Genomic DNA, 55620 nt, shown 5'->3' on the forward strand with positions numbered 1-55620 from the left:
GGCTGGCCAACTCGTCGGCGAGGCGGGTGCGCCACGCCCCGGCGCGCTGCCCGGCACGCACGGCGATCACGTCGTACAGCACCACCCCGAAGGCGCAGGCTGCCACCAGAGCCACCACGGTGGCCGGGATGCGGCGTGCCGACCACAGGCGAGGTGACCTCGCCCCACGGCTGTCGCGCGCCGGCGACCTCGCCGCCGGAGCACGGATGCCGGGTCGGCCCGGGTCTGCGGCTCTTTCGGTCTTGGGCCGCGGTGCATGGCGGCCGGGAGGTGCGATACCGGAGGGGAGAGTCATGGGGGGCTCCTCGGTCTGTGCGTGCGTGACGATGGCTGGTTCCGTCCGGCGCCGCCGAGGCGCCGGGGGTCACTGAACGCGGTCCGGGCCGCCGACGGTCGCCAGGCGCCGGATCGTCAGCGTGACGTCGCGGACGTCCAGCCCGGTCAGTTGGGCCACCCGTTCGGCGACCTCGCGCTGCAGTTGCCGGCAGGTGACGGCGATGTCAGCGGGGTACGGAAGGTCCACCGACAACGCCAGTTGTGCCGTCCCGCCGTACGTGGTCACGCGAGCCCCCGGTACGGCCAGATCCGTGCGCGGCTGCCTCGGGCCGACGAGTCGGCGCAGCGCCGTGCCGGCGACCCGGACGGCGATGCGGGCCACGACCCGGTCGGGTATCACCGTCGCGCCACGCGCGGCAGGCGGCACGCGGCCGTGGACGTCTTCCGCAGGCTCGCCGGGGGGACGGCCGGACGAACCGGCGGCACGGGTGCTGGTGTTCACCGTGGCCGCCGGGCGGACACGTCCCGCTGCCGCCGGGTGAACACGTCGGCGTCACCCTGCAGGACGAGACCGACGCCCAACCCCACGGCGCCCAGGACCGCTACCAGGAGGAAGGCCCAGAACCCGCCGAAGAAGCCCGCGAATCCCAGTGCCATTCCGGCTGCCAGACCCACTGTCGCTGTATTCATGATTCACTCACCTGTCCCGCGCCGGCGTGTGCCGCCGCCTCGGGCGCGCTTCGTGCCGCGTGGGTGGACCCGCTGACGGCCCACTGACGGAGTTCATCGGACACGGCCCTCGCCCGGCTCGGTTTCGTCTTCCTCTTCCTCGTCGGGCAGCTTCACGTCGTCGACGACGAGGTTCACCTCGACGACCTCAAGGCCGGTCATGCGTTCCACGGCGGAGATGACGCTGACGCGGACCTCTGCTGCCACATCGGGGATGGCGTAGCCGTACTCGACGACGACGTCGAGGTCCAGCGCGGCCTGGCTCTCGCCCACCTCGACCTTCACCCCGCGGCTTACGCTTGCGGTCCCGCCGCCGGGGACGCGTTCGCGCATGGCGCCCATGGCCCGGGCCATGCCCGCACCGAGGTTGTGGATCCCGGGGACCTCGCGAGCGGCAGTTCCCGCGATCTTGGCCACGACGCCGTCGGCGATGGTGGTCTGGCCCCGCGTTTCGGGGGAGGTGTTCGCGCCGGTCGGCCCCTTGAGCATCGTCCCGGTCCCGGCGGAGCCGTCCTGTCCGGTGAAGGGACGGTCGGTGGTGTCCGTCATGGCAGTCGCCTCGATCAGTTGCTGCGGGCACCGGTACGGCGCCCGTCACAGGTTTGGACACATCCGGGAGGCAATTCGTCATGCATATTCGCGAACCGGCATCACATGCCTGAAGCCGGGCACGCGTAACACCGCAGGGAGGAGGTGCGGTCATGACGCACAGCGCCGGCACTTCCCCGCGCCGATCGGCCGCACTCGGCACGCCCCCGGGTCCCGTTCCCCCAGGCCCCGTTCCCCCGGGCCTGGCCGACGGCCTGCCGTCCGCGCCGGACGACCTGCTCGCGACCCGGGCCGGCGAAGGCGACGAGGAGGCGTTCGCGATCCTGGTGCGGCGTCACAGCCGCCCGCTGCTCGCCCTGGCCTTCCACACGCTGGGCAACCTGCAGGACGCCGAGGACGCCGTTCAGGACGCTTTCATCAGCGCCTGGCGGCGCCTGCCCGATTTCCGTCATGGCGCGGCGTTCAGGACCTGGATGTACCGCATCACCGTCAACCGCTGCCTGAACTCCCTGCGCCACCGGCCGGCCCCGGTACCGTTGAACTCGGTGGCCGAACCCGCCGCCCCCGGAATGCGGAGCTCGCCGGCGCGGGCAGCCGAACAGGACGCCCTCACCGACGCTCTGGCCGGTGCGCTCGGCGCGCTGGAACCGCAGCAGCGCATCTGCTGGATCCTGCGGGAACTGCACGGACTCCCCTACTCCCAGATCGCCCACGTCACGGGCACCACCGAGCAAACGGTCCGCGGGCGACTGTACCGAGCACGACGAACCCTGAAGGAGGCACTGGGCCCATGGCGCTAGACGACCATCCCCCCCGGCCTCCGGCGGACGGCTGCCCTCTCGACGAGGTCCGCCGTCACACCGGCGACGAAGTGCTCACCTGCGGGCGCACTCTCAGCCACGCCTGGGAGCAGGCCAGGGACACCGGTCCGCCCGTGGACCCCCACCTCGCCGAGTGCCCTTACTGCCGCGATGCCGTCGACGGCCTGGCCGCACTGGACAGGGCGACGCAGGCGCTGCGGGAGCAGGAACCACCCGGCACACAGAGCCTCGTCTCCCGCGTCATGGACATCGTCCGTGACGAGGTACTGCTGGGGCCGATGCTCCCGCTGGGCGACCCCACGCGCACTCTGCGGATCGCCGAACACACCGCGGCCGGCGTGCTGCGGAGCGCCGCGGACTCGGTACTCGGCGTCACGACCGCCAGTTGTCGCCTCACCCGGGCCGACGAGCCGACGGGCATACGCGTGAGCATCGCTCTGGCCGCCGCTCTGAACCGCCCTCTGCCCGAGACAGCGGCACTGGTGCGACACGCGGTACGGGACGCCGCCCACAACGCGCTGGGCCTGTTGGCGGCCGCGATAGACGTCACGGTGATCGACGTGCACCACGCCGCATGGTCGGCGAGCATCTCGGAGCCCGCGCAGGGCGGGCTGGAACCCGACCCATGACAGGTTGCGACCCTGCCGACATTCGCCAGAGCGCCGCTGAGGCCGCCCTCGGGGTCGACGGGGTGCTCGGCTTGCAGCCCACTCTCGCCAGCCGTCTCGCCCGAGCCGCTTCACGCCCGGTTCCGGGAGCAGCACACGAGAGGTTCGCCTCGCCGCTGTCGGGCATCCGCGTGGCGTGCGACCCGGACGGCTCGGGCTGGCAGGTGGAGATACGCTGCGTCCTCGCCGAGGGTCACCGGGCCGTGGACGTCGCCCGCACGGTCCACGACCGGACCCGGGCGTCACTCATGCCGCTCGTCACGGCCCACGGGAGCGGGGAGGCCCTCACCGTGACCGTCACCATCACCCGGATCGCACGGACACGTGCGTGATCCGGCCCCGAATGGGCCCGCGTCCATCGTGTTGCTGCGAGACGGCGTCGAGAGACTGGCTAGGGATTCGTCTCCCGCTTCCCACGCGGAGGCCCGCCAGACGGCTCCTGCGGGTCCACCCCGGTGGTTTCCGAGGCGTCCTCCGTCCCGCTGGGACGTCCCGAGGGGCCCCGTCGCCCCGTGTCCTGGATGCCCCTCTTGCCGGACTTCCCCGACCGTTCCTCGCCGCTGCGGGAGATGCCTTCCACGGGCGTGCCTTCCAGCGAGTCCTCGATGTCCTGCCGACTCGGCTCGCGGTTCTTCCCGCCCGGCGCATAGGTGTCCGGGTGGAAGGAGCGATGCGCGCTCGGGTTCTCCTCCTGACGGGTCGCGTCCACATCCTGCGACCATCCGTGCTGGTCATCGCCCTTGGACCGGCTCGGATTCGCGCCCTGCCGACCCTTACTGTGCTTCTTCTCCATGACGGCCTTCCTTCATCAACCCCCAGAGGAATGATTGACCTATCTGCAACCCTGCCCAATATTCGACACTCAAACGGGCAGGCCTGGGGCCACAGGGCCGGGGAATGCGGAAGGGGCCGGCCCCCGAAGGGTGCCGGCCCCGACCCTGATGCTTTCCGACGTCAGCCGATCGGAACGATGTTCTCGGCCTGCGGGCCCTTCTGGCCCTGCGTGACGTCGAAGCTCACCTTCTGGCCCTCCTGGAGCTCGCGGAAGCCCTGGGTGGCGATGTTCGAGTAGTGGGCGAAGACGTCAGCGCCGCCGCCGTCCTGCTCGATGAAGCCGAAGCCCTTTTCCGCGTTGAACCACTTAACGGTGCCAGTTGCCATGATGAAGCATCTCCTTCTGGAGCAGTTGCCTGAAGTCCACACTGCGCGGACTCCTGTCGCCGCAATGACCCTCCGGAAGGACCGGAAAAACAAAAATGCACCTGTGGGTCAGGTGCACATGACGTTCATGGGTACCAAAACTGCAACACATAAAAGCTAACACAGATGCTCCGCCGGCGGTGGATCACGGAGACCGAATTATTCGTGTCCTTCTCCTGTCGCTCCGGCGGCCTCACTGTGCAACGCTGACTCCCCGAGGTACATCCGACCATCGTGTGGAGACCCAGTGCGCTGCATCATCGCCGGTTACCCCTTCGACCTCACCCCCAGCGAGGTGCAGCAGGCCATGAGCGGCGTCTCCCCCGAACCCCTGGCCGGCGAGTCCGTACGTATCGGGCAGCAGTACTACCCCGTCAAGCAGGTGGGCGCCGTGATCACCCGCCAGGACCGACGGGACTTCACCGCGGCCGAGGTCACACGTGCCATGACGCGCCTCGGATTCGCCTGCCACACCGTTACCGCCGCCACCGACGTCTGACCGTCGGCGGCCCTCACCTCGGCGGGCACCCGGCGCGGGCGCCGTCGGAAGTGACGACGGAGTCCATGAGGCGGCACGCGTCATCAGGCGTCGCGCCCGGAGGCACGACCAGGAGGTCGCAGCGGCCGACCCCGTAGGACACCAGACAGATCGTGTTCGGCCGCGGGGTCGCGGCGGCCCGGTTGATGTGTATGTTCCGGCCGCCGAACCGGAACTCCTGTGGCCCCATGCGCCACATCGGACCGCTCACCGTGATGCGGCTGATGCCGGGCCAGCGTTCGTCCAGGGCCGCCAGCAGACCGGGCAGGCCCTTGCCGAGATCGTGCGTCCGCGGCCACCACACGCCGTCCAGCCAGTGCGGCCCCAGGTCGCGCCGGACCAGCCTGACCCGGACAGGCCCCTCTTCGGCCCCCGGGCGGGTGGCCTGCATGCTGCCGATGGGCACCTCAGCCACCCGTCCGTGAAGCGGCGGCGAGCCACCGCTGGAATCCGCTGTGCCGCTCCGGGGTGTGGGCGGTGTCCACCGTCAGATGCAGTCGGGTGCCACTGCCCGTGACGCCGGCGGGGTAGCTGCGTTGTTCGGTGCTCGCGAACCACGTACGCAGTACCTCGGCCACGCGTCGTGCCACTTCCGGTGAGGCGGCGGTGATACGGACCTCGGCAAGTTCGCCCTCCGGGAGCGATGCGTCGGTTCCCATGTGTGTCTCCAGTCTTCTCGCGACGGACCCGCGGCTCACCGGCCGCCTTCGCCCTCACACGCCGTTTCCTGGCCGTGGGTTTCCGGAGTAGCGGCCTGCTCGTGCTTCTTTCGCGTGATCCACGCCGCCGCGGTGGTCCGATCGAGAGGACGAAAGCCGCGGGCCAAAGCGAGTTCGGCGGCACAACCGGTCGCCCGAATCGTCGTCGCGGCCATGACGCCGCCTTCCGGCCCGGCTGGTTGGCCGGGCGCGCCTGATCCGACGACGACGCCAACGCTGATGCCAACGCACGAAATGCCTTCGGTGCCCCCACCGTACTCCTGATTACCGACGGTCAAGGTCGTTATGGCTCTGACCAGCGAGAACGGAGGCTCCACCCCGTCTGAGGCCGGTGGACCGCCCCGGCCGGCCCCATACGGGACCGTTCCTTCGACGACCACGGCCTCGACATGGCCCTCGGCTCCGTCGGCGTACTCGCGCACGAACGTCGCGGCGTCCCCCTGGGGGTGCTCGTACGCGGGACCGGACAGCTTCGCCAGCCCCTCGACGTCTCCCGCCTTGAGCCGCTGTACGTACACCTTGATGAGGGTTTCCACCTCGTCGGCCGTCTCCGCCACATCCGGGTAGTCCGATTGCCCGGCCCGGACCGTCACATCGACTCCCGGCGAATCGGCGAGCGTGTAGGGCGTCCGGAAGAACGCCGCCCAGACACCGAACGCGATGCCGGCGACGGCCACCAGGAACACCGCCCCGGCTACCGGAACGGTGCGGCGCAGTCCGAGCTTCTGTCTGATGTTGAGGTCGGCCGCACGGGCATGCGGAAGTTCCACACCTCGTGGTCGCACGCTTCCCCCCATTGCGAGACGGTCGCGGTGATCTTCACATGGAATTGGTCTGTCCGCGACGGTCCAGGCCGCATGCCTGACCTCCCAGCGCGCCCAGCGCGCCGTCAGGACGCAATGGGCCAGGGCCGTTTACGTCCATTCGTCTTCTCTTCCAAGCCGCGTGACCTGCGGCGAAAGTAGTTCCTGCCACCGGGCGTCACACCCGAGACATCCTTCACAGCTGCACCTGCAGGGCAGCTGTTTGGGCCGGGGTGTGCCTTCGCCCCCTCGAACCACCCACCGCAGGAGAAATCATGAAGCTGGGCCATGCCGTCCGTCGTACCACCGCCGCCGTGGTCGCCGTCAGCGCGATGTCCCTCGGATTGGTCGCGACCACCGCCGGAGCCGCGCACGCCGTCGCGTCGTGCAGTGGTGACGTGTCGATGTACGGCACGCTGTCCGACGGCCGGCTGACGTACACGCAGATCGAGCCGAACACCGGCGACCGCGTCAAGACGCTCATCGGCCCGAACCTCGGCTTCACGCCCAAGACGATGGCGGCCCTCAACTTCAACACGGTGCTGGTCACTTCGACCACCGGCAACCTCTACCGGGTCGACGTGCAGACGAACAACACGTCCCTCACGCTCGCGGGCGTCGTCAAGATCTGGGACGGCGGCTGGACCTTCGACAAGTTGGTCTACGACGGCGCCGGTCACCTCTACGGGACGGTCGACGGCCAGCTCCACCAATACTTGGTGTCGCAGGCCAAGCCCGCAGGGTCCGCCCACATAGGCCAGCACGTCGTGATCGACACCGGCTTCGTCCTCAAGACCCTCGCCGCCGCGGGCGACGACCGCATCATCGCCTCGACCTCGGACGGCCGACTGCTCAGCTACAAGATCAACGGCGTGAACGACTGGGACAGCTCGGTCCTGAAGCCGAGCGGCTGGTCGGCGGTGGACTCGCTCTCCTCGCCGGGCGGCGGCCTCTACTACGGCCGTACCAACGGCGGCATGTACTGGTACCACGACTCGGACCCGACCGACGGTGACGGCAGCGACATCGCGTACCACTCCGACGACCCGGTGGACGCGTCCGGCTGGACGCAGAGCCTGCTGTCGGCCTACGCGAACAACTGCGCCTACGTGGCGCCGGCGCCGCCCAAGTCCGTCCAGGGCGGCACCATCTACCGCAACGAGGTCATCGCCCGGGCCAAGGACTGGTACAACCGCAACATCCAGTACAGCCAGAGCGCCTACGCCACCGACGTCGACGGCGACCACTCCTACCGCACCGACTGCTCCGGCTTCGTCTCCATGACCTGGCACCTCACCACCTCGCTCACGACCGAGACCCTCCCCAGCGTGAGCACGCAGATCAACAAGGCCGACCTCAGGCCCGGTGACGCGCTGAACGACTACTCCGACCACGCCGTCCTCTTCGCGGGCTGGAAGAACCAGGACGCGGGCACCTTCTACTACTACGCCGAGGGCAGCACGGCCACGGACATGAACTACTCGACCGCGAACGTCTACAGCGGCGACATCGGCGGCCACCCGGCCTCGTCGTACGTCGCCCTGCGGTACAAGAAGATCGCCTGACGCCCCACCCGACGCCTCGAAGGCCCCGCCGATCCCCGCGGGGCCTTCGAGGCGTCCTCGACCCGGAGCTCCGAGCGCTTCAAGCGCCTGCGTGCGAAGGGGCGGCAGGCCTACACTCGGAAGATGACCTTGGAATGGGAACAGGTAATCGTTCACTCGGTGAATCCGGCGGCCTTGGGGCAGTGGTGGGCCGAGGCTCTCGGCTGGGTCGTGGTCCACTCCTCCGACGACGAGTTCGAGATCCGGCCGGAGCCGGATCGCATGCCAGGGTTGGACTTCGTCCGGATCAACGAGCTCAAGCAGGGCAAGAGCCGGCTGCATCTCGACTTCAGGCCCGATGACCAGGACGCCGAGGTGGCCCGTCTCGAGGCCCATGGCGCCAAGCGTGTCGACATCGGCCAGGGTGACCAGTCGTCGTGGGTCGTCATGGCGGACCCCGAGGGCAACGAGTTCTGTGTCCTCGGCAACCGACGTCAGTGAGAACCCCCGCGCCTGACACCGATCCACTCAGGCGGACCGTGGCGGCCGACTCCCACCAGCCGTAAAGGGCGGCGCCCCTTCGCTTCGAAGGAGCGCCGCCCTGTGCACGGGCCGCAGCGAGTGGCTGTCGGTGGCGGGCGGCCTACTGCCAGCCGGCGTCCGCCGGGGTGACCTGCCAGCCGGCGTCGGCGACGAGGACGGAGGAGGACGGAACCGCGTCGGCCGTGGACCGGGGCGTGACCACCGGGGCGGCGAGAGCCGCGGCGACGACGAGAGAGCAGACCGCGGCGACCTTGGCGAATCGGTTGCGAAGCATGCCTGTGTCCGTTCCTTCCGGAGGAGAGATGCGATGTCCGGCCCGCCCTCGCGTCCCGCGGTGACGCTCGGCCCGGCCGGTGACCAATAGGTTCGTCGCAGCTCAAGCCTGTGGAAAGGCTTCGGGGATGGACGGAAAGGGCCTTGGACTGATGCGTCCACACGGGCCGGTTCAGTCCACCGTCTCGGGCAGGAAGGCCAGCGGCATCAGCGGCACCCCCGCGCCGGTCAAGCGCGCCGTGGCCAACTGCGGCACGTCGCGCAGCAGTCGGCGGCAGACCCGAAGGGCCCGTTCCTCCGCCTCGTCGAGCCCACCGGCCAGCAGATAGAAGCCGAGTGTGAGTTCGGAGGGAGGGGTCGGGTGCACGGCGACGTGCTCGACGCGGTCACGGGGGACGATCGCCGATCGCACCAACGCCTTGACGTTCTGCGGCAGCTCCTCGTCGGAGGGGAGTGCCAGATGTGCATGGACCAGGTACATGCGCTCCAGAGTCTCAACCGAAATCGTGAGCAAGTCCGTTTGAACACTGGACCGTTGGGGCCCTGGCCGGTTCCGTCCTGCCTCCGTGACGATCCCCCGTCGCTCTGCGAAGATCGCCGTCGAACAGGGGATGCCGTACGCAGGAAAACCAGGGGGAACCAGATGCTGACCGCTCTCGGACTCGATTCCGTCGCGGAGACGGTGTACCGCGCCATGCTCAGAGACCCGAACGCCGGTGTCGCGGGCCTCGCCCACGCCGTGGGGCTCTCCGTGGAAGAGGTGGGCGAGGCCCTCGACACCCTGAGCGAGCTGGCCCTGGTACGCCCTGCCGCCGGGGACGCGGGCCGCCTCCGGGCCGTCTCACCGGACGTCGGCATGGAGGTCCTGATGGGCCGCCAGCAGGCCCAGCTGGCGGCCCAGCAGCAGCGCCTCGAAGCCTCGCGGGCCGCCGCGGCCCAGCTCATCTCCGAGTACGCCGAGCTCCGTCCCGCCACCAGCCATCCCGGGGTGGAGCATCTGGTGGGCCTCGACCGGATACGCGACCGGCTGACCGTGCTCACCCGCGAGGTACGCGAGGAATTCCTGACCTTCGCCCCTGGCGGTCCGCAGACCGCGGAGAACATGGCCGCCTCGCGGCCGCTCAACGAGGATCTGCTCGACCGCGGGGTGCGCATGCGCACGATCTACCTCGACAGCGTCCGCACCCACCGGCCCACCGTCGAGCACGCCACCTGGCTGGCCGGACTGGGCGGCCGGATCCGCACAGCCCCGTCCCTGCCGACCCGGATGATCATCATGGACCGGCTGACCGCCATGATCCCGGTCAGCAGCGACGACACCGCCGCGGGCGCCGTCCTGCTGACCGGCCAGGGCACGCTCACCGCGCTGTGCGCGCTCTTCGAGACCACCTGGGAGGCCGCCCAGCCGCTCGGCGAGATCGCGCCCACCGACCCGCACGGGCTCACCGGCCAGCAGGCGACCACCCTCCGGCTCCTGGCCGAGGGCCACACCGACGAGGCGATCGCCAAGCGGCTCGGGGTGTCACACCGCACGGCCCGGCGGATCGCCTCCGAGCTGATGGACCGCCTCGACGCACGCAGCCGTTTCGAGGCCGGCGTGCGCGCCGTGCAGCGGGGCTGGCTACCGGCCAGGTTCTGAGGCCCAGGCCGCAGGCACCGGCCTGGTGGGCCTTTGCGGCGCGTCGGCCCCAAGACCACGGCGGACGGCGTGGGGGGTGGCTACGCTCGTGATGTTGTCCGCGGCCACCACCGCGGGCACGGCCCGAGGGCCCCGATGGCGACACGGGGCCCTTCTCCATGTCCGGGCGGCCCCGGCCAGGGGGCATCGTGAAACACAGGCCGGGGCCGCCGCTCAGGGGGCGATTGCGGCCGGCGGAACCGCTTCGGGAGCCCGCCCGGCCCCGTGCACCATCACCACACCCGACCGGGCGGGCGGCTCCGGAGGGTCGCCTAGCCTCCCAGGCCCTACCGAAACCCCGGGGGGCGAAACCCTTACGACGCAAGGCCTGCCCGCTCCGGAGCGATACACGCCAGGCGGTCCCCGGGAATTCCCCGCCGATTGGCGACGCGAAAAACGGAGGTCCCCGTCCGAGGGGGGTTACGTTCTACCCCCGGTGGGCCTGACCCCGGGTGGAGGAGAGCTCTTCCGAAGCGTATGCGCGGATGGTGCTCTGGATGTGTCACCGCCCCGGCCACCAGGGCCGGAGCACATCCGCCTAGGGACGCACGCTTGCCGCGCAGGGGTTTCGGCGCCACCGGAATTCCCGAGGAACGCTCCCTCAGGTGCGATCGATTTCACCGACACTTCCGTATCGGAATTCGGGCCCCGCCTGAGATGAGCGACACATCGCTGACGTTTCGCAAGGCATTCGGCGGCGCCACCGTCACTCCTGCATCCCCACCCCCTTTCGGAGATCATTGTGCAGAATCCCGCTTCTTCCCCCGACCGTAAGATCATTCTGGTGACCGGTGCCTCGAGCGCATCGGAGAGGCCACCGCCCGGCACCTGGCCGCCGCCGGGCACCAGGTCGTCCTGGGTGCACGGCGCGTGGACCGCCTCCACCAGCTGGTCGACGAGCTCACCAAGGCCGGCCACCACGCCGAGTACGCGCAGCTGGACGTCACCGACCTCGACAGCGTCAAGGCTTTCGCCGACGCCGCGCTCGCCCGCCACGGACGCATCGACGTCCTGGTCAACAACGCCGGCGTGATGCCGCTCTCCTTCATCGAGGAGCTGCGCGTCGACGACTGGAACCGCACCATCGACGTGAATCTGCGCGGCGTGCTGCACGGCATTGCGGCCGTCCTCCCGAGCATGCGCGAGCGTCGGTCCGGGCACATCGTGAACGTCGCCTCCACCGCCGCCCACCGGGTCGACCCGACCGGGGTCGTCCACTGCGCGTCCAAGTTCGCCGTGCGCGCCGTGTCCGACGGCCTGCGGCAGGAAAGCGCGGACCTCCGCGTCACGGTCGTCAGCCCGGGCCTGACCCACACCGAGCTCACCCACTCAGGTGGCAACGCTGACGTGCAGGGCGCGCTGCGAGCGGCACTCGACGCCGTCGGCGTCGACGCCTCGGCCATCGCCGAAGCGATCGGCTACGCGATCGCACAGCCCGCCGACGTCAACGTCAGCGAGGTCATCGTCCAGGGCACGGCCCAGGCCTGACGACCCACCACCCGGCGTCCTCTTCAGGCTGCTCCCCGCCTGGGACGACTCGAATGCGCCGAAAGCCCGCACGTACGTCTGCTCGACCAGGCCCTCCGCTGCGGCGCGGTCATCGGTCAGGTGGATCGCCGCGGCGTACAGCCGGTCGAGAAACGGCATGGCTTCGCGATCGAACCGGGCGACGACGTCGGACGGGTGCGCCGCGTCGGTGCCGTCAAGGGCGCGGGGACGGCGGGTGGCCGCGGGAGGCCTGGTGCGGGAGGGGGCCTGGCTCATGGCTGCCTCCCGGAGGCGGACGGAGTCGTGAGCCGCCGATGACGGCCTCCGCCGTGGATGTGTCGCATAGCCGCTGATCACCTTTCTGAAGCCCCGCCCCGGCTCAGGTGGCCAGGGCCTTGACACATCCAGGGCACCATCCGCGCTGAAGGCCGGGAAGCCCACTGCTCACCCCACGGTCGGCTCCACCGGGGGTACAGCAGACCCCCCGACCACACGGGACGCCCCCCGGCGGCGGGGTGACGGAGCGGTCTTCGCTCTCGTCTTTCGGTGGCGGCCGCGTTCAGCCGAAAGTCGTAGCGACGCCCCAAGAGGTCCGACTTCCGCCCGAAGCGGACGGTCATCGGCTCTTCATAGCCTTCCTGGCATGAGCTCCGGCTCGTGCACCGCATCCGCGGGCGGCCTCGCCCGGGCTGCAGGGCCGGGCCGAGCGCCCGGACCAGCGGGGGCTCGAACCTCACCCACATGCGGCGATGCCCTGAGCCTTCCCGGTCGCAGGGCACCGGCCTGACTGTGACACCTCCGAAGGGCACCCCATGCACTGCGTTCCACCGATCGGTTCCGCCGTCCGTACCGCCGACCCACTCCGTACGCTGCCCGGCCACCGGACCGGGCCCGAGCTGCGGGTGGACCTGACGGCGGTCGCCGCGAACACCCGGGTCTTCGCGGCGCGCGCCGCCCGCGTGATGGCCGTGGTCAAGGCCGGCGGCTTTGGACACGGCGCGGCGGAGGCCGCTTCCGCCGCCCTGGGCGCGGGGGCGACCTCGCTCGGCGTGACGTCCGTCGAGGAGGCACTGCACCTCAGGCGCGCGGGATTGCGGGTGCCGATCCTGAGCTGGCTCAATCCGGTCGACGCCGCCTTCGAGGAGGCGCTGCGGGCGGGTGTCTCACTGGCCGTTCCCGGGCACGAACACCTGGCCGCCGTGACCCGTGCCGCGTCCCGGACGGGCCGGACCGCCGAGGTCCACCTCCAGGTGGACACCGGGATGGCCCGCGAGGGTGCCGACCCCCGGGAATGGGCCGACCTGTGCCGTCTTGCCCGGAACGCGGAGCGTGCGGGCCTGGTCCGGGTGGTCGGCGTCATGAGTCACCTGGGCTGCGCGGACACCCCGGGCGACCCGTGCACCGACCAGGCCCTCGAACTGTTCCGGGCTGCGACGGTCACCGCGGCGGAGGCCGGTCTGCGGCCGGCCCTCCGGCACGTGGCCGCCACCTCGGCGACCCTCACCGATCCGCGGACCCGGTTCGACCTGAGCCGTGTCGGCGCCGGGCTCTTCGGCATCGATCCGACGCGGACGACCCCGCTGCGGCCCGCGCTGACGCTGACCGCCCCCGTGGTCTCCGTCCGCACGGTCACCGCCGGGACCCGGGCCGGCTACGGGCACACATGGAGCGCCCGCCGCGGCACCCACCTGGCACTGGTGGCGGTCGGATACGCCGACGGGCTTCCCCGCGCCGCTTCCGGCCGGGCCGAAGTGCTCCTCGCCGGGCGCCGCCGCCCCGTTGTGGGCCGGATCTCCATGGATCAGATCATCGTCGACACCGGCGAGCACCCGGCCGCCCCCGGCGACGTCGCCACCGTCTTCGGCGCCGGTGACCAGGGCGAGCCCACCCTCCGGGAGTGGGCCCGCTGGTCCGGCATCATCGAGCACGAGATCGTGACCGGCCTGGGCGCGCGACTGCGCCGCACGGTGCAGCAGCCGGCGGTGGCCGCATGATCCCCGCGTCCGAGGCCCGGCGCGTCCGGGTCGCCGTGATCGGCGGCGGCCGCAGCGACGAGCACGAGGTGTCCCTGGCCTCCGCCGCGTCCGTCGGCGCGGCACTCGATCCCACCGCCTACGACGTGCTGTCGCTCACCATCGGGCGGGACGGTGTGTGGCGGGACGGCGCCGGGCACCCGCTGGCGGGCACGCCCGCGGCGAGCCTGTCCGCGGCCCTGACCCTGCTCGCCGGCTGCGACGTGGTGTTCCCCGCGATGCACGGCCCGCAGGGCGAGGACGGCACGCTCGCCGCCCTGCTCGACCTCGCGGACCTGCCGTACGTCGGCGCCGGTGTGCGGGGCGGCGCCCTCGCCATGGACAAGTGGGCGACCAAGCTGGTGGCCGAAGCCGTCGGCATCGCCGTCGCACCGGGCTTCCTGGTCACCACCGGCGACGCCGACCAGGTGCGCTTCCACGGCCCGGTCGTCGTCAAGCCCGTCGCCGCGGGGTCCAGTCACGGCGTGGCCCTCGTCACCGAGGCGGCGGAGCTCGCCCCGGCCATCGCCGCGGCGCTCCGGATCGACGACCGGGTCCTGGTCGAGGACCTCGTGAGCGGACGCGAGGTCGACCTCGCCGTGCTGCAGCGCGCGGACGGCCGTCTGACGGTCGGACCACCGCTGGAGATCCTGCTGGACGACGGCCGCCTCTTCGACACGGAACAGAAGTACGACGGCGGAGCCCGGTTCCGCATACCCGCCGCCCTGTCCGCCGACGAGCTGGACCGGCTCACCGAGGCGTCCCTCGCCCTGTTCACCGCGCTGGGCTGCCGCGGAGTGGCCCGCTGCGACTTCTTCCTCACCCCCGACGGTCCCGTGCTGAACGAGGTCAACACCATGCCCGGCATGACCGCCCAGTCCCAGGTCCCCAAAATGTTCACGCACCAGGGCCTGGGCTACCCCGCACTGCTCGACGAACTGGTCCGCGGGGCGCTCGCCGCACCTGACCCGTCCTCCCCGGCGCAGGTGCGGCCGTGACCGGGCAGCACCGCCTCACCACCGACCAGGGTCCCGGCGCCGCCGCGATCCACCACGAGAGCAACGGAGGGCACCACCGCATGCACCACCTGCTGCGCACCGCCCGTGTCTACGCCCAGACCGTCTTCGACGTCGTCGTCCTGGGCACGGGAACGGACGACATCCACACGAAGCCGGAGCGCACACCGCCCCCGCCCCCGGCGCCGGACGCGGCCACACCGATGGTGCGCGCGGATGGATCCGGGTCTTCCGGGGCGTATCGGTGACACTGGAGGCGACACCCGGAGCGGTTTCCGCTCGGCAGGCGAGCGGAAGTGGAGACGACGAGAACGTGGGCACCACAGCGGACGGCGTCTTCGAACGGGCGGTGCGGGGCATCGGGTGGCTGGCGGCCACCGGGGCCCTGCTGGTCCTGGGCATCCTGGACGTGAGCCTGAACCAGGCCCATCCGTACACCGTCCTCCTGGCGATCGTGGTCGCGCTGGTGACGCCGCGGCTGGCCGCCGTCCCCTTGGGTACGGGCGCGCTGTGGCTGGGGGCGCTCGTGCTGCTGGCGACGCTCACCACTCCGCCGGCCGACTACAGCACCGTGCCGTTCGGGTTCACCGCCGCCGCCGTGACCATCCTGGTCATCGGGGTGACCGCATGGCGGGCCGAGCCCAGACGCGCCTCCTTCGCGGTCATGCTCCTGCTGGCGGGGCTGGTGCTCGAACCCCTGAAGTCCCACCAGCGCATCGCCCTGGCCCTGGCCCTGGCCCTGGCGCTCGGCGGCGTGATCGCCGCCGCGACGGGCCTGTCCGTACGGATGCTCCAGACCAACCGCCAGCGCCAGGTGACCGCCGCCCAGCTGGCCCAGCGGACGGGCATCGCGTCGGACCTCCACGACTACGTCGCCCATCACGTGACCGGCATGGTCGTGCTCGCCCAGGCCGCGCAGACCGTGGCGGCGAGCAAGCCGCAGGCCGTGCTTCCCGCCCTGGAACGCATCGAGGCGGCCGGCGACGAGGCCATGACGGCCATCCGCCGCATGGTCACCCTGCTGCGCGAGCCCGACGCCCAGGCCCGGCTGTCACCACCGGGCACGATCGCCGACATCGCCTCCCTCGCGGGACACTTCACCTCCGAGACCGGTCCTGACGTGAGGCTGCGCATCGAGGGCGACTTCGACGACATCGCCATCGACGTCCAGTCGGCGGTGCACCGGGTGGTCATGGAGGCCCTCACCAACGTGCGCAAGCACGCGGACGCGGTCCGCACCCTCGACATCCAGGTGCGCCGCCAGGACCGGCCCGACGTGGTGACCGTCGAGGTCACCAACGACGGCCGCAGCCGTGGCGGCCACCACCCCGACGGCGGCTACGGCCTGGCCGGCCTGCACGAGCGCGCCGCGGCACTCGGCGGTTCCCTGACCGCCGGCCCCCGGCTCCCGGAGGGCTGGAGCGTGCAGGCCCGGATCCCCACCGGGGGCGCACGATGACCATCCGTGTGCTGCTGGCGGACGACCAGGCCATGGTCCGCACCGGGTTCTCCCTCATCCTCGGCGCGGAGGACGACATCGAGGTCGTGGGAGAGGCGAAGGACGGCGTCCAGGCCCTGGAGATGGCCCGCACGCTCAACCCCGACGTCGTCCTGATGGACATCCGCATGCCGCGCATGGACGGCCTCCAGGCCCTCCGCGAACTCAACCGCCCCGGAGCCGGCGACGCCCCCAGGATCGTGGTCGTCACCACCTTCGACGACGACGAGTACGTCTACCGGGCACTGGACAACGGAGCCTCCGGATTCCTCCTCAAGGACTCCGGCCCGGCGCTCCTGACCGAGGCGGTGCGCGCGGCGTACTCCGGGGAAGCCCTGGTCAGCCCCGCGATCACGATCCGGCTGCTGCGCGGCATCAAGCCGCCCCGACCCACCGCGCCGGAGGCCTCCGACCTGTCCTCCCGCGAGACGGACGTCGTCCGGCTGGTGGCCGAGGGCAAGACCAACGCGGAGATCGCGGCCGAACTCTTCGTGTCCCTGGGAACGGTCAAGACCCACCTGGGCAACGTCCAGACGAAGCTCTCCGCCCGCAACCGCGTCGAGATCGCCCTGTGGGCCTGGCGCACGGGCCTCGCCGGCGGGTAGGGCCCGACCGGGGTGGCGTGTGCTGCGGCGCCCCGCCGGTCTGCGCACCGCCGCGGTCGCAGTCCTGGTCGTCCGGCTCCGTGCACGACCGGTCGGGGCGAACGGTCATCCGCTCGGTGTTCGTTCAGAGCGGGGGCAGGCCGTCCTCATAGCCCTCGACCACGTAGTGCCGCAGTCGGCGTCAGACCGCCGCCAGGGCCTGTGTCGGGGGCAGGCGCGAGGCGCGCAGGGCGGGGTAGACGCCGGCGGCGGCGCCCACGGCGATCGCGCCGGCCATGCCGGTGGCGAGGGCGAGGGGCGGCAGGACGGGCGGCCAGGACTGGGAGATCGCGTATGCCGCGGTGCCGGCCGCTCCGAGCAGGGTGCCGCTGAGCCCGCCCAGCACGGACAGCATGACCGACTCCGTCAGGAACTGCCCCCGGATCTGGCGGCGGTTCGCGCCGAGGGCGCGGCGCAGACCGATCTCGCGGCGTCGTTCCAGGACGGAGACGAACATGGTGTTGGCCACGCCGATGCCGCCGACCAGGAGAGCGACACCCGCGAGACCCAGGAAGAGGGCGGAGAAGGCGTGCTCGGTGGCGCGCTTGGCGGCCAGGGCGTCCGAGGGCCGGCTGACCTGGACCAGTCCGGGCAGTTCGGGGTTGACGGAGTCGGGCAGGACCGCACGTACCGCCTCGATCCGCGACTCGCGTGCCTTCACGTAGACCACCGTGGGATGCCCGTCGAAGGCCAGGACGTCGCGCGCCGCGTCCCAGCCGACCAGGACGGAACTCTCCAGATCGGGGGTGAGCGGCATCGGGTCGAGGATGCCGATCACCGTGAACCGGTGCTCGCCGATGGTCACCAGCGGCTCCCGTCCCGGGAGGACCCGGTCGATCCCGAGCCGCGACGCGGCGCGCGTGCCGAGGACGGCTGTCGGGAAGCGCTCGGTGGCCCGGCCGAGGAAGTGGCCCGCGCGTACGGTGCCGCCGACGGTGGTCAGCAGGTTGGTCCTGGCGGCGAGGACGGTGATCCCGATGGAGTCGTTGGGGTCGGACAGGTCGGAACGCCGCACGGTAGCGTGGGTGTTGGCGACGGCGGTGGCGCTGGTCACCGGGCCGATGCGGGCCGCCATCGCGTCCGCCGCTTCCGGCAGCCGGGCCTTCTGGTCGGCGTCGGGCTGGGGCTGGGCGCGCAGCATGTTGGTGCCGAGCGCGGACAGTTCCTCCATGAGCGCCCGCTGGCTGGACGCCGGGATGCCGGTGACGACGACGAGCGTGGCGATGCCGATGGCGATGCCCAGGGCGGACAGCGCGGCGCGGGTCCTGCGGGTGCGCAGGCCCAGCAGTCCCAGCCGCAGGACGTCGAGGGGGGACAGCCGGATCGGTCGGTTCATGCCGGGCTCCCGGCGGTCGTGCGGGTGGCGGTGTCCGAGGCGACGCGGCCGTCGCGCATCTCGATGCGGCGCGGCATGCGGGCGGCGATGTCGCGGTCGTGGGTGATGACGGCGATGGTGGTGCCTTCCTGGTTCAGTCGCGTGAGCAGGTCGAGGACGGCCTGGCCGTTGGCGCTGTCCAGGGCTCCGGTCGGTTCGTCCGCGAGGACGAGGGCAGGTTCGTTGACCAGTGCGCGGGCGATGGCGACCCGTTGGCGTTCGCCGCCGGACAGTTGCTGGGGCAGGTGGCGGGTGCGGTGCGCCAGGCCGACCCGGGCCAGCGCCTCCTCGGCGCGGGGGCGGCGCAGCCGGGACGGCACGCCGGCGTAGAGCAGGCCGGTGGCGACGTTCTCGGTCGCGTCGAGGCCGTCGGTGAGGTGGAAGTGCTGGAAGACGAAGCCCAGCAGCCGTGCGCGCAGCGCGGACAGCCGCCGGTCGGACAGGCCGGCGGCGGCGTGGCCGGCGATCTCGACCGTGCCGCTCGTGGGCTGGTCGAGGGTGCCCATGATGTGCAGGAGTGTGGACTTCCCGGAGCCGGAGGGGCCCACGATGGCCAGGAGTTCCCCCTCCTCGACGGTGAGGGTGACCCCGTCCAGGGCCGTGACGTCGCCCGGGTAGGTCTTGGTCACCTCGTGCACGACGAGGGCGAGGGCGGGTTGCCCGGAGCTCATGAGGAGGTCACCACCGTCATGCCCTCGCTGACCCCCGTGCCGCGCACCTCGACCAGGCCGTCGGCGAACACGCCCGTCTCCACGGCGATCAGGGAGGAGTCGGGCCGCTGCAGGGCGTAACCGCCTTCGCTGAGTGCGAGGAGCGCGGTGACGGGGACGGCCAGGACGCCCTTGCGGTCGGTCGCGGTGAAGCGGACCTGGACGGAGGCGGAGTCCAGGGCCTTCACGTCCGTCGCCCGCTGGGGGGTGATGGTGACGGCGACCGTGGGCGGGCCGGTCTGGGCCGTCTGCTCCTCGCCGGAGCCGCCCTGGACGGCACGGGCGACGGTGGTGATCCTGCCGGGGATCTCGCGGCTGTCGGGCAGCGTGATCGTCACGCTCTGCCCGGTCCGGAGTGCGCCGACCTCGGTCGCGTCCACGCTGACCGCCACCGACTTCGCGGTGGTGGTGTACGTCAGCAGTTCCCCGGCGACCGGGTCTCCGAGGGCGGCGGTGACGGTGTTGACGCGCGCCCTACCCGGCAGGACCAGCGCTTGGCCGGGCTTCAGGGTGCCGGTCGCCGTCTGGCCGGTGTCGTGCTGCCAGCGTCGGAGGGCGGCGCTGAGAGCGGGGGTGAACTCGGAGCCGCCGGTCGTGAGACGGGAGGGGCCGCGGTCGGTGGTGTACCCGATGTCGTAGCCGAGGGCCCGCAGGTTGTCAGCCAGCACCGTGACGTCGTGGCCGTGCAGCCCGGGCTTGTCCAGTGCGCGGAAGAAGGGGGTGTCGCCGAAGAAGACGGTGACGGGCCGGTCGTCCACCCAGTACAGGGGTTTGCCGCGCGCGGCTGTCGTGCCCGGGACAGGCAGTTTGGTGATCACTCCGGTGCCGTTGCCCTTGAGCGTCCGGAGCGGGCCGTAGCCGAGGGTGCCGGGCAGGGTCCGGTCGGTGGAGAGGTCGGTCCTGACGACCTTGACGGTGTGGAGCGGGATCGGGCGTTCCGGCGCGGTCTGCGGGCTGCCGTGCCGCGCGCTCCAGGCCGCGGTGGCCCCTCCCGCGCCACCGGCGGTCAGGAGGACGGCCAGGGCCACGGTGAGCCGGCGCCGGCGCCGTCTGGGGAGGCGGTGGTCAGCGGTCCTTGCCACCGAAGGCCTCCATCGTGCAGCTCTTGTCGACCTTGGTCTGCTCGGTCTCGCTCATCGTGGTCTGGCCGTCGTAGGTCCAGCCGGAGTTGTCGGGCAGCGCGACGACCTTGAGCCCGTGGGAGTTCAGGCACGTGACGTAGGCGCGGTAGTCGTCGTCGTAGTGCGGGTTCCTGTCGCGGTCCAGTTCGGGGGGCTGCAGGGGGAGTTTCCCGGCACAGGTCTTCTGCGCGGCCCGGGCGGTGGGGCTGTTGTCGTTCTGGTCGATCGAGTAGGGGCCACGGGAAAGGATCATCTTGTGCCCGTGGTCCTTCAGGCAGGTGGCGTACGCGTTCCAGTAGCGGTCGCGTTCGGCGTCGGAGCTGTCCAGGCGCAGTTGCGGACGGCCTTCCTCGGCGCTTCGTGAGGGCGCGGCACCGGACGCCGTGGCGGACGGCGAGCCCGTCGCCAGGGACGCGACGTCGCGCTTCCCGGACTCGGCGTCGGTGTGCCCGGCGGACCCGCCGCACCCCGCGAGGAGGGTGGCGCACGCGAGCGCGGCGGCCGCGCCGAGGCAGCGGTGAGGGAGACGTGAGTGGGTCATGCCGCTGGATCGTGGCCGACGAATGTCAGCATCCTGTCAGGAAGTGTTCGTGATCCGGTGGCCCCGGTGCGGACGCCGCCCGGGGCGCCCGAATGCGCCACTTGGCCTACTTATACTCCCGGTCATGAGCGCCCACATATTGGTTGCCGAGGACGACGAGAAACAGGCGGAGCTGCTGCGGGTGTACCTCGAACACGAAGGGCACTCCGTGACCGTCGTCCACGACGGGCGCGCCGCTCTGGAGGAACTGCGCCGCAATCCCCCGCAGCTCCTCGTGCTGGACGTGATGATGCCGAGGGTCGACGGGCTGGACGTCTGCCGCATCCTGCGCCGCGAGTCCGACCTGCCGGTCCTGATGGTCACCGCCCGCTGCACCGAGGACGACCTGCTGCTCGGCCTCGACCTGGGCGCCGACGACTACATGGCCAAGCCGTACAGTCCGCGGGAGCTCACCGCCCGGGTGCGCACCCTGCTGCGCCGTGCCCGCCCCGCCGCGCCCCGCGTCCCCGAACCGGAACCCGAACCGGAACCCGAACCCGAACCCGATCCGGTGCTGACCGTCGCCGGTCTGAGCATCGACCCGTCCCGGCACCAGGTCACCTGCGACGGCGCCCCCGTGGACTGCACGCCCGGGGAGTTCCGGCTGCTGGAGACGCTCGCCGCCCAGCCGGGCCGGGTCTTCACCCGGGAGCAGATCCTCGGGCACCTGCACGGCACGGGGCGCTACTTCACCGTACGGACGGTGGACACGCACGTCATGAACCTGCGCCGGAAGATCGAATCCGATCCCGCCCGGCCTGTGCGCCTGCTGACCGTCTACGGTGTCGGCTACGTCCTGTCCGACAGCGCGTGAACGCCCGCTTCCACCGCAGCCTGGTCGTGCGGCTGCTCGCGCTGTCGGTCCTGATCTCCGTGTGCTCGATCGCGGCCACCGCCTGGCTCGCGGTCCGCACGACCGCCCGGGCGATCCGGCAGGAGCAGGGCCAGGCCATCTCCGACGACTCCCGGATCTACGAGGCGCTCGTGGCCAGGGCCGCCACGCACGCCGACTGGCAAGGTGTGCAGGCGCTGGTGGACCGCCTCGCCGGGGAGACGGGACACCGCGTCGTCCTCACCACCCAGGACCGCCGGCCGATCGCCGACTCCGACTCCGACTCCGACTCCGGCCGGAGGGCCCCGTTGCCCGACCGGGCGTCGGCGACGGTGGACGCGCTGTCCGTCGACGCCGGCATCTCGGGCTCACGTGGCAGCGACCGCATCGACTCCCGCGCGGTCGGCCCGTTCCGCCTGACACCGGCGGAGCGCACGGAACTGACCGCCCTCGCGCAACGCCGGGTCAACTGCTTCGACCGGATCCCGGGCATTCGCGCCACCATCGCCACGGCCCCCAACGGACGACCCCGCGTGGACGCGCCGGGCTACACCGGAAGCAGGTGCGCCAACGACGCCCTGGACCGCCCCACCCGTACCGAGGCCCGTGCGCTCGCCCAGCTCGACACCCTGGTCGGCACCTGTCTGAGCCGCCGCGGCAGCGGTCCGGTACGGCTCGCGCCGGACCTGACCTGGACGGGCACGGGAAGCCGTACCCCTGTGCACGATCAGCTGGTCCCCTCGTGCCTGGACAGCGCCCGCCGCGAGCAGCTCGCCTCGTACGTCGCCCCGGCCGCGCTCCTGTTCATCGGCTCCCCGGACCAGGCCGCCGCCGTCTCACCGTTCGACCTGTCCGCACCCAACCGCCTCCGCATGGCCGCGGTCGTCGGCAGCGTGCTGCTGCTCACCGTCGCCGTCACCGTCGGCCTGGGCCTCCGGCTGGTCAGGCCGCTGCGGGCCCTCACGACGGCCGCCCACCGCATGAAGGCGGGTGACCTCGCCGCTCGCGTCCAGGTGACCGGCAAGGACGAGATCGGCCGGCTCGCCGAGGTGTTCAACGAGATGTCCGGGCACCGCGCCGAGCTGGAACGGCTGCGCACCGAGATGGTCGGTGACATCGCCCATGAGCTCCGCACCCCGCTGAGCAACATCCGCGGCTGGCTCGAAGCCGCCGACGACGGCGTCGTCCCGGCCGACCGCGCCCTCGTCGGCTCGCTCCTCGAAGAGGCGTTGCTGCTCCAGCACGTCGTGGACGACCTCCGGGACCTCGCCGCCGCCGACGCCGGAGCGTTGCGGCTCCACAAGGTGCCGTGCGACGTCGCCGAACTCCTCCAGCAGGTCGTCACCGCCCACCGCGGACGCGCCGACCACGCCGGCGTCGGCCTCTGCGCCGAGGACGGCGTCGGCCTCGGCACCGTCGACGCCGACCCGGTCCGCCTCCGTCAGGCTGTGGCGAACCTCGTCTCCAACGCCGTCCGCCACACCCCGTCGGGCGGCACGGTCACGATCCGGGCGCACCGGGACGACGACACGGTCGTCATCGCCGTGACCGACACCGGCGGCGGGATCCGGCCCGAGGATCTGCCCCGGGTCTTCGACCGCTTCTGGCGTGCCGAGAAGTCCCGCAACCGCGGTACGGGCGGCAGCGGTCTCGGTCTTGCCATCGTGCGCAACCTCGCGCACGCGCACGGGGGTTCCGTCACCGCCGAGAGCACCTACGGCGAGGGCTCGCTGTTCACGCTGCGTCTGCCGGCCGGAGGTGGGCGTCGGCGCTAGGCCGTGCGGGCCCGGTTGCCTCCGGACCGGGCGGAGCCGGACCGCACCTTCACGTGCCGTTCGCCGCCAGGGCCTCGACACCCGCGCGCAGGAAGGTCATGGCCGCGACGACGTCGTCACGTGTCGGCGTGGGGCCGAGGGAGGAGCACAGCGCGGCCGCCGCGGCGGCCGTCATGCGGGCGTCCCTCTCGTCGGGAGGCGTGTCCATGTCCTCGACCAGGCGACGTGCCCCGGTCTCGACGATCTCGGCCATGCGCGCCTTGTGAGGGCCCAGGAGCTGGGGGTTGAGCGCGAGCATGCGCTCGGTGAGTGCGCTCAGTTCCTGCGGGTGGTCCAGTTCGCCGTACAGCCAGTGCTCGACGGCGTCGATGATGCTCCAGCCCGGTTCGCGCTCGCTGATGGCGGCGTGGAGTCGTGCTTCGAGCGCGTCGAGGTGGGCCAGCGCGAGGCTGAGTTTGGTGGGGAAGTACAGGGTGACCGTGCGCCGGGAGACCTCGGCCCTGTCGGCGATGTCGGTGATCGTGGCGGCCTCGTAACCGCGTTCGGCGAAGAGTTCGTGGGCGGCGCGCAGGATCGCCTCCCGCTTCCTGTGCTTGTTGCGTTCCCTGAGCCCGTCCGCCGTCATGAGCCGGACTCTACCATCCGGGCAATTTTGCACTCGATGCAATCATGCCTACAGTGTAGGCATTCGGATGATCGGTACGGGAGGAAGCCGACCGCGGTCGCACGGGGGCTTCCCGGAGGAGTGGGCATGGATCGACCGCTGGTCGGCAGGATCGCCGTCGTCACCGGCGCGAGTCGCGGGGTGGGCAAGGGGATAGCGCTCGAACTGGGCGCCGCCGGTGCGACGGTCTACGTGACCGGGCGCAGCGTCACGGCCGGCCCGCTGCCCGGCACGGTGAGCGAGACCGCCGACGAGGTGACCGCGCTCGGCGGCAAGGGGGTGGCCCTCGTCTGCGACCACCGCAGTGACGAGCAGGTGGCGGACGTGTTCGCGCGGGTACGGGAGGAGTCCGGGCGGTTGGACCTGCTGGTGAACAACGTCTTCTCGTCGCCGGACCTCGGGGCGTGGCTCGGCAAGTCGTTCTGGGAGTTGCCACTCGCCGCGTGGGATCAAGTGCTGGACATCGGCACACGGTCGCACTACGTCGCGAGCGTCTGCGCGGCGCCGTTGCTGTTCGCGGCAGGACGGGGGCTGATCGTCAACATCTCGTCGGCAGGCGCACGCCAGTACTCCCACACCACCGCGTACGGCGTGGGCAAGGCCGCGCTCGACAAGATGACGGCGGACATGGCCGTCGAACTGCGCCCGCGGGAGGTCTCCGTGGTGTCGGTGTGGCCCGGCCTGGTCCGGACCGAGTTGGTCGACGCCGCCGCGCGCGCGGCCGGCCACGGCCGTAGCGAGATCGAGCTCCCGGGCGAGGGCAGGTTCGACGTGGGCGCGGCGGAGTCGCCGCGTTTCGTCGGGCGGGGCGTGGTGGCGCTGGCAGGCGACCCCGCGGTGGGGGACCGCTCGGGAGCCGCGGTGTCGACGAGCGACCTCGCACTCCACTACGGCTTCACCGACGTGGACGGTTCCATGCCGTCCGCCGTGCAGTAGTCCGTGCCACTTCGGCCCGGTCCGGTCGTGGCGTCAAGGTTCTATACAGCACCGCGCTTCACCTGATCGGATGGTGGAGCCGTTGCGGGTAATGCCCCCTGCACTGTCGTGGCGGTGCTTCGCCGAATGTGCGCAAGCGGAAAGTCAGTGGGGAAGGTTCGTCGTGCCCGGCATCGTCTAAGAGAACACCATCGCAGTCGTACCGTTTCGGCACGATCCACGCGAATCCCAACGTCGACGGTTTCGGCGACCGAATTGACCCTTGGCGGCCGGTCACATGCCGGTCGGCCGTCAGGAGTTGCAGGGGTTGACGCCTCTCCGGCCACGGCAGGGTCGGCTCAGCCGACGCCCGCCATCCCGCCCTCCCCAGGGGCCGGAGATCGTCGTGCCACCTGCACGGCAGAGGGCCCGCAACACCACTGCGGCGTTGCGGGCCCCTGATCGCGCACGCGCGACGTGCCGCAGCCGCGGTCGAGGGCGGCCACGGGTGCGAGCCCGCTCCCCCGTGCTCCGCGGCGCCTTCGCACAAGCCCCCCGACGTCCGGCGTCAATGTCGTGCCCGCCGGACGTCGGGGACCAAGAAATGTCATCTGCGTGCCTCGTGGCAGAAATTACCGGCGGGGGTGGACAAATGACGCCCGCACGCTCCCGGCGGACTGACGGCGCGAAAGACCCAACCGGCCTGCCCCCGAAAAGGATTCACGCCACGTTCACAACTTCCGGGAATTCTCCCGGTGGCACTGTCTTCTTTGATTCCGTCCGCCGCGCTCTGCTAGCGTCACCAATCGTCCTCAGGTCGATTGCGAGCGAACGCCGGACGCGGTTCGGCGCCGACAGACGGCAGGCACACCTCCGCAGGGAGTCCGGAGTGCCTCGCAGAACGGCTCATGCCGTGTCAGTCAGCTCGCCCACAGGGCGACATGACCGTCTCAGACACACTCGGGAATAATTGATGACGACACAGAGAACGACTCGCCGGCGGCATGCCGAACGGCGTCGGCCGGTGCTGCTCGCGGCCGCGGCACTGGCGGTGGCCGGTGCGGTGGCGGTGCCGGTGGTGGCACAGGCGACGGGCGAGAACTCCCCCTCCACCTCCACGCGGCAGGCCGACTTCACGGCCGCGGCCGCGGAGTTCGACGTGCCGGAGCAGGTGCTGCTCGCGGTGGCGTACCAGGAGTCGGCGTGGGACGCGCATGCCGGGCAGCACAGCACGGATGGCGGCTACGGGCCGATGCATCTCACGGATGTCACGCCGTCGATGCTCTCCACCGGTGACGCCGGCATGGCCGGCCGGGCGGACGTGGCCGAACTGGCCGCGGACCCGGCGCTGCACACGCTCCAGGCCGCGGCGAAGCTCACCGGCCTGTCCGTGAAGGACCTGCGCGACAACGCGACGGCCAACATCCGTGGCGGGGCCGCCCTGCTGGCGTCGTACCAGGAGGCGACCGGCGGAAAGGCTTCGGCAGCTCCGGACGACTGGTACGGCGCGGTGGCCCGCTACAGCCAGTCCACGCAGCGGCAGGGCGCCCGGGCGTTCGCCGACCGGGTCTACGCCACGCTGAAGAAGGGCGTGAAGCGCACCACGGCCGACGGTCAGCGGGTGGCGCTGGCGGCCGGGCCGGGAGTGACCCCGGCCACCGGCCAGCTGGACCGCCTGCGCCTGACCTCGGCGGCGACGACCGACACCGAGTGCCCCACCACCGTGGACTGCACCTTCGTGCCGGCCGCCCCGTCCAACGGTCAGGTGTCCAACCGCCCGGCCAACGGGATCCGGATCGACTCGATCGTCATCCACGACACCGAGTCCTCGTACGAGTCGGCGATCGCCACGTTCCAGACGGCCGGCGGGAGTTCCGCGCACTACGTGATGCGGTCCGCCGACGGCGCGGTCACGCAGATGGTCCCCACGAAGGACCTGGCGTTCCACGCGGGCAACTACTCAACCAACATGCACTCCATCGGCATCGAGCACGAGGGCTACGCCGCGCACGGGGCGACCTGGTACACCGAGGCCCAGTACGAGGCCACGGCGGAGCTGGTGACGTATCTGGCCGAGCGCTTCGACATCCCGCTCGACCGGCAGCACGTCATCGGTCATGACAACGTTGTCGGCCCGACGTCGGCGACGGTGTCGGGCATGCACTGGGACCCGGGACCGTCCTGGGACTGGGAGCACTTCATGGCCCTGGTCGGCGCCCCGCTGACCGGCAGGCACGGTGTCGGCCAGGTCGGCAGCGTCGTCACCATCGCCCCCGGCTTCGCCGGTAACCGGCAGACCGTCCAGATCTGCCCGTCCGACGACCCGACCGGCGCCACCCCTGCCTGCACGGACGTCGAGCAGCCCGCCAACTTCGTCTACCTGCGCACCGCGCCGAACGACACCGCGCCGCTCTTCGGCGAGCAGTCCATCCACCCCGGCGCCGCCGGGACGAACCGGATCAACGACTGGGGCAGCACCGCCCAGGCCGGCCAGCAGTTCGTGGTCGCCGGCAAGCAGGGCGCCTGGACCGCGATCTGGTTCAGCGGCAGCAAGGTCTGGTTCCACAACCCGAAGGGCCGGAACACCGTCCCCGCCCACGGCGTGACCGTCGTCAAGAGCGGCAGGACCTCCGACACCCCGCCGGTAAAGGTCTACGGCTCCAGCTACCCGGACGCCGCGGAGTACCCGGCCGGGTACGGTGCCTCCACCCAGGCCCCGCTGAGCATGTACACCATCCCGTCCGGCCAGGCGTACGTCGCCACCGCGCCGCCGGCCCTGACCGACGACTACTTCAAGGCCGACGGCAAGGTCGTCTTCGGCGCCAAGAAGATGTACACCGTCCAGTACAACCACCGCACCGCGCTGGTCTACGAGGGCGACGTCACCGCCAAGCGCCCGGTCAACCCTCCCAGCCACGGCTGACGCACGGCACGGCACCGCATCCGTGGTGGTGTCCGGGGCATCCGCGCCCCGGGCACCACCACCCGCGCTCGTCGCACAGCCCGTCCGGGCCGTCGCCGTACGGGCGTCCGTCAGGCGAGGGCGAGGAACTCGAGCTGGAGGTTGTCGGGGTCGCGGAACACGACGGTCGAGTAGGCGAACGGCTCCGTCTCGTCCCTGATGGGTGTGTGCGCGATGCCCAGCTCGTCGAGCCAGGTCATCCAGGTCTCGAGGTCGGTGCGGGAGCCGACCTGGAACGAGATGTGGTCGAGACCGGTCCGGGATTCGAGGAAGCCCTCGTGCTGGTTGCCCGTGTTCTTGTGCAACCCGATCACCAGGCCGGAGTCGGGGGTGACCAGCAGCACCCCGTACCCCGTCGATTCCCGGTAGAGGTGGTTGAACTTGTAGTCGACGCGTTCGGCGCTGAACAGCCGCTGGTACCAGTCCAGACTGTCCTCCAGGTTGGACACGGTGAAGGAGAGGTGGTGGACCCCGGTGATCCTGGGGCCGGCGATGACCTGGGCCATGGCATACCTCCGGTAGCGAGTCTTCAGCCCGTCCGTTCCCCTATGGATCGATTCTCGGCGGGCGCCGCTTGGGGGTGCAAATCGTGCGGGATTCAGCGTGGACGGTCCGCGGCAACGCGCAAGGCCTTCTGAAAATGTGCGCCACGTCATGGAAGATCCGCGCCACGGACGTACCGGATCCATTCCGCGGAACGCGTGGCGAGTTGTTGAATTCCGAACCAGTAGTACACTTGAGCACGCACGCGTCAGTTGGCAAGGCATCGATCACTCGGCACCTCCGGCGGAGGATCCCGAAGCGATCGTGAGAGGGTGCAGGTGGAATACGAGCGATCGGCAGGCTTTGCGACCGCCATGCCGAGTCCCGACAGCACCATCGCCTACCGGGCCGGAATGCGCCTCACCGCCGCACAGGCGGAATCCTCCGAGCGGCATTTCCGTCACCGGGAACACAACCCTTTCGGAGAGCAGGGCCCTTTCTCGCACCTCACACGCCTCGCCGTCCCGCACTCCGCCGCTTCTCGCGGATTTCGCTTCGACGCACGTGGCCAGCTCATCGACGGACTGCTGTCCGCCCGGGTCTACGTCGATTCCCTGACAGGGATTTCCGGGAAGAACCTGCCCCAGGATCCGATCGTCGCCGACGTGGTGACCTCGGGCTGGATCGAGTTCCTGGCGGGCAAGAAAACGTACTACGTCAAGCCGGGACAGATCTGCATCCGCGACACGAAGGCCTCGTGGCGGTTCTCCTGCTCGTCGGCCACGAATGTGCACGTCATCTCCATTCCGCGCCACCTGGTGCTTCCGCACATCGCATCGGGGAAACGGCTGGGCCAGGCCTACGTCGCGGACACCGCCGCACCCGAGGTGCGGTTCCTCCTCAACTACCTCGAGGCGGTGCGGAGCAGCAGCCGGGAACTGGAGACGTCGGACACCGCACGGCGCATGGCGCGTGATGCCTGCGCGACCCTGTTCTCGGGCATCTTCTCGGAACGTCCCGGTTCGGCGCTCGACGACCACCCCCGGGCGATCGTGGCGGCCGCCAGGAACGTCATCGAAAGGCATCTCGAAAGCGGAGACCTGTCTCCGGCGATGGTCGCCCGGCACGTGGGAGTGTCCCTTCGGACGCTGCACCGGAGCTTCTCGGCCGCGGACGACTCCGTGATGGCCTGCGTCCGCAGGCGGCGTCTGCAGAAGGCCCACGACGAACTCGTGGACCCGGACACCACGGCCGGGATCGCCGAGATCGCGGCACGCTGGCGCTTCTCGGACACCAGTCACTTCATCCGGACCTTCAAGTCGGGCTACGGGGCCACTCCCGCCGCATACGTGCGGGATCGCCGAGCCGCCGGCGGTGGCGACGACCCGGGCCGCGGCATCCTGTAGGACACGGGCCCTGTCACCGCTCGAAGGTGCCGTACATGGTCGCCCGCGCGATCGCATGCGTGAACAGCTGGAACTCCATGAGGGCGGGGGCCGTCGCCTCGGACACGTCCAGCTTCTCCACGTCGACGGCATGCACCACGAGGAAGTAGCGGTCCGGGCCGTTCCCCGGAGGTGTCGCCGGACCGAGGTACCGGCGGTAGCCGGCGTCGTTGGGCAGCGTCACCGCGCCGCCCGGCAGCGCGCTTCCGTCTCCCGCCCCGGCCGGCAGGTCGGTCACGGAGGCGGGGAGGTTGGCCACGGCCCAGTGCCAGAAGCCCGAGGCGGTCGGCACGTCGGGGTCGAACATCGCGACCGTGAAACTACGGGTCCCCTCGGGGAAGCCGGACCAGCTCAGCTGCGGTGAGACGTCCGATCCGCCCGCCCCCAGGATGCCGCTCACGTGCTCGCGCGCCAGTTGCCCGCCGTCGGCCAGGGACTGCGAGGTCACCGAGAAGCCCGGGATCGGCGGCATGAAGTCGTAGGGGGCATATGGCTTGATCATCACGGTCCCTCGCTTTCGGCTACGACGTGCCGCCCGCGCTCCCGCCGATCCAGACGGTCTTGGCGTTCATGAACTCGCGCATGCCCAGGTCCGACAGTTCGCGTCCGTACCCGCTGCGCTTCACGCCGCCGAAGGGGATCTCCGGGTAGCTGGTCGTGTTGCCGTTGATGAAGGCCATGCCCGACTGCACGTCACGTACGAACAGCGCCCGGTCCGCCTCGTCCTCGCTCCACAGGTTGGAACCCAGCCCGTACGGGTGGCCGTTGGCGATCCGGAGTGCCTCCTCCAGCGAGGACACCGTCCACACCTGCGCCACCGGGCCGAAGACCTCCTCGTGGAACATCTTCATGTCGGGAGTGATGTCGGTGAGCACCGTGGGAGGGTAGAACCAGCCGGGCCGGTCCGGTCGTTCCCCGCCCACCAGCACCGTCGCCCCCTTGCTCACGGCATCGTCCACGTAGGCCTCCACGTCACGGCGGCCGGACTCGGTGGCCAGCGGGCCGACGTCGGTCCCGTCGTCCATCGGGTCCCCCACGACCAGCGCGCCCATCTTCGCGACGAACATCCCGATGAAGGCCTCGGCGATGTCCGCGTGGACGAAGAACCGCTTGCCGTTGATGCACGACTGCCCGTTGTTGAGGCACCGTGCCCTGACCGCGGCGTCGGTGGCCCGCTCCAGGTCCGTGGACGGCATCACGATGAAGGGGTCGGAACCGCCGAGTTCGAGGACCACCTTCTTGATCTCGTCCCCGGCGATGGCGGCCACCGACCGTCCCGCGGGTTCGCTGCCGGTGAGCGTCGCGGCCGCCAGGCGCTCGTCCCGCAGCACCTGCTCGACCCGTCCGGAGGAGATCAGCAGGGTCTGGAACACGTCGTCCGGGAAGCCCGCGTCACGGAACAGCCGCTCCATGTAGAGAGCGGTCCGGGGCACGTTGGAGGCGTGCTTGAGCAGGCCCACGTTGCCCGCCATCAACGCGGGCGCGGCGAACCGCATCGCCTGCCACAGCGGGAAGTTCCACGGCATCACCGCCAGGACCACACCGAGCGGCTGGTAGGTGACGTACGTCTGCCGCGCGCCGACGCTCGGGCCGTCACCGGTCCGGTCCCGCAGGAACGCGGGTGCCTCGGCGGCGTAGAAGCGCAGCCTGCGCACGCACTTGACCACTTCCTCCCGGGCGGACCGGAGCGTCTTGCCCATCTCCGTGGTGAGCAGCCGGGCGACGGCGTCGGCCTCCTTCTCCAGGTGGTCGGCGGCCTGTTCGACCCATCCCGCTCGCTGCTCCGGTGTCGTCAGGCGGTACGACGCGGCCGCGGCGGCCGTCCGGGCCAGTTTGTCCTCGAGTTCCCCGGGGGTGAGTTCGTCGAACCGCTCGAGGACCTCGCCGGTCACGGGGCTGATCGTTGCGATGGCCATGCTTCCACGCTAGGACCGGCCAATCCGACCGGCAATTCAGGCCGGCCCTCGAGGCATCCGGCGTCGCGGGGACGTCAGCGCCACGGGGAGGTCGTCGTACCGGCCGCCGTGCGCGGCGAGCGGGCAGCGCCGATCGCGCGCCGCAGACTGGCCAGCCAGATGGCGGCGTCCACGGCGTAGTACAGCAGCGGGTCGGGGGCCCGGCCGGGCGACGCGAGGCACACGTCGTGGATGACGGTGGTGTCGGCCGGGGCGTCGTCGGTGGTGCCGTCCACGGGGGCGGCCTGCTCCTCGCCCGAGCGCAGTGCGTGGCTGAACGGCAGCGTGAACAGCCGGAGCCGGTGGGCGGCGTCGCGTAGGTGCGTGGCACTCCGCGGCCAGGCGGACAGCGCGCCCGGCGGGCAGTTGTCCAGCAGGACCTGCCCCATCGTGATGACCCGGTTGCCCACCAGCATGATCACCTGGAAGTCGGTGTCGGAGGACGCCCCCGCGCGCCGCGGGGGGTGTCGTTCGGTGGCGTACTCGGCGTAGCTCGCCTCCGCGATCCGCTGCGCGAGCCTCGCCCTGGGCAGGGCGTCGGTGACCCGCACGCCCTCGGTGATGGTGCCGGTCACGTCCGTGACCGCGCGGGTGCCCTCGTCCAGCACGCGCGCGCAGGCCCTCCGCAGTTCCCCGGTGCCGCCGTGAGGCCACGCGAGCAGTCCGACCACCGCGCCGATCAGCGCCCCGGCCAGCACGTCCAGCACCCGGGCTGCCGCCAGCTCGGGCCCGCTGGGGGCCACCTGCGCGAAGGCCGCCGCCACGGTGAGGGTGAAGAACGCCTGCCCCCATCCCGGACCCAGCACCGTGCCCGACGCGAACGCCAGCAGCATGCAGGGCGGCAGCAGCACGGCGTAGACGGCCGGCGCGTCCGCGGCGAAGTGCAGGATCAGCGCCGCGACGACCGCCCCCGCGAGGGTCCCGCGCAGCGCGGGCCGCAGAGCGGTACGGGTGTCGGCGGCACTCGTCCGCATCACGGTCAGTGTCGTCAGCAGCGCCCAGAAACCGTGCGCCAAGCCCAGCTGGCCCACGACCAAGCGCGCCGCCGCAAGGGCCACCGCGATGCGCACCGCGTTCTGGAAGCACACCGACCGCGGGGTGAGGTGGGCCAGCACCCGCCGGTAGTACAACTCCGCCGTCGACCGGCCCGCGTACCAGAACGCGCCACGCACCTCCGGCGACGCGGTCCCGGCGGGTACCGGGGCGCCCATCGCGATCCGGGTCGCCGCCACCACCAGGTCCGCCGTGTGCGTGATGTCGAGGGCGATCGCGCCGTTCCGCACCATCGTCGCCGAGTCCGTGCCCGCCTCGCGCGGTTGGCCGCGATGCGACTCGAATGCCCGCACCGCGTCCCCGCACAGGGCCGGCATCGGCGGCGGCGCCTTCCCCGTCAGGGCCCGCGCCACGTCCTCACACGTGGCGGCGGACGCCAGCAGCAGCCCCTTCGCGACGGGTTCGCCCAGCGCCGCCCCCTCGGCCGCCGACTCCTCCAGCTGCCGTGCCTGCGCCAGCAGATGCCGCATGTGCCCGGCGCCCTCGGACAGCGCCCGGTCCCGCGCCGACGCCGACACCGGACGCTCGTCGGCGGGTACGTGACTCATGCGCAGCGCCTGCGACACCTCCAGCAGCAGCGCCGGGTCGCAGCGCCGCGGCGGATCCGCCGCCAAGCCGTACAGGGCATCGGCGGCCACCTGCGCCGCCCGCGCCAGCCGGTCGTGGTAGCGGCCAGGACGCGCCGCCGGCCACAGCCACAGCTCGGCCGCCGCCATCAGGACCATCCCGGCGACCAGGCCCGTGAGCCGCAACCCCAACGTCGAGGGCGCGTACGGCGGGAAGCACGGCAGGATGTAGAACAGCTGCAGCCCGTTGGCCAGCCCGACGAACTTCGGCCCGCCGACCCCGCTGTACGTCACGAGGAAGCCCACCACGAGCATCCCCAGCGCCGCCGCCCATCCGTACACCGCCAGCCATGTGCCGAGCGTCACCAGCGCCATCGCGAGCGGCAGCACCGCCAGCAGCGTCACCGCCCGCTGACGCGGCGTCCCCGGCACGGAGGACAACCCACCCGACGCGACGGCACCGAAGAGGGCGTAGATCGCGACCGTCCGGTCGCCCAGCCCGTACCGCGCGGCATAGAACCCCGCGCACGCGACCACCGTGACGCGTGCCGCCCGACGCACCGCGGCCGACCCGGGATCCCGGGCCCGCAGCCACTCCGTCCAGCGCCGCACTCCCACCGGTCAACCGTAGGCCCCGGTGGGTGGCCGGGCGACCGCGCGCCTGCTCAGCGGACGTCGAACGTCCCTCCGGCGCCGGCGACGGCGACGCTCAGCGGCACGGGCCCGCTCCGGCTCGCCGGTGCCGCCGTGCGACCACGCATCCGGCGTGGCACTCCCGTCCACCCACCGTAGGTCCCGGCCGGGCAGCGGGCCACCGAGCGAACGGGCGGTGCCGCGGTGCCGCCGCTCCCGCCCGGAGGGCGTGAAGTGGCACGCACATTCAACCGAGTTGCGGTCAGCGACCGGACGGCGACGGATCGCACTCCCCCACCGTCGGCTCCGGATGCGCGGCGACGGCAGGCGCAGGACCCTGGAGATGTCCGAAGCGGAGCGGCGGCCACCTTGACCGGCGCAGCATTCCGAGATCGTCACGCTGCACCGGCACGTAGTGCTGCCCGCCGGCGAAAGCGAGGCACCCCCATGCAGATGCAAGCAGCTCGGATGCACGGATACAAAGAGCCCCTGCGAATCGAAGACGTCCCCATGCCCGACCCGGCGCCGGACGAGATCCTGCTGAAGGTCGCCGCGACCGGCATGTGCCGCAGCGACTACCAGCTCCTCAACGGCTACTTCGAAGTCCCGTTCCCCGTGGACCTCCCCTACATCCCCGGCCACGAGGTCACGGGCCGGGTGGCGGGGATGGGCAGCGCCGTACCGCAGTCGGTGGGGTACTCCGAGGGCGACATGGTCGTGGTCAACCCCAGCTGGGGCGACGGCACATGCCGCCAGTGCCGGGAGGGCAACGAACAGCTGTGCAGCGGCAACGGCAGGTGGGTGGGGTTCGGACCTCCCGGAGGCTTCGCCGAGTACATGGCCGTGGAGTGCCGCCACGCGATCCCCGTCTCGGAGAACGCGGCGAAGACGCCCGAGGTCCTCGCCCCGATGACCGACGCGGGCATGACCCCGTACCGCGGGATGCGCAAGCTCCGGGACACCGGCAAGCTCGGCCCCGGCCGTACCGTCGCCGTCACGGGCATCGGAGGCCTGGGCAGCTACGCCGTCCAGTACGCGAAGCTGCTCGGCGGCGGAGCGACCGTGGTGGCCCTCGCCCGCAAGGACGGCAAGCTGGACGTGGCGAAGGAGAACGGCGCCGACTACGGGATCAACGTCCGCGACAAGTCCACCGAGGCCATCCAGGACGAGCTGGAACAGCTCACCGGCCGCAGGACGATCGACGCCATCCTGGACTGCGTCGGCAGCAACGCGTCCATCTCCATGGGGTTCGACCTGCTGGGCCCCGAAGGGGTGCTGGCGGCCGTCGGCCTCATGAGCCACCACGTCGAGCACAAGCAGTTCCCCTTCGTGGGTACGGAACTGACCTACATGGGCTCCTTCTGGGGCAACCACCTGGACCTGGTCGAGGTGCTCTCCCTCGCCGAAGCCGGCCTCGTCAAGCACAACGTCACCAAGGTCAGGCTCGAGGACATCAACGACAACCTGGAGGCCCTCGGGCACGGCGACGTCATCGGGCGCCAGGTCATCGTCTTCGAATGAAGCCCGCGCGCCCGCGCGGTAGGGAGGCCGGCCCGCCGACGGGACGGCTCACGTGCGCGCCGCCCGCCTGTGTCAGGTGGGCGGCGCGCACGCTTGCGCCATCTCAGACCGGGGCCGCGGACCTGGAGGTGTCCGCTACCGCCGTCCGCCGACTGGTGCCGGCGTGCAACGGGCTGGCCCGGCCCGTCGAAGGCCGGCGCGCGCACCGCGGTGGCGCACCACTCGTCGAACCAACTGCATTGGCCTTCCCGGGCTGATCCGTTCGGCGGTGGCCTCCACCTCGCCGAAGTCGGCACCCGCGTAGGCGATATGGCCCGGCGAACGAAGTGTGGGAAGCCTCACGCAGAGGGGTTCTCCGGGTTCGGACGTTCTGAATCTCAATATGCCGGACCGGAACGTCCCGGCCGTACCGTTGGTGTGTACGGTCGAAGGGAACCATCATGACCAGCGAGAACTTCACCCATCGGTATCTCGGCGCGGGCAATTACGCCCCTCTCACCGAGGAGGTGAGCGCGTCCGACCTGCCCGTCACCGGCGAGTTGCCGCGCGAGTTGAACGGGCGCTACCTGCGGATCGGACCGAACCCGCGGGGCGAGGTCGACCCGGCCACCCACCACTGGTTCAACGGCGCCGGGATGGTCCACGGGATCCGGCTCCGCGACGGCAAGGCCGAGTGGTACCGCAGCCGCTTCGTCGAGAGCGAGCAGGGCGCGCCCAACACCAATGTGCTCAGCCACGCCGGGCGCATCCTCACCCTCATCGAGGCCGGCAGGCCGCCGGTGGAGATCAGTCCCGATCTCGCCCGCATGGCGGTCTGGGACTGCGAGGGCGCACTCGACCGCGGCTTCACCGCGCATCCGAAGGTGGACCCGGCGACCGGCGACCTGCACGCCATCACCTACAACCTGCGGTTCAGCTCCCTGCGGTACGTGGTCCTCGGAGCCGACGGCAAGGCAAGGCACAGCAGTGACATCGAGGTCGACGACGGCCCGATGGTGCACGACATGGCGCTGACCGAAACACGCGTCGTCGTGCTCGACCTCCCGGTCACGCTGGCCGCCGCCAAGCGTCTCGCGCAGGACGGCGGGCCCATGACCAAACTTCCCCTCACCTGGGACGAACGTCACGCGGCGCGGATCGGGATCCTGCCGATCGGCGGGACGGCCGAGCAGGTGCAGTGGATCGAGGCGCCGCGCTGCTTCGTGTTCCACGTCCTCAACGCCTTCGACAACGCCGACGGCTCGCTGACGATGGATGTCGTGCGGTACGACCGCATGTTCGTGCACGACGTCTGGGGGCCCGGCGAATCGACCCCGACCCTGGTGCGCTGGACGGTGAACCCGGCCCTGGGCACGGTCAGGGAGGAGGTGATCAGCCAGTTCCGCGTGGAATTCCCGCGGATCGACCCCGCACTGACCGGCCGGGCGCACCGCTACGGATGGTTCGCCGGCTTCAGCGCACACGGTCTGATGATCACGGACGACGTGGAACGCGACCCCACCGACGGCTTCGGCACCGGACCGTTGATCAAGGTCGACACCCACACCGGAGTCACCGGCGTCCACGACTACGGTCCCGGACGCGTCACGATGGAGCCGGCGTTCGTACCGCGGCCGGACGCCACGGGCGAGGACGACGGCTGGATCCTCTCGGTCGTCCATGACGCGAACGTCAACCGCGGCGAACTGGTGGTCCTCGACGCAGCCGACCTCACCGCCGCTCCGATCGCCAGGGTGCACCTGCCCAGCCGCGTCCCCTTCGGCTTCCACGGCAACTGGATCGACGACAAGAACATCACCACCGGCTGACCGCCTGGCGGCGATTCCGGGTCGGTGCCAGGGCAGGGGAAGAGAAAGCGGCGGCAAGCAGCCGCGAGGCAGCGGGTCGCCGCTCGTACCGCGCCGAGCGAGGGCCGGTGGGAAGTGATCTTCGAGACGCGGGACCAGGCGGAGTTGCGCGCGCACCTGCGTCGTCTGCGGGAGGCACGGGTCGACGAGGCGACGCTCCGGATCGACACGTTCTGCGGCCGGCTCGTGCAGCCGACCACGTATCGGCTGAGCCGGTTCGTGGCGGTACGGCCGGACGGGGGCGGTCGCCCGTGACGGGATCACCGGCAGGTAGTCGACGGGGCGTCAGCAACCCGCCGGAGCCGCCGCCTCACCGTCGACGGGGATGTCCAGCCGGCCGGCCACGGAGGTGAGGGCCGTTCCCAGCGGGAGCTCGACGCGGGCGAGGGCGTACTGGTCGCCGCGGGTCGGGTCCCGGTTGACGATGAGCACCGGCTTCCCGGCCTGGGCCGCCTGCCGGACGAACCGCAGCCCGGACATCACCGTCAGCGACGATCCCAGCACCAGCAGCGCGGACGCCCCACGGACCAGCTCGCGGCACCGCTCGACCCGTCCCGGGGGAACGGCCTCGCCGAAGAACACCACGTCCGGCTTGAGGACGCCGCCGCAGACCGTACAGGGCACCACGCGGAAGTCCCCGACCTGGTCGTCGGTGAGGTCGGCGTCACCGTCCGGATTGATCCCCGCGGCCACCGGCTCGAAGCCCGCGTTGGCCTCCTCCAGCCGCCGGGCGAGTTCGCCGCGCGGGCTGACCGCGCCGCAGGACAGGCAGACCACCCGGGCGAGGCTCCCGTGGAGCTCCACCACGTCGTCGCTGCCGGCGGCCTGGTGCAGGCCGTCGACGTTCTGGGTGATCGCACCCGAGAGCAGGCCGTGCCGCCCGAACGCGGCCACCACCCGGTGCCCGGCGTTGGGCCGGGCGCGGCCGAAGGTCCGCCAGCCCAGGTGGCTGCGCGCCCAGTACCGGCGCCGGGCCCGGGCGCTGCCGGTGAAGTCCTGGTACGTCATCGGGGTGTGCCGGCTCAGGCTCCCGCCCTCGCCCCGGTAGTCGGGGATGCCCGACTCCGTGGAGATGCCCGCCCCGCTGAGCACCAGCACCCCGCCGGCCCTCAGCGCATCGGCGACCGGCTCCAGATCCGTGGTGCCCGGCGGTAGGTCCTCGGGAGGCGTCCAGCTCAGGGTGGGGCGCATGCGCATGCCGCAAGGGTACGCAACGGCGTTCCTTGGGCCGCTCCCGCCCATGGGCGCGGTGACGCACCGTGCCGGTACGGCGACCCGGTGTCCGTCGCCTGCGGGGCGCGGCCGTGCGCGGGCGGCTTGAGGAGGTCCGCGACGCCGCCTGCGTCATCGGACACGGGGACTGGGACGGCCGCGATGTGAAGTTCCACGACGGGCGGCCGCACACGGACGAGCGCTGAGTCACCAACGAGGAAGAGCCGAGCCGGGATCTGACGTGACGACGGCCGCTGCCACCCGCTGTCCCTGATCGTCCTGCCGGAACAGCGGGCGGGCTGTGCTCACTTCAGGGCACCGCAATGGCGAACCGGGTCGCTACGGGACGATCACGGCCTTGAGCGGCTCGCCGCGGCCGACGGCGTCCAACGCGTCCTGCGCCTGCTCCAGGGAGAAGCGGTGCGTGACCATCTCGGCGAGCGGGAACCGCTGATGGCACATCCGGGTGATCCGGATCGTGTCGTACATGTGCCGCGGGGTCGTGTAGGCCGAGCCGATGACGCGGATGTTGCGGTTGTTGAGGTGGCGCGGCTCGACCGGCGACGTGCCCCGGGCGGACCACAGGCCGAGGATGACGTACGTCCCGTCGGTGGCGACGAGCGGGAGGCCCTCGGTGAAGGCCGGGACCCTGCCGGCGGCCTCGATGATGACGTCGGCGCCCCGCCCGTCCGTGATCTCCATGACGGCGGCGGCCCGCTCGTGCTCGTCCGTCTTCGTCACGTCGATCGTGGTCGTGGCACCGAGCCTCCCGGCCATCGCGAGCCGCTTGGCCGGTGCCCCGAGGACCGTGACGCTCCCCGCGCCGGCGAGGTGCGCCAGGAGCGTGGCGGCGAGGCCGACCGGCCCCGAGCCCTGCACGATGACGTTCTGCCCGTACCGGATGCCGCCCAGCCGGTCCAGGGCGTGCAGCACCGTGGGCATGGCACAGCCGAACGCGATGAGGGCCTCGGCCGGGACGTCCGGCGGGATCTTGAAGAACGCCGTGCGGTCGGGCAGCCAGGCGTACTGCGTGTAGGTGCCCACCGGCGGCTTGTCCGCGGGGTTGTGCAACTGGAACATGACCAGGTTGGGGCACATGGACACGTCTTCGAGGACGGTGCAGTAGTAGCAGCGGTAACACGGCTGCGCCGGCTGCCAGTAGACGAGGTCTCCCACCGCGACCGGCTCGCCGGCGCTGTCGGTGGTGATGTCGGAGCCGAGCTCCTCGATCCGGCCGATGGCCTCGTGGCCCAGGACCATCGGGTGGGGAAGTTCGATGTCACCGGACTGGAGGTGGTGGTCCGTGCCGCAGACGCCGGACATCTCGACGGACACGATCACGTCGCGGCTGGATGCGGACGGGGTGGGATGCTCCCAGATCTCCAGGGGCGAGCCCGGCTTCACCAGTACGGCGCGCTTGACGTTGCGCATGGTCTGCGTCTCCTTCTGCTGTTCCGGTGGGACGGCGCCGCCGACGGGCCGCAGCCGGGCCCGGGATCGGAGGGATGGACCGAGCGCCGAGATTTCCCGACGACGGCGCGTAGGGCCGCCGCCGGCCGAGGCGGTGTGCCGCTGCCGGAGTACGTCGCCCACCACGTGCCATAGTTGCGTGCGCCAGCAATGAAACACCCGCGACCGTGGCGTGCACATCGGATAAACGACCTACTCCCCCAGCCGTAGTCGTGAAGGACGAAGCCGGTCCCGGGGTCGCAGTCGCCCGCACCCTGAACGGATGGCGGCATCCGGGGGGGGCAACGACGCCCCCGACCAGGCCTTTGACCATGCGTGACGGCCGGGACCGCGGCGCGGTGAGCGGCTTCGGCACCGCGCCTCGCACACGCCCTCGACGATCGCTTCACCCTTGCCGTCGACCGCCCCCATCAGGTGCGGCACCGCACGGACGCCCCATCGGCGGCGCCCGAGGCGGCGGGCGGGGCAGCCCGCCCAGCCACCGCGACGGCCGCCTACAGCCCGGGGAGTAGGTCGCATTTCGCATAGGAAGTTGCCCGGGCTTCCTGTTTCATTGCTTGCGCACGCAGTTCGCGGGGAGGTGGCAGCCTCCCGGGCCATGCGGCGGCCGTTGCCACGCCCGAGAGGGACACCGGGCAGGACCGCGGCGGCCCGGCTCCCCCTCCCCCACGCGCCGAGACCCCTCGGGCTCAGGCGTTCCGCACCGAAATGGACCTCACCATGCCCCACACACCCAACGTCGCCGTCATCTACTACTCCTCCACCGGCACCATCCACCAGCTGGCGGAGACCGTCGCCGTCGGTGCGACCGAGGCCGGAGCGGACGTGCGGCTCCTGCGCGTCGCCGAGATCGCGCCCAAGGAAGTGATCGCGGGCGTCCAGCCGTGGGCCGAGCACGCCGCGTCGACCGAGCACATACCGGTGGCCACGACGGACGACCTCGAATGGGCCGACGGCGTCGTCTTCGGTACCCCCACCCGCTTCGGCAACGTCGCCAGCCAGCTCAAGCAGTTCCTGGACACCCTCGGCGGCATGTGGGCCCGCGGCCTGCTGGCGGACAAGGTCTACAGCGGCTTCACCTCCACCTCCCAGCTGCACGGCGGGCAGGAGTCCACCCTGCTGGCGCTCTACAACTCGATCTACCACTTCGGCGGGTTCATCGTGCCCCCCGGCTTCACCGACCCCGTGAAGTTCGCCGACGGCAACCCCTACGGCACCTCGCACGTCACCGGCGCCGACGGAGAGCTCCCCGTCGACAGCACGGCCCGCGCCTCCGCCCACTTCCAGGGCCGGCGGATCGCCGACGTCACCCGGATCATGAAGGCCGGCCGCGCGGCGTGACGACTCCTCCGGGCGTGCAGCCCGGAGGGACAGAGCTCCCGGGCACCCCTCAACGATGCCCGGGACCCGATCAGTTCACAGCAAAGGAACCCGACATGACAGTCCCCCAGACACACACCGGCCGCGTGGCCGTCGTCACCGGCGCCGGACGCGGCATCGGCCAGGCCATCGCGGTCGACCTCGGCGCGCGCGGCGCGACCGTCGTCGCGGTCGACCTCAACAACCCGGAGGAGACCGTCGCCCTGCTCACCGACGCTGGCCGCCCGGTGCTCGGCCTCACGGCCGACGTGTCCAGCCCGGAGCAGACCGCCGCCGTGGGCGAGGAGGTCGCCGACCGTTTCGGGCGCACCGACATCCTGGTCAACAACGCCGGGGTCTTCCCCTTCCGGACCTTCGAGGAGCTGGACTACGACACCTGGCGGCGCGTTCTCGCGGTCAACCTGGACTCGCAGTTCCTCATGGCCAAGGCGGTGCTGCAGACCATGAAGGAGGGCGGCTGGGGCCGCATCGTCAACCTGACCTCCAACTCGATCGTCACCAGCGTCCCCGGCCTCTCGCACTACATGGCGAGCAAGATGGGCAACATCGGCTTCAGCCGCGGCCTGGCCAACGACCTCGCCCCCTTCGGTATCACCGTCAACGCGGTGGGCCCGACCCTGACCATCACCCCGGGCTCCCGGGAGGTCCACCCGCAGGAGGCGCTGGAGGCCGCCGCGCAGGCCCAGGCCATCAAGCGCAACGGTGTGCCGGAGGACCTGACCGGCACCGTCGCCTTCCTCACCAGCGACGACGCCGCCTTCGTGACCGGCCAGACGATCATGGCCGACGGCGGCTACGCCCGCTGACGCGGGCGCGGCGAACCCATAGCGCCGCCGAAGGCGCCACCCCGACCGCACCGGGTGGTGCTTTCGGCGCACCGAACGGCGAGGTGACCGACCGACTGGTTCGAGGAGCCGGCATCCCGCTTGGACTGAGCCGCCCCACCGCCGACGCCCGACGGCGAACGGCGGGTGCCGGGGGTCGTACCCCCGGCACCCGCCGTGATGGCTCGGTCGGCGCCTCCGCGGGGTCGCCGCGGAGGCGCTTGCTCACTTACCGAGCAGGTAGGCCCGCTCCACGGTCTGCTGCACCGTGTTGCCCGCCTTGTCGGAGGCCGTGACCCGCAGGGTCACGTACGCACCCTTGCGCTGGTCGCCCGGGCGCTCGATCGTCGCGGTGAACCGGTTGTGGCCGCGGTCCTCGACGCGGACCCGCCCGTTCCAGTTCTTGCCCTCGTCGAAGGACGCCTCGACCTTGAGCTTGACCCCGGTGGGGGCGGCGAGCCCGTCCTGGTTACGGACGGTCAGGGCCAGTTCGTGCCGCTTACCGCCGTCGACGGTGTTCCGCACGTCGGCCGGGACGCCGTAGTCGACCTGGAGGAGGGGCAGCAGGGTCTCCTTGGCCGCGGTGTCGGAGCGGAAGCCCCAGGACGTGAAGGTCCTCGTACCGGTCCGCCAGTACTCGGTGTCGCGCCCGGTCGTCAGCTCCAGTCGGTAGCCGGCCCGGCCCGCGGGGACCGCGAAGTTCCCCCAGGCGCCCGCGGACTCGCCCACCTTCTTGCCGTCGCGGTAGAGGACGGCCGTCACGCTGTCCCCCTGGGGGTAGGTCGGGTCGTCCAGCGTCCCGGGCGCGCTGCCGACCCTCCCGATGCCGCCGCCGGCGGCGGGGTCCTGCTTGCGGGCCCAGTGGCCCGCCGCGTCGGTGTACTCCGGGATCGCCACGCTGAACAGGTCACCGGAGCGGACGGCCGGACGGCTCCAGCCGCGCGGGATCGACGGCCGCACCACGGCCTCGTACCACTCCTCCGAGGCCTTCTCACCGGTCTTGAAGGTGCGGGGGGTGTCCCGCAGACCCGACTGCAGCGCACCGCTGTAGAACAGGTCGGGGCCGGCCATGAAGTCGACGTAGTGCATGAACTGCGTGTCCCCGGAGGTGACGTACTCCGTGCGGGTCTTGCCCGTCGGCGCCCAGCGCGAGGTCTCCCAGGCGACCTGCGCGTAGGAGCGCCAGCTGAACCGCTGCTCGCTCGTCCAGTGCAGTGCGCCGTTGTCCGCGTAGGAGGCCTTCACCTGCGCGGTGTTGCGGTCCGTGACGGTGTACGTCACGTCCTGCGGGATCTGCTGCTGCCAGTGCGCCGCGATGTCGTACAGGTACGGGCTCTCGACCGTCCCGGAGACGTCGACGACGGCCGTGTGCTTCTTCATGTACTGCAGCAGCTTGGCGCCGTCGTCCCCGGTCATCCGGATGACGGGCACGGCGGAGCGCGTGTCCATCGGCTTCCAGTTGGTATAGGCGAGGAAGCCCTGGGGCAGGACGATCACGACGCCCTTCGCACCCGCCTTCGCGGCGGTCTCCGCCAGGTCGTACCCGTCCATCGCGTAGTCGTCGCGGATCACCGCGAGCTTGCCCCGCACGGTGGCGGGCCGCAGGTCCGGCTTGTCCCTCGTCCCGGCGTCCACCGCGACGATCCGCTCACCGTCGGGGTCGAACGGCGTGGACTGCTTGGCGTAGAACGACTCCAGGTCGAAGTCCGCGCCGCGGACCTCGGTGATGAGGTCGGGAGCCGTCATCTCCCAGCGGGAGTTGAACTCGAACTCGCCCTCGGTGACCTTGGACGTGGGGTTCACCCACAGGTCGACGTCCCCGCCGCCGTCCTCGTAGTAGATGCCCATGGTCTGCTCGACGCCGTCGATCTTCCGGTACATCTGGTACGTCAGGTTGTTGCGGCGCTCGGCGGGCTTGGGCGTGCGCACCTGCACCGGCTTGGCCTTGCGCGCGTCCAGGGTGACGGTGGTGTCCTTGGTGACCTTGACCTCGGGATCGATGACCTGGAACACCCGGACGCCGTCGCCGCCGTCCTCCACCAGCGTCCCGCCGATCAGGTAGGTGCCCTCCTCGACCTGGGCGACCCCCGAGTCGGTGAACTGGACCTCCGTGTCCCCTCCGAAGACGTCCAGCAGGGCCCACGCCGTGGGCTCCCCCTCCAGTCCGAGGGAGTCGATGGTCAGCTTGTGCATCGGAGCGCGCACCCACAGGCTGAGCGTGGTGTGCACCGGGACGCCGCCGGTGGACGTGGCGGTGACGTAGCCGTAGTAGGTGCCGCGGCCCGCCTTCGCCGGGTCGACGCCGACCGGCACCTCGACGGTCGCGCCGGGGGCGATGCGGACGGTGTCCGAACCCAGCGTCAGCGCCTGCGCGGGGAGTTCCTTGCCGCCCTTGGCCGTCAGCGCCGCACGCAGGCTCAGCGACACCTCGTCGCCGGAGTTGTTGGTGTAGCGGAGCACTCCGGCCCGCTGCACGGGCGATGCGTCCCGGTCGAACGGGCCCAGGATCATCGTGCCGGTGGCGGTGACGGGGGACGTGAACGCCGCCTTGACGTCGACGCGACCGCCGCCCTGCTCGGTCGGCACCTGGCCGGACACCGTGTGGGAGGTGCTGATCAGCGCGTCCTTGAGCTGCTCACCCGTCCAGTCGGGGTGCTGCCCGGCGATCAGGGCCGCCGCACCCGCCACGTGGGGCGTGGCCATGGACGTACCGCTTGCCGCGATGTACTGATCGTCGACCGGGTCGCCCATGGTCGTACCGACGGCGCGGGCGGCGACGATCCCGACGCCCGGAGCGGTGATGTCCGGCTTGGCCGCCTTGTCGCCGAAGCGCGGGCCGCGGCTGGAGAAGGAGGCCAGCGAGTCGTCGCGGTCGACGGCGCCGACGGTGAGGGCGGCGTCGGCCGCACCGGGCGAGCCCACCGTCATCTCACCGAGCTCGCCGGTGTTGCCCGCGGCGACGACGAAGAGCGCGCCGCTGCTGCGGGAGATCTCGTTCACCGCCTGGCTCATGGGGTCGGTGCCGTCGGTCTGCATGTCCGCGCCGAGGCTCATGTTGACGACCCTGGCGCCCTGCGCCGCGGCCCACTCCATGCCCGCGATGACCTGGGACTCGCTGCCGGAGCCGTCGTCCCCGAGCACCTTGCCGATCAGCAGGTCGGCGCCGGGCGCGACGCCCTTGCGCAGGCCCGCGGATGCGGCGCCGCTACCGGCGGCGGTGGCGGCGACATGCGTACCGTGGCCGAAGTGGTCCTGGGTCGAACCGCTGTCGCTGAAGTCCTTCGCCTCGCTGACGCGGCCCGCGAGGTCCGGATGCGTCTGGTCGGCACCGGTGTCGAGGACCGCGACCTTGACGCCCTCGCCGTGGAAGCCGGCCGCCCATGCGGCGGGCGCGTTGATCTGCGCGGTGCTGCGGTCCAGCGTGGGGCGCACCTTGTGGTCCAGCCAGACCTTCGGGGTCGCGGCCGCAGCGCTCGCCAGGGACGCACCCGCCGCGGGCGCGAGTTGCTTCCAGAACGCGGCGAGGTCCTCGTCGGCCACGCGCAGCGCCTGGGCGTCGATGCTCGGCAGTCGCCGCGGCTCCGCCGAGTCGTCCTGGAACTTCGCGAGGGCGTCCGCCCGCTTGGCGGCGGCACGCGCCGAGCCCTTGGGCGCGGACACGATCAGGGGCAGGGCGTCGGTGTGCGCCTCGTCGTACCCCTGGGCCACCAGGCCCGCGACGTCGAACAGCCCCTCGTCCAGCTGCCCCGTGCGGACCAGCACGGCCGCGTCGGAGGGCAGCACCGTCAGGGCGCCGCCCTTCTCGGTCATCTGGAAGAAGACGTTCTCGCGGCCCGGCGCGCGCTGCACCGACGCCGTCTTCTTGCCGTTCGGCGCGTCGCTGACGGTGACCCGGTCGCCGGTGATCAGGCGGACGGTGGTCGCGCGGTCGTGGGTCGCCGGCGTACCTGCACCGGTCTCCGACGGGGACTGGGCTGCAACGGGCGTGATCGCACCCGTCGCCACCGTCGCCGACATCGCTATCACCGCCCAGAGGCGGATGCGTCTCATTGGTGTCTACAGCCTTTCTGTCATCCCGGCATCCGGGCAGGGCGCCTGAGAGTGGGCGTCATGACGCGTCGTGGTGAACCCGGCCGTGTTCGACGGCGCTACAGGTTCGGGCCGGGGATCGCCGCCGCCGGGCACTCCCGTGCCGGGAGCAAACCCCCTGTACAACTGCGGTTCACCGGACCTTCGGAATCATGCGTCGCACCCACCGGGCCTGTCACCGATCCCGCCTGGCACAACTGGGCCATGTCCCAACGGCGACACGGAGCTTTCTCCGACATGTCCCGGAAACGGCGGAGGTACCCCTGGGGGGCGCCGCTCGGGTCCGCGAGTCCTGGGCCGTCCGACCCGACAACGTACCCGGGGATCCAGGGAGCGCGTCGGAAAAGGATCACTTTCGTGACCTTCTGTTCGGAAGAGGCCTAGCATTGCCGCATGCCCCAGATGCCGTCACGAGTCGAACTGCGCCCGCTCACCCTCGGCGACCAGGATGAGTTCTGCTCGCTCGTGAGGGCCAGCGCCGATCTCTACGGGCCGTGGATGCAACTCCCCGCGAGCGCGGAGGCGTTCCAGGACTGGATGCACCGCTTCGACGACGGCGCCAACCTGGGCTTCCTGATCCGCGTTCCGGACACCGGTGCGGCCGCCGGCACGGTCAACATCAACTCGATCATCCGGGGCCGCTACCAGGGCGCGTCCCTCGGTTACGCGGCTTTCGCCCCGTCTGCGGGGCGGGGTTACATGACCGAAGGGGTCGCCGCAGCCATGCAGCACGCCTTCGAAGACCTGCGCCTCCACCGGCTGGAGGCGAACATCCAGCCGGCGAACAAGGCGTCTTTGGCCCTGGTCCAGCGCCTGGGCTTTCGCTACGAAGGTCTGTCCCCCGACTACCTCTACATCAACGGGGCCTGGCGCGATCACGAACGGTGGTCCATCACCGCACCATCCCCGTGGACGCCCGATCCTTCCCTTCCCGAGGTCTAGGCGCCATCGGCATCGGACCGGGACCGTCCACGAACACGCCGACGGCGGCCCCGCCGCCGGGGCCCGGAGCGGGCACTCGAAGCGAAGCCGCCATGGGCCGCCCGGGCAAAGGGGGTCAGTCGCCGATGCGGGGCGGGGTGCCGGTGCCGTACACGCGCTCGGCGTGGGCGGCGTACGCGCGCTCGGCGGCGTCCGTCAACGCCGAGCGGTGCGCCTCGGGCAGCTCCGCGAGGAGCGCCTCGACGACCTCGGGGTCCGCCTCGTACATCGCCATCCCGAGGGACAACGGCAGGACCTCCTGCGGTGTCCGGGCCATCCCGTGCTCACCGAGTTGCCTCCACTCGGCCGCGGTGACGTACTGCTCGGCGAGCGGGAGCACCTCCTTCTCCTCCAGCGCCAGGTGCTCCAGGAGTGTGGGCAGCAGTCGGTCGAGTGCGGCCGCGAGGCGCCCACCGTGCTCGGCCGTGGCCCGCCACCGGGGCAGCAGCCCGGTCACCTCTTCGTAGGTCTCCTCGATGGCGGCGTGCTGCTCCTCCATCGTGGGCACGATCGCCGTCGCCCGGTCACCCGCGCGTTCGACCAGGCGCGGCCAGAGCAGCAGATCTTCGCCCTCGTGGTGCAGGTGCAGCAGGAAACACACCTGCTCGGCGTGGGCACCGACCGTTTCGGCGCGCTCCACGTCCCCCGGCGCCACGTCGCGCACCAGACGGGGAAGGAGGCGGAACTCCCGGCGCAGCATCGTGTGCGCCATGTACATGTCTCGGACATCCGCCATGGGCTCGTTCGCCTGCGTCACTTGAAACCTCACTCGCTGTGGCAACCACTTCGGGGGCCACTCTCGGCGGGCCGTCGCCCTGGTACGAGCAACGGCCCGGGATCAACCGGATCGTTCACCGGGAGCCGTGGAAAGCCGCGTCCCGCACTTCTGAATGCCCTTCAGGCCGCTGGACGTTCAGACACGGCGGTGTCGGCCACCGCCGCCCGAATCAATGCTGTCGTCCGACGCCACGCGTCCGCGGTGGCGTCCCATGCCATGGCCGCTTTTGAGGTCGCCTCCACCGACGGCGCCCTGCGGGCCGTCGACATTCCGGAAGCGAGACGGCGAGAGCCGTTTCGGCAGCGCGACTCGCGCGACCCTGTACGTCATGTGCATTGCGTGGTGCTCCGGTTCACGTCCGCCTTTGGCCGGCGACATCACGGATCTCCGGTGCCGACCGGCCGGTAAGGGTAGTTTAACGATAAACAACGCTTCTGGTGGCCATATGACTGGCCCTGAGAGTCCTAGGAACGCCAGGGCTCGTACTGACTTCCAGTGATCGCACAGGCGCCATTGGGCCACCGGTGCGCCACTTCCGTTGCGGATTTCGCCGCGCCGACAGGGTCGGGCTTCCCCGTCAGGAATTCCCGTGAATTTCAGGAAACCGGCGGGCGATCGCCGCCTCCGAGTTCGGTTCCGAGGCGCGTCGCCTCCCTCACCAGGATGGGGCCGATCCAGTGGGCCGTGCTTTCGGGCAGCCGGGTGCTCGGTCCCGCGACAGCCAAGGCCCCCCGGATACGGCCGGAGCGGTCGACCACGGCTGCCCCGATGGCGGTGATGTCCGCTTCCACGTTCCCGATGTTGAGGCCGTACCCCTGTCGGCGGGTGTCGTCCAGGGCGCTCGCGACCTCGGCGGACTCCGCCTCGGAGCCGAGCAGGCGGCGCAGGTCCTCGGGGGGCATCCGGGCCAGAATCGCACGGCCCGGGGAGGAGAGTACGGCTGGATGGTCAAGGCCCAGGCGCAGGCCCGTACGCAGCGACCGGGTGGACTCGTGCCCGGCCAGGAAGCGCGTGCGGGTGCCGCGGAGCGCGGCGACCTGAACGGTCTCGCCCAGTTCCGCCGCCAGCGCCGCCAGGTACGGCTCGGCCCGGGTCACCAGTTCCTCTTCCGCCCTGTGCTGTGCCGCGGCGAGATCGAACAGGGCCGGCCCCGCGAGGTAGGCACGGTGACCCGAACCCGCAGCCCTGACCACATGGCCACTCGATTCCAGGATGCCGAGCAGGCGGTGCGCGGTCGACGCGGGGATTCCCACGGCGGCCGAGATGTGGCCGAGCCTGGCCTCCCCGCGGTCGGCCACCACGGCGAGGATCCGCAAAGCCCGGCTCACGCTGGAGTCGGGCGAGCCCTCATGTGCATATTCCCGCATTCCGGAAGACTAACGCTCTCGCCAAACCGTATCCGGGGGCGCCCAAGGCCCCCGTCTCCGTTTCTTCCGCTCTCCGGAAAAAACTTACGGGCCGGCCCGGGGCCACGGTTGCCATTTGCGAGTCGCCCGTGGAAATGTCTGAGGCGCAGGAGCACTCGCAGTCGACTGGTGACCGAGAGTGGATCATGCAAAGGCGCGGCCGCTCGTTGCGGGCGACCGGTCTGGAATTCCGGGTGAATGCCTGTGGCCGAGCCCACACTTTCACCCGGACAGTCAGGTGACAGCCCCTCGTCCTCCTCAACGCCCCGCGTCGGTACGCACGGGAGCACGCGCCCGACGGCGCTGGAGAACGGGGTGGCTGACGAGCCGCGACAAGGAGCGCCGGATCCGGCGCTTCCCCAGGGCGAGCGACAACCGGCACGGCAATCCGCTTGCCATGCGCTCTCCCCTCCATGGCACCGCCAGGGTGCCGTCAGTCAACGGATACAGGTGTTCAGATGAGTACTGGTCAGACGGCCCAGCATTGGATCAACGGCAAGTGGGTGGACTCGGTGGCGCACCGGGAGACCCTCAACCCTGCGACGGGTGAGGTGATCGGCCGTTACGCGGATGCCGGCCGTGCCGAGGCGGAGCAGGCCGTCCAGGCCGCCAAGGCGGCCTTCCACGAGACCGACTGGGCGAGCGACATGGAGTTCCGCACGCGGGTGCTCCTGGAGATCGCGGAGTCCTTCCGGCGTCATGAGGCGGAACTGGCCGAGCTGACCACGCTGGAGAACGGCAAGACGATCGGCGAGGCCTCCTTCGAGGTGAGTTTCGCCAAGGGCAACTTCATCACCGCCGCCGCACTGGCGCAGACCACCTACGGCCGGGTGATGGAGGTCGAGCCCGGCAAGCACACGATGCTGGTCCGTGAGCCGGTCGGGGTCGCGGCCGTCATCACCCCGTGGAACTCGCCGACCGCACTGCTGGCCCGCGACCTGGCGCCCGCGCTGGCCGCCGGCTGCACCGCCGTGGTCAAGCTGCCCGGGCAGACCGCACTGGTCAACGAGGCGATCAGCCGGGTCTTCGCAGATGTGCCGAGCCTGCCGCCGGGCGTGGTCAACATCATCACCGAGAGCGGTGCGGAGGCCGCCAAGCACCTGGTGGACTCCCCCGACGTCCCGGTCGTCATGTTCACCGGCAGCACCCCGACCGGGCGGGCCATCGCCGCGGCGGGCGCGCAGCGGGTCAAGCGCATCGGCCTCGAACTCGGCGGCAAGACCCCGCACATCGTGTTCGACGACGCCGACCTCGACGCCGCACTGCCGGTCATCGAGAAGTCCCTGACCATCTTCACCGGTCAGTTCTGCATCACCGCCAGCCGCCTGATCGTCCAGCGCGGCGTGTACGAGACGTTCAAGCGGCGCCTGGCCGAGCGCCTCGCGAAGGTGAAGGTCGGACCCGGCATCGATCCGTCCAACGACATGGGCGCCCTGATCGACCGGGCCGGCGTCGAGCGGGTGAACCGCATGGTCGAGGACGCCATCGCCGACGGCGCGGTGCCCGTGCTGCGCGGTGGCCCGGTGACCGAGGGCGATCTCGCCAAGGGCGCCTTCTACCGGCCGACGTTGCTCGAGGTGACCGACTCGAAGCTGCCGATCGTGCAGCAGGAGGTGTTCGGCCCGGTCCAGACGATCCAGGTGTTCGACACCGAGGAAGAGGCGATCGCGCTGGCCAACGACAGCGAGTACGGCCTGGGTGCCAGCGTGTGGAGCAGCGACGTGAACCGTCCGCTGCGGGTGGCCCGCAAGGTCGAGGCCGGGATGCTGTGGATCAACGACTGGGGCCAGCTGCCCAACCAGTTCGAGATCGGCGGCTACAAGCAGAGCGGCGTCGGTCACGCCAACGGCCCCGGCGGCATCGACCACTTCCTCGAGTGCAAGACCATCACCCAGAAGTTCGCCTGACCTGGACGGTCGGTGACCGTGCGCGCGGGTGAGCCCGGCGCTCGGCGCGCCTCCACCCGGTACGGCCCGGAACACCCGGGCCGTACCGGGCCCGCGGGCGAGTTGGCGGCGCCTTCCCATCGAACGAAGCGAGAGAAACCTTGATGACCACCGCCGATACCAGTCGGGGCCCCATCCGTTCGGCGGCCGCCCGGCACCCCGCCGCGCGTCGACGCCCGCAGACCTCCTTCGCCACCGGATTCCACATGGTGGCCGCGGGATACGCGTCATTGATGGCCTTCGGTGCCGCACCGACACCGCTCTGGCCGCTGTACCAGCAACGCGATCACTTCGGCGCGACCGCCGTGACGGTGGCCTTCGCGGCCATGGTCGTCGGAGCGGCCTTCAGTTTCGGTGTGCTCGGCCATCTGTCCGACCGGGTGGGGCGCCGCATGGTGGTCGTACCGGCCCTGCTGGTCGGCGTGGCAGCCGCGGCAACCTTGGCCGTGTGGCCGACGCTCCCGGGGCTGATCGCCGGACGGGTGCTCACCGGAGTGGCCGTCGGGCTGATGGCCTCCACCGCCACCGCGTATCTCAGCGACCTGTACCACCGGGCCCATCCGGGACGTCCCGCATCGCAGGTACCGGCAGTGGTCGCGAACGTGGCCAATCTCGGCGGCCTCGCGATGGGACCGCTGATAGCCGGTGTCCTGTCCGAATGGGCCCCCGTACCCCTGCGCACGTCCTACATCGCCCTGGGCGCGGTCATGCTCCTGCTCGCCGCAGCGCTGCTCGCCGGCCCCGAGACCGTCGACACCACCACCGCGGGCGGCCACCGGGCGGTCCGTTTCGCCCTGCGTACCGGCGGAGCCCCGGCTTTCGGCCTGGCGGCGGCGGTCGGGTTCTTCGCCTTCGCGGTGATGGGGTTCTTCTCCTCCCTCGGGTCGACCATCGTCCGCACCGAGCTTCACGTCACCTCGACCTTCGTGGTGGGCCTCGTGCCCTTCACCGCACTCGCAGCCTCAGCCCTGGCTCAGCTCGCACTGGGCAAGCTGACGCACCCGGCCCTGCTCGGCACCGGGACCGTTCTGTTCCCGACAGGTCTGGCGCTGACCACGTTGTCCCTCTACCACCCGGTCATGTGGCTCTTGCTCGCTGCGGCCGGCTTCGCCGGTGCGGGCGCCGGCCTGCTCTTCAAGGGAGCGGTTGCCGAGACGATGAGATCGGCCGTTCCCGAGTCGCGGGCAGGAGTGTTCTCGGTCTTCTTCGTGATCGCGTACCTGGGCCTGGGTCTGCCGTCCATCGCCTTCAGCCTGGCGATCCGGCACGTGGCGCTGCAACCGGCCATGATCGGGTTCTCAGCCGTGTTCGCGGCGGGCGCCGTGGGAGCCGTGATCGTCGCCCTCACCGCTCACCGCGAGAAGTGAGTCCATCGTCGTTCCCGCGCCGGCCTGGTACTGCCCGTCCCCGGAAAACCGGGGCACTGGCAGCTCCGGCGGCCGTTACGTCCACTGGTCGTGGGTGGGGATCGTCGGCCACCGGCTTGATCTCCACCGTCGAACACCGATCAAGGAGACACCATGAGCACCGACCAGAAGATCGCCGTCATCATCGGGGCCAACCGCGGGCTGGGACGGGCCGGCGCCCTGCACCTGGCCGCGGCGGGCGTCGACGTCGTGATCACGTACCGGAACAACCAGGCCGAGGCGGAGGACGTCGTGGCCGCCATCAGGGATCTGGGCCGGACCGCGGTCGCGCTGCGCCTGGACACCGCGGCCGTGGGCTCCTTCACCGCCTTCGCCGAGCGACTGGGCGCGGAACTGACATCCCGCTGGGACAGGACGACATTCGACCACCTGGTCAACAACGCCGGCCACGACGTGACCGCGGCCTTCGCGGACACCACCGAGGAGGACTTCGACGGCCTGGTCGACGTCCACCTCAAAGGCGTCTTCTTCCTCACTCAGACTCTGCTGCCGCAACTCGCCGACGGCGGCGCCGTGGTGAACGTCTCCACCGGACTGACACGCATCACTGCCCCGGGCCACGCGGCCTACGGCGCGATCAAGGGTGCGGTCGAAGTCCTGACCCGCTACCAGGCGAAGGAACTCGGGGAACGCGGTATCCGCGTCAACGCCATCGCGCCCGGGGCCACGGCAACCGACTTCGGCGGAGGCGGCATGATGCGCGACGAGCGGGTGCGAACACGTATCGGCTCGCAGGTCGCCCTCGGCCGCATGGGCAAGCCCGACGACATCGGCGCAGCACTTGCCGCGCTGCTCTCGGACGCGAACCGGTGGGTCACGGCACAGCGCATCGAAGTCTCCGGAGGCCAGAGCCTGTGACGCCAGGTCCGCCCCTGGAGGGGGCGTCGTGGCGGAGGTGTCCGGCTGAAGGACCACTGGTCCCAGCAGCTCGGGAGTCGTGCCAGTCCGTCCCGATAGCCTGCCTGCTCACACGCACCGCGGCCGCTCCAGGCAGCCGCGAGGAAGGCGGCAGACGGTGGACACGGCCTCAGCCGAGATCGAGCAGGTGGAGCGGGTGCTCGGGGTTGCGTTGCCCGAGGGTTACCGCGCCTTCCTCGCAGTTCAGGGAGCTGTGTCCCGGTTCTTTCCTCCAGCGGACGACTTCCTGCTGCTCTTCCCGGCCGGTGACCTGATCGGCCTCAATGAGGCAGCGGAGCTCGCCGCGCGTCTTCCCGGCGCGGTGATCATCGGCGGTGACGGCAGTCGTGAACTGCTGGTCTACGACTGCCGGCAGCAGCATCCCTCGCTGTACATGGTGGACGTCTCGGCCGAGGGCTGGTCCGATGCCATCCACCAGGCGTCGTCCATCACGGAGTTCATGGCCCCGGTTCGCCGAACGGGGCTGGCTCTGGGAGTAGGCGACACAACCGTCTGCGCATCGCACGTTCCTTCGCGCCCGCGCTCGCCGCGGATCGACGCCGGGTCCCTGTCACAGCCGGGGACGCCGTCTTGTCCTCACTGCGGACAGTCCACGTTGCTGGAGGAACACATGAGCGCAGACCACGCACACCTGCCCCCGGGCGTCGAGGTGATCGCGACCCTGCCGGATGCGCAGCCGCGGATCCCGCAGGGCTCCGAGGCCAGGACCATCCGGGTCACCCTGCAGCCCGGCGACGCCGGCGCCCCGCCGCACCGGCACCCCGGGCCGCTCTTCGGCTACGTCACCCAGGGCGAGATCCTCTTCGAGCTCGAAGGCCAGCCGCCCCGGGTGCTCAAGGCCGGCGACGCCCTGTTCGAGCCCGGCGGCGACGTCATCCACTACCAGGGCGCCAACAACCTCCAGGACGCACAGTCCCAGCTGGTGGTGACCATGTTCGCGCCTCCCGGCACCCCCGTGCTGACCGTGGTCGGCGCGGACGAGCTGGCCCAGCGGCGGCACCTGCGGTACAGCCAGTCCTGACGCCCGGAGGGCGACGTACGCAAGCAGAGCGGGCTGTGCCCATCGGGACGTCCCGATGGGCACAGTTGCCGCCGTCACACGTGGCCTAGTCCGCGGACGGTCCAGGCCCGACCGCCGGACGGAACACGGCGGCCTGACCGTGGTGGGTTCCGTCGGAGTCCTCGAGGTTCCACATGCAGACGTCCTCGATCCGGAATATCCGGCCGTCCTTGTGCTGCCGCAGACCCTGGTACCCGTCGGCGTAGCCGCGTTCGTCCACCGATGCGAGCAGCGCGTCCCGGTCCTGCTGCGCGTCCGGCGCGGCCGACCGGCGCGACGGGAGGCCGATGAACTCCTCCCAGGTGTAGCCGAAGGACCGCTGCGCGGTGCGGTTGGCGTAGACGAACAGCGGGTCGGCCGACACGTCGTGCGCCAGCAGCCCGAAGGGCGCCTCCTCGTAGAGCCACTGGGCCGCCTCGGCGTCCGATGCCCACACCGGCGGGCACAGGTGGACACCCACCAGACGTCGGTAGCTGTCGAGGAGGAGCAGGGCGAAGCGCGGATCCCCGCGCCGGTCGGACGGCGCGGGGATCCGCCGGGAGGGGTCAGTCACCGTTCTCGACCCAGCTCATGAGCTTGCGGAGCTTCTTGCCTGTGGTCTCCAGCAGGTGGTTCTCGTCGGCCTTCTTGTACTCGTTGTACCGGGGCAGGCCGGCGTTGTACTCGGCGATCCAGTTGTTGGCGAAGGAGCCG

Annotated in this window: 54 protein-coding genes and 2 pseudogenes (1 of these 56 only partly in view); 29 read left to right on the top strand and 27 right to left on the bottom strand. The window is 71.1% G+C overall.

The genetic code is table 11. The annotated features are described in order from the left end of the window. The 4 genes from PV350_RS00845 to PV350_RS00860 form a co-directional block, all read right to left on the bottom strand. Nucleotides 1-106, bottom strand: partial view of a DUF6286 domain-containing protein gene (locus PV350_RS00845; RefSeq protein ID WP_500332504.1) — the 5' portion only. The gene continues 383 nt to the left of window position 1, outside the view; the window shows 106 of its 489 coding nt (coding positions 1-106); it begins with the start codon at nt 104-106; its stop codon lies off the left edge, out of view. A 258-nt stretch (nt 107-364) separates the two neighbouring features. Next, a complete protein-coding gene (locus tag PV350_RS00850; RefSeq protein ID WP_499509771.1) occupies nt 365-778 on the bottom strand; it encodes an Asp23/Gls24 family envelope stress response protein in 414 nt (137 codons plus the stop codon). After that, the gene (locus PV350_RS00855) at nt 775-966 is read right to left on the bottom strand and encodes a hypothetical protein (RefSeq protein ID WP_499509772.1); all 192 of its coding nucleotides are present in this window, start codon (nt 964-966) and stop codon (nt 775-777) included. Before PV350_RS00855 ends, PV350_RS00850 begins: the two co-directional genes overlap by 4 nt. 93 nt (nt 967-1059) lie before the next feature. Beyond that, complete coding sequence (locus PV350_RS00860; protein ID WP_499509773.1) at nt 1060-1554, bottom strand: Asp23/Gls24 family envelope stress response protein; 495 nt, start codon at nt 1552-1554, stop codon at nt 1060-1062. A 152-nt stretch (nt 1555-1706) separates the two neighbouring features. Between PV350_RS00860 and PV350_RS00865 the strand changes: the two genes are divergently transcribed. From PV350_RS00865 to PV350_RS00875, 3 genes are read left to right on the top strand one after another with little or no spacing between them, the layout of a single operon-like run. Further along, nucleotides 1707-2354, top strand: coding sequence for an RNA polymerase sigma factor (locus tag PV350_RS00865; protein ID WP_499509774.1), 648 nt, complete (start codon nt 1707-1709; stop codon nt 2352-2354). Beyond that, on the top strand, nt 2345-3004 hold the full coding sequence (locus PV350_RS00870; protein WP_499509775.1) for an Asp23/Gls24 family envelope stress response protein: 660 nt from the start codon (nt 2345-2347) through the stop codon (nt 3002-3004). The genes PV350_RS00865 and PV350_RS00870 overlap by 10 nt, the downstream gene beginning before the upstream one ends. Beyond that, on the top strand, nt 3001-3375 hold the full coding sequence (locus tag PV350_RS00875; protein WP_499509776.1) for an Asp23/Gls24 family envelope stress response protein: 375 nt from the start codon (nt 3001-3003) through the stop codon (nt 3373-3375). The genes PV350_RS00870 and PV350_RS00875 overlap by 4 nt, the downstream gene beginning before the upstream one ends. A 59-nt stretch (nt 3376-3434) precedes the next feature. On the opposite strand, the gene PV350_RS00880 is transcribed toward PV350_RS00875, so the two are convergent. Then, nucleotides 3435-3836, bottom strand: coding sequence for a hypothetical protein (locus tag PV350_RS00880; protein ID WP_500332505.1), 402 nt, complete (start codon nt 3834-3836; stop codon nt 3435-3437). A gap of 161 nt (nt 3837-3997) precedes the next feature. Continuing rightward, entirely contained in the window at nt 3998-4204 is a 207-nt protein-coding gene (locus PV350_RS00885; RefSeq protein ID WP_499509778.1) for a cold-shock protein, read from the bottom strand. A gap of 286 nt (nt 4205-4490) precedes the next feature. Here PV350_RS00885 and PV350_RS00890 point away from each other — a divergent pair, with 286 nt between their 5' ends. Further along, entirely contained in the window at nt 4491-4742 is a 252-nt protein-coding gene (locus PV350_RS00890; protein ID WP_499509779.1) for an SCO5918 family protein, read from the top strand. A 13-nt stretch (nt 4743-4755) separates the two neighbouring features. Here the strand turns inward: PV350_RS00890 and PV350_RS00895 are convergent, their stop codons facing one another. From PV350_RS00895 to PV350_RS00905, 3 genes are read right to left on the bottom strand one after another with little or no spacing between them, the layout of a single operon-like run. Then, entirely contained in the window at nt 4756-5187 is a 432-nt protein-coding gene (locus PV350_RS00895; protein ID WP_499509780.1) for a DUF5994 family protein, read from the bottom strand. Nucleotide 5188: 1 nt separating this feature from the next. Next, complete coding sequence (locus PV350_RS00900; protein ID WP_499509781.1) at nt 5189-5440, bottom strand: hypothetical protein; 252 nt, start codon at nt 5438-5440, stop codon at nt 5189-5191. A 35-nt stretch (nt 5441-5475) separates the two neighbouring features. Next, on the bottom strand, nt 5476-6270 hold the full coding sequence (locus PV350_RS00905) for a hypothetical protein (protein WP_500332506.1): 795 nt from the start codon (nt 6268-6270) through the stop codon (nt 5476-5478). A gap of 308 nt (nt 6271-6578) precedes the next feature. Between PV350_RS00905 and PV350_RS00910 the strand changes: the two genes are divergently transcribed. Next, nucleotides 6579-7868, top strand: a complete 1290-nt coding sequence (locus tag PV350_RS00910; RefSeq protein ID WP_500332507.1) for a tachylectin-related carbohydrate-binding protein — start codon at nt 6579-6581, stop codon at nt 7866-7868. Nucleotides 7869-7991: 123 nt separating this feature from the next. Continuing rightward, nucleotides 7992-8348, top strand: coding sequence for a VOC family protein (locus PV350_RS00915; protein WP_500332508.1), 357 nt, complete (start codon nt 7992-7994; stop codon nt 8346-8348). A 142-nt stretch (nt 8349-8490) separates the two neighbouring features. On the opposite strand, the gene PV350_RS00920 is transcribed toward PV350_RS00915, so the two are convergent. Then, nucleotides 8491-8664: a hypothetical protein gene (locus PV350_RS00920; RefSeq protein ID WP_500332509.1), complete on the bottom strand. Its 174-nt coding sequence runs from the start codon at nt 8662-8664 to the stop codon at nt 8491-8493. A 171-nt stretch (nt 8665-8835) separates the two neighbouring features. Then, a complete protein-coding gene (locus tag PV350_RS00925) occupies nt 8836-9144 on the bottom strand; it encodes a hypothetical protein (protein ID WP_499509787.1) in 309 nt (102 codons plus the stop codon). 162 nt (nt 9145-9306) lie between these two features. Here PV350_RS00925 and PV350_RS00930 point away from each other — a divergent pair, with 162 nt between their 5' ends. From PV350_RS00930 to PV350_RS00960, 7 genes are all read left to right on the top strand, one after another. Beyond that, a complete protein-coding gene (locus tag PV350_RS00930) occupies nt 9307-10302 on the top strand; it encodes a helix-turn-helix domain-containing protein (RefSeq protein ID WP_500332510.1) in 996 nt (331 codons plus the stop codon). A gap of 894 nt (nt 10303-11196) precedes the next feature. After that, nucleotides 11197-11829, top strand: coding sequence for an SDR family oxidoreductase (locus PV350_RS00935; RefSeq protein ID WP_500332527.1), 633 nt, complete (start codon nt 11197-11199; stop codon nt 11827-11829). 812 nt (nt 11830-12641) lie between these two features. Beyond that, nucleotides 12642-13823, top strand: a complete 1182-nt coding sequence (gene alr, locus PV350_RS00940; protein WP_500332511.1) for an alanine racemase — start codon at nt 12642-12644, stop codon at nt 13821-13823. Beyond that, nucleotides 13820-14839 (top strand): D-alanine--D-alanine ligase family protein, encoded by a 1020-nt coding sequence (locus PV350_RS00945; RefSeq protein WP_499509790.1) that lies wholly within the window; start codon nt 13820-13822, stop codon nt 14837-14839. Before alr ends, PV350_RS00945 begins: the two co-directional genes overlap by 4 nt. Beyond that, nucleotides 14836-15105, top strand: coding sequence for a hypothetical protein (locus PV350_RS00950; protein WP_499509791.1), 270 nt, complete (start codon nt 14836-14838; stop codon nt 15103-15105). The genes PV350_RS00945 and PV350_RS00950 overlap by 4 nt, the downstream gene beginning before the upstream one ends. Nucleotides 15106-15170: 65 nt before the next feature. After that, complete coding sequence (locus PV350_RS00955) at nt 15171-16316, top strand: sensor histidine kinase (protein WP_499509792.1); 1146 nt, start codon at nt 15171-15173, stop codon at nt 16314-16316. Then, nucleotides 16313-16960 (top strand): response regulator, encoded by a 648-nt coding sequence (locus PV350_RS00960; protein ID WP_500332512.1) that lies wholly within the window; start codon nt 16313-16315, stop codon nt 16958-16960. Before PV350_RS00955 ends, PV350_RS00960 begins: the two co-directional genes overlap by 4 nt. A 181-nt stretch (nt 16961-17141) precedes the next feature. Here PV350_RS00960 and PV350_RS00965 read toward each other — a convergent pair whose 3' ends face one another. From PV350_RS00965 to PV350_RS00980, 4 genes are read right to left on the bottom strand one after another with little or no spacing between them, the layout of a single operon-like run. Next, a complete protein-coding gene (locus tag PV350_RS00965; RefSeq protein WP_500332513.1) occupies nt 17142-18335 on the bottom strand; it encodes an ABC transporter permease in 1194 nt (397 codons plus the stop codon). Then, entirely contained in the window at nt 18332-19045 is a 714-nt protein-coding gene (locus PV350_RS00970) for an ABC transporter ATP-binding protein (RefSeq protein ID WP_499509795.1), read from the bottom strand. The genes PV350_RS00965 and PV350_RS00970 overlap by 4 nt, the downstream gene beginning before the upstream one ends. Continuing rightward, nucleotides 19042-20166, bottom strand: a complete 1125-nt coding sequence (locus PV350_RS00975; protein WP_499509796.1) for an efflux RND transporter periplasmic adaptor subunit — start codon at nt 20164-20166, stop codon at nt 19042-19044. Before PV350_RS00975 ends, PV350_RS00970 begins: the two co-directional genes overlap by 4 nt. After that, on the bottom strand, nt 20150-20746 hold the full coding sequence (locus tag PV350_RS00980; protein WP_499509797.1) for a hypothetical protein: 597 nt from the start codon (nt 20744-20746) through the stop codon (nt 20150-20152). The genes PV350_RS00975 and PV350_RS00980 overlap by 17 nt, the downstream gene beginning before the upstream one ends. A gap of 124 nt (nt 20747-20870) precedes the next feature. Here PV350_RS00980 and PV350_RS00985 point away from each other — a divergent pair, with 124 nt between their 5' ends. Continuing rightward, entirely contained in the window at nt 20871-21599 is a 729-nt protein-coding gene (locus PV350_RS00985) for a response regulator transcription factor (protein ID WP_500332514.1), read from the top strand. Beyond that, complete coding sequence (locus PV350_RS00990; RefSeq protein ID WP_500332515.1) at nt 21596-23392, top strand: sensor histidine kinase; 1797 nt, start codon at nt 21596-21598, stop codon at nt 23390-23392. The genes PV350_RS00985 and PV350_RS00990 overlap by 4 nt, the downstream gene beginning before the upstream one ends. A gap of 49 nt (nt 23393-23441) precedes the next feature. On the opposite strand, the gene PV350_RS00995 is transcribed toward PV350_RS00990, so the two are convergent. After that, complete coding sequence (locus tag PV350_RS00995; RefSeq protein WP_499509800.1) at nt 23442-24017, bottom strand: TetR/AcrR family transcriptional regulator; 576 nt, start codon at nt 24015-24017, stop codon at nt 23442-23444. A gap of 126 nt (nt 24018-24143) precedes the next feature. Here PV350_RS00995 and PV350_RS01000 point away from each other — a divergent pair, with 126 nt between their 5' ends. Together PV350_RS01000 and PV350_RS01005 are read left to right on the top strand one after the other, a co-directional pair. Next, nucleotides 24144-24992: an SDR family NAD(P)-dependent oxidoreductase gene (locus PV350_RS01000; RefSeq protein ID WP_499509801.1), complete on the top strand. Its 849-nt coding sequence runs from the start codon at nt 24144-24146 to the stop codon at nt 24990-24992. Between the two features lie 952 nt (nt 24993-25944). Beyond that, nucleotides 25945-27894 (top strand): N-acetylmuramoyl-L-alanine amidase, encoded by a 1950-nt coding sequence (locus tag PV350_RS01005; protein WP_500332516.1) that lies wholly within the window; start codon nt 25945-25947, stop codon nt 27892-27894. A 110-nt stretch (nt 27895-28004) separates the two neighbouring features. Here PV350_RS01005 and PV350_RS01010 read toward each other — a convergent pair whose 3' ends face one another. Then, nucleotides 28005-28439 carry a VOC family protein gene (locus PV350_RS01010; protein WP_499509803.1) on the bottom strand — a complete coding sequence of 145 codons (435 nt, stop codon included), beginning with the start codon at nt 28437-28439 and terminating at the stop codon, nt 28005-28007. A 309-nt stretch (nt 28440-28748) separates the two neighbouring features. Between PV350_RS01010 and PV350_RS01015 the strand changes: the two genes are divergently transcribed. Continuing rightward, nucleotides 28749-29822: a helix-turn-helix transcriptional regulator gene (locus PV350_RS01015; protein ID WP_500332517.1), complete on the top strand. Its 1074-nt coding sequence runs from the start codon at nt 28749-28751 to the stop codon at nt 29820-29822. 13 nt (nt 29823-29835) lie between these two features. On the opposite strand, the gene PV350_RS01020 is transcribed toward PV350_RS01015, so the two are convergent. The 3 genes from PV350_RS01020 to PV350_RS01030 all read right to left on the bottom strand — a co-directional run bounded on the left by PV350_RS01020 (nt 29836) and on the right by PV350_RS01030 (nt 34053). Further along, nucleotides 29836-30363: a YbhB/YbcL family Raf kinase inhibitor-like protein gene (locus PV350_RS01020; RefSeq protein WP_499509805.1), complete on the bottom strand. Its 528-nt coding sequence runs from the start codon at nt 30361-30363 to the stop codon at nt 29836-29838. A 19-nt stretch (nt 30364-30382) separates the two neighbouring features. Continuing rightward, a complete protein-coding gene (locus PV350_RS01025; RefSeq protein ID WP_500332518.1) occupies nt 30383-31777 on the bottom strand; it encodes an NADP-dependent succinic semialdehyde dehydrogenase in 1395 nt (464 codons plus the stop codon). A gap of 74 nt (nt 31778-31851) precedes the next feature. Next, nucleotides 31852-34053: an FUSC family protein gene (locus tag PV350_RS01030; protein WP_500332519.1), complete on the bottom strand. Its 2202-nt coding sequence runs from the start codon at nt 34051-34053 to the stop codon at nt 31852-31854. A 525-nt stretch (nt 34054-34578) separates the two neighbouring features. On the opposite strand from PV350_RS01030, the gene PV350_RS01035 reads away from it, so the two are divergent. The 3 genes from PV350_RS01035 (at nt 34579) to PV350_RS01045 (ending at nt 37691) form a co-directional block, all read left to right on the top strand. After that, on the top strand, nt 34579-35589 hold the full coding sequence (locus tag PV350_RS01035; RefSeq protein ID WP_499509809.1) for an NAD(P)-dependent alcohol dehydrogenase: 1011 nt from the start codon (nt 34579-34581) through the stop codon (nt 35587-35589). A gap of 440 nt (nt 35590-36029) precedes the next feature. Next, complete coding sequence (locus tag PV350_RS01040) at nt 36030-37397, top strand: carotenoid oxygenase family protein (protein ID WP_499509810.1); 1368 nt, start codon at nt 36030-36032, stop codon at nt 37395-37397. Nucleotides 37398-37511: 114 nt separating this feature from the next. Next, the gene (locus PV350_RS01045; protein ID WP_499509811.1) at nt 37512-37691 is read left to right on the top strand and encodes a hypothetical protein; all 180 of its coding nucleotides are present in this window, start codon (nt 37512-37514) and stop codon (nt 37689-37691) included. A 30-nt stretch (nt 37692-37721) separates the two neighbouring features. On the opposite strand, the gene PV350_RS01050 is transcribed toward PV350_RS01045, so the two are convergent. Both PV350_RS01050 and PV350_RS01055 read right to left on the bottom strand, forming a co-directional pair. After that, the gene (locus PV350_RS01050; RefSeq protein WP_499509812.1) at nt 37722-38633 is read right to left on the bottom strand and encodes an NAD-dependent protein deacetylase; all 912 of its coding nucleotides are present in this window, start codon (nt 38631-38633) and stop codon (nt 37722-37724) included. Between the two features lie 354 nt (nt 38634-38987). Further along, a complete protein-coding gene (locus tag PV350_RS01055) occupies nt 38988-40079 on the bottom strand; it encodes a zinc-binding dehydrogenase (RefSeq protein WP_499509813.1) in 1092 nt (363 codons plus the stop codon). Nucleotides 40080-40838: 759 nt separating this feature from the next. Between PV350_RS01055 and wrbA the strand changes: the two genes are divergently transcribed. Together wrbA and PV350_RS01065 are read left to right on the top strand one after the other, a co-directional pair. Further along, entirely contained in the window at nt 40839-41459 is a 621-nt protein-coding gene (gene wrbA, locus PV350_RS01060; RefSeq protein ID WP_500332520.1) for an NAD(P)H:quinone oxidoreductase, read from the top strand. 95 nt (nt 41460-41554) lie between these two features. After that, complete coding sequence (locus PV350_RS01065) at nt 41555-42304, top strand: SDR family NAD(P)-dependent oxidoreductase (protein ID WP_499509815.1); 750 nt, start codon at nt 41555-41557, stop codon at nt 42302-42304. Nucleotides 42305-42547: 243 nt separating this feature from the next. Here PV350_RS01065 and PV350_RS01070 read toward each other — a convergent pair whose 3' ends face one another. After that, nucleotides 42548-46372, bottom strand: coding sequence for a S8 family serine peptidase (locus PV350_RS01070; RefSeq protein WP_500332521.1), 3825 nt, complete (start codon nt 46370-46372; stop codon nt 42548-42550). Between the two features lie 432 nt (nt 46373-46804). Between PV350_RS01070 and PV350_RS01075 the strand changes: the two genes are divergently transcribed. After that, nucleotides 46805-47353 (top strand): GNAT family N-acetyltransferase, encoded by a 549-nt coding sequence (locus tag PV350_RS01075; protein ID WP_499509817.1) that lies wholly within the window; start codon nt 46805-46807, stop codon nt 47351-47353. A gap of 115 nt (nt 47354-47468) precedes the next feature. On the opposite strand, the gene PV350_RS01080 is transcribed toward PV350_RS01075, so the two are convergent. Further along, on the bottom strand, nt 47469-48128 hold the full coding sequence (locus PV350_RS01080; protein WP_500332522.1) for a hemerythrin domain-containing protein: 660 nt from the start codon (nt 48126-48128) through the stop codon (nt 47469-47471). A 638-nt stretch (nt 48129-48766) separates the two neighbouring features. Continuing rightward, the gene (locus PV350_RS01085; RefSeq protein WP_500332523.1) at nt 48767-49537 is read right to left on the bottom strand and encodes an IclR family transcriptional regulator; all 771 of its coding nucleotides are present in this window, start codon (nt 49535-49537) and stop codon (nt 48767-48769) included. 497 nt (nt 49538-50034) lie between these two features. On the opposite strand from PV350_RS01085, the gene PV350_RS01090 reads away from it, so the two are divergent. The 5 genes and pseudogenes from PV350_RS01090 (at nt 50035) to PV350_RS01110 (ending at nt 54888) form a co-directional block, all read left to right on the top strand. Next, on the top strand, nt 50035-51483 hold the full coding sequence (locus tag PV350_RS01090; protein WP_499509820.1) for an aldehyde dehydrogenase family protein: 1449 nt from the start codon (nt 50035-50037) through the stop codon (nt 51481-51483). Nucleotides 51484-51626: 143 nt separating this feature from the next. After that, the gene (locus PV350_RS01095; protein WP_500332524.1) at nt 51627-52889 is read left to right on the top strand and encodes an MFS transporter; all 1263 of its coding nucleotides are present in this window, start codon (nt 51627-51629) and stop codon (nt 52887-52889) included. Nucleotides 52890-53042: 153 nt separating this feature from the next. After that, on the top strand, nt 53043-53807 hold the full coding sequence (locus PV350_RS01100; RefSeq protein ID WP_500332525.1) for an SDR family NAD(P)-dependent oxidoreductase: 765 nt from the start codon (nt 53043-53045) through the stop codon (nt 53805-53807). Between the two features lie 196 nt (nt 53808-54003). After that, nucleotides 54004-54249: pseudogene (locus PV350_RS01105) on the top strand (SMI1/KNR4 family protein); the annotation flags it as partial. A gap of 228 nt (nt 54250-54477) precedes the next feature. After that, nucleotides 54478-54888 (top strand): cupin domain-containing protein, encoded by a 411-nt coding sequence (locus PV350_RS01110; protein WP_500332528.1) that lies wholly within the window; start codon nt 54478-54480, stop codon nt 54886-54888. 85 nt (nt 54889-54973) lie between these two features. On the opposite strand, the gene PV350_RS01115 is transcribed toward PV350_RS01110, so the two are convergent. Both PV350_RS01115 and PV350_RS01120 read right to left on the bottom strand, forming a co-directional pair. Beyond that, nucleotides 54974-55480: an MEKHLA domain-containing protein gene (locus PV350_RS01115; protein ID WP_499509824.1), complete on the bottom strand. Its 507-nt coding sequence runs from the start codon at nt 55478-55480 to the stop codon at nt 54974-54976. Then, nucleotides 55473-55620, bottom strand: a pseudogene (locus PV350_RS01120) (ketol-acid reductoisomerase); the annotation flags it as partial. The gene PV350_RS01115 and the pseudogene PV350_RS01120, both read right to left, overlap by 8 nt.

The sequence above is a fragment of the Streptomyces sp. PA03-6a genome (genome assembly GCF_033792765.1).
In the GTDB taxonomy this organism is placed as follows: Bacteria; Actinomycetota; Actinomycetes; order Streptomycetales; family Streptomycetaceae; genus Actinacidiphila.

What these genes read in the sequence shown, in the direction of transcription:
- PV350_RS01100 (WP_500332525.1), top strand. Translation starts at nt 53,043, where the DNA reads ATGAGCACCGACCAGAAGATCGCCGTCATCATCGGGGCCAACCGCGGG.
- PV350_RS01070 (WP_500332521.1), bottom strand. Translation starts at nt 46,372, where the DNA reads ATGAGACGCATCCGCCTCTGGGCGGTGATAGCGATGTCGGCGACGGTG.
- PV350_RS00925 (WP_499509787.1), bottom strand. Translation starts at nt 9,144, where the DNA reads ATGTACCTGGTCCATGCACATCTGGCACTCCCCTCCGACGAGGAGCTG.
- PV350_RS01075 (WP_499509817.1), top strand. Translation starts at nt 46,805, where the DNA reads ATGCCCCAGATGCCGTCACGAGTCGAACTGCGCCCGCTCACCCTCGGC.
- PV350_RS00860 (WP_499509773.1), bottom strand. Translation starts at nt 1,554, where the DNA reads ATGACGGACACCACCGACCGTCCCTTCACCGGACAGGACGGCTCCGCC.
- wrbA (WP_500332520.1), top strand. Translation starts at nt 40,839, where the DNA reads ATGCCCCACACACCCAACGTCGCCGTCATCTACTACTCCTCCACCGGC.
- PV350_RS01085 (WP_500332523.1), bottom strand. Translation starts at nt 49,537, where the DNA reads ATGCGGGAATATGCACATGAGGGCTCGCCCGACTCCAGCGTGAGCCGG.
- alr (WP_500332511.1), top strand. Translation starts at nt 12,642, where the DNA reads ATGCACTGCGTTCCACCGATCGGTTCCGCCGTCCGTACCGCCGACCCA.
- PV350_RS00945 (WP_499509790.1), top strand. Translation starts at nt 13,820, where the DNA reads ATGATCCCCGCGTCCGAGGCCCGGCGCGTCCGGGTCGCCGTGATCGGC.
- PV350_RS01090 (WP_499509820.1), top strand. Translation starts at nt 50,035, where the DNA reads ATGAGTACTGGTCAGACGGCCCAGCATTGGATCAACGGCAAGTGGGTG.
- PV350_RS00875 (WP_499509776.1), top strand. Translation starts at nt 3,001, where the DNA reads ATGACAGGTTGCGACCCTGCCGACATTCGCCAGAGCGCCGCTGAGGCC.
- PV350_RS00910 (WP_500332507.1), top strand. Translation starts at nt 6,579, where the DNA reads ATGAAGCTGGGCCATGCCGTCCGTCGTACCACCGCCGCCGTGGTCGCC.
- PV350_RS01005 (WP_500332516.1), top strand. Translation starts at nt 25,945, where the DNA reads ATGACGACACAGAGAACGACTCGCCGGCGGCATGCCGAACGGCGTCGG.
- PV350_RS01110 (WP_500332528.1), top strand. Translation starts at nt 54,478, where the DNA reads ATGAGCGCAGACCACGCACACCTGCCCCCGGGCGTCGAGGTGATCGCG.
- PV350_RS01065 (WP_499509815.1), top strand. Translation starts at nt 41,555, where the DNA reads ATGACAGTCCCCCAGACACACACCGGCCGCGTGGCCGTCGTCACCGGC.
- PV350_RS00855 (WP_499509772.1), bottom strand. Translation starts at nt 966, where the DNA reads ATGAATACAGCGACAGTGGGTCTGGCAGCCGGAATGGCACTGGGATTC.
- PV350_RS01050 (WP_499509812.1), bottom strand. Translation starts at nt 38,633, where the DNA reads ATGCGCATGCGCCCCACCCTGAGCTGGACGCCTCCCGAGGACCTACCG.
- PV350_RS00885 (WP_499509778.1), bottom strand. Translation starts at nt 4,204, where the DNA reads ATGGCAACTGGCACCGTTAAGTGGTTCAACGCGGAAAAGGGCTTCGGC.
- PV350_RS00965 (WP_500332513.1), bottom strand. Translation starts at nt 18,335, where the DNA reads ATGAACCGACCGATCCGGCTGTCCCCCCTCGACGTCCTGCGGCTGGGA.
- PV350_RS01000 (WP_499509801.1), top strand. Translation starts at nt 24,144, where the DNA reads ATGGATCGACCGCTGGTCGGCAGGATCGCCGTCGTCACCGGCGCGAGT.
- PV350_RS00970 (WP_499509795.1), bottom strand. Translation starts at nt 19,045, where the DNA reads ATGAGCTCCGGGCAACCCGCCCTCGCCCTCGTCGTGCACGAGGTGACC.
- PV350_RS01095 (WP_500332524.1), top strand. Translation starts at nt 51,627, where the DNA reads ATGACCACCGCCGATACCAGTCGGGGCCCCATCCGTTCGGCGGCCGCC.
- PV350_RS01040 (WP_499509810.1), top strand. Translation starts at nt 36,030, where the DNA reads ATGACCAGCGAGAACTTCACCCATCGGTATCTCGGCGCGGGCAATTAC.
- PV350_RS00995 (WP_499509800.1), bottom strand. Translation starts at nt 24,017, where the DNA reads ATGACGGCGGACGGGCTCAGGGAACGCAACAAGCACAGGAAGCGGGAG.
- PV350_RS00930 (WP_500332510.1), top strand. Translation starts at nt 9,307, where the DNA reads ATGCTGACCGCTCTCGGACTCGATTCCGTCGCGGAGACGGTGTACCGC.
- PV350_RS00920 (WP_500332509.1), bottom strand. Translation starts at nt 8,664, where the DNA reads ATGCTTCGCAACCGATTCGCCAAGGTCGCCGCGGTCTGCTCTCTCGTC.
- PV350_RS00870 (WP_499509775.1), top strand. Translation starts at nt 2,345, where the DNA reads ATGGCGCTAGACGACCATCCCCCCCGGCCTCCGGCGGACGGCTGCCCT.
- PV350_RS01010 (WP_499509803.1), bottom strand. Translation starts at nt 28,439, where the DNA reads ATGGCCCAGGTCATCGCCGGCCCCAGGATCACCGGGGTCCACCACCTC.
- PV350_RS00865 (WP_499509774.1), top strand. Translation starts at nt 1,707, where the DNA reads ATGACGCACAGCGCCGGCACTTCCCCGCGCCGATCGGCCGCACTCGGC.
- PV350_RS00980 (WP_499509797.1), bottom strand. Translation starts at nt 20,746, where the DNA reads ATGACCCACTCACGTCTCCCTCACCGCTGCCTCGGCGCGGCCGCCGCG.
- PV350_RS00900 (WP_499509781.1), bottom strand. Translation starts at nt 5,440, where the DNA reads ATGGGAACCGACGCATCGCTCCCGGAGGGCGAACTTGCCGAGGTCCGT.
- PV350_RS01035 (WP_499509809.1), top strand. Translation starts at nt 34,579, where the DNA reads ATGCCCGACCCGGCGCCGGACGAGATCCTGCTGAAGGTCGCCGCGACC.
- PV350_RS01025 (WP_500332518.1), bottom strand. Translation starts at nt 31,777, where the DNA reads ATGGCCATCGCAACGATCAGCCCCGTGACCGGCGAGGTCCTCGAGCGG.
- PV350_RS00915 (WP_500332508.1), top strand. Translation starts at nt 7,992, where the DNA reads ATGACCTTGGAATGGGAACAGGTAATCGTTCACTCGGTGAATCCGGCG.
- PV350_RS00880 (WP_500332505.1), bottom strand. Translation starts at nt 3,836, where the DNA reads ATGGAGAAGAAGCACAGTAAGGGTCGGCAGGGCGCGAATCCGAGCCGG.
- PV350_RS01080 (WP_500332522.1), bottom strand. Translation starts at nt 48,128, where the DNA reads ATGGCGGATGTCCGAGACATGTACATGGCGCACACGATGCTGCGCCGG.
- PV350_RS01055 (WP_499509813.1), bottom strand. Translation starts at nt 40,079, where the DNA reads ATGCGCAACGTCAAGCGCGCCGTACTGGTGAAGCCGGGCTCGCCCCTG.
- PV350_RS00960 (WP_500332512.1), top strand. Translation starts at nt 16,313, where the DNA reads ATGACCATCCGTGTGCTGCTGGCGGACGACCAGGCCATGGTCCGCACC.
- PV350_RS01020 (WP_499509805.1), bottom strand. Translation starts at nt 30,363, where the DNA reads ATGATCAAGCCATATGCCCCCTACGACTTCATGCCGCCGATCCCGGGC.
- PV350_RS00985 (WP_500332514.1), top strand. Translation starts at nt 20,871, where the DNA reads ATGAGCGCCCACATATTGGTTGCCGAGGACGACGAGAAACAGGCGGAG.